Origin of the sequence: Clostridium neonatale (genome assembly GCF_900465025.1) — a bacterium.
GTDB lineage: Bacteria > Bacillota > Clostridia > Clostridiales > Clostridiaceae > Clostridium > Clostridium neonatale.
On sequence record NZ_UICR01000002.1, the window covers coordinates 230,687 to 288,357 of the forward strand.

Annotated in this window: 62 protein-coding genes and 2 pseudogenes (2 of these 64 running past the window's edge); 2 read left to right on the top strand and 62 right to left on the bottom strand. The window is 30.4% G+C overall.

The features are described from left to right. The 30 genes from CNEONATNEC86_RS12615 to CNEONATNEC86_RS12760 form a co-directional block, all read right to left on the bottom strand. On the bottom strand, positions 1 to 940 hold the 5' portion of the coding sequence (locus tag CNEONATNEC86_RS12615; protein ID WP_370468871.1) for an L-fucose isomerase. It extends 866 nt beyond the left edge of the window; 940 of the gene's 1,806 nt are visible here — the first part of the coding sequence; it begins with the start codon at positions 938 to 940; its stop codon lies beyond the left edge, outside the window. 170 nt (positions 941 to 1,110) lie between these two features. Then, entirely contained in the window at positions 1,111 to 2,574 is a 1,464-nt protein-coding gene (locus CNEONATNEC86_RS12620; RefSeq protein ID WP_058295536.1) for a rhamnulokinase, read from the bottom strand. A gap of 112 nt (positions 2,575 to 2,686) precedes the next feature. Further along, positions 2,687 to 3,448, bottom strand: a complete 762-nt coding sequence (locus CNEONATNEC86_RS12625; RefSeq protein WP_058295537.1) for a DeoR/GlpR family DNA-binding transcription regulator — start codon at positions 3,446 to 3,448, stop codon at positions 2,687 to 2,689. 18 nt (positions 3,449 to 3,466) lie between these two features. Further along, positions 3,467 to 4,015, bottom strand: a complete 549-nt coding sequence (locus CNEONATNEC86_RS12630) for a BMC domain-containing protein (RefSeq protein WP_058295538.1) — start codon at positions 4,013 to 4,015, stop codon at positions 3,467 to 3,469. 87 nt (positions 4,016 to 4,102) lie between these two features. Continuing rightward, positions 4,103 to 5,443, bottom strand: coding sequence for an SLBB domain-containing protein (locus tag CNEONATNEC86_RS12635; protein ID WP_159136128.1), 1,341 nt, complete (start codon positions 5,441 to 5,443; stop codon positions 4,103 to 4,105). A gap of 7 nt (positions 5,444 to 5,450) precedes the next feature. Next, positions 5,451 to 5,714, bottom strand: a complete 264-nt coding sequence (locus CNEONATNEC86_RS12640) for a EutN/CcmL family microcompartment protein (RefSeq protein WP_058295540.1) — start codon at positions 5,712 to 5,714, stop codon at positions 5,451 to 5,453. A 12-nt stretch (positions 5,715 to 5,726) separates the two neighbouring features. Beyond that, positions 5,727 to 6,374, bottom strand: coding sequence for a phosphate propanoyltransferase (gene pduL / locus CNEONATNEC86_RS12645; RefSeq protein WP_058295541.1), 648 nt, complete (start codon positions 6,372 to 6,374; stop codon positions 5,727 to 5,729). Between the two features lie 25 nt (positions 6,375 to 6,399). Continuing rightward, positions 6,400 to 6,678: a BMC domain-containing protein gene (locus CNEONATNEC86_RS12650; RefSeq protein ID WP_058296921.1), complete on the bottom strand. Its 279-nt coding sequence runs from the start codon at positions 6,676 to 6,678 to the stop codon at positions 6,400 to 6,402. Positions 6,679 to 6,835: 157 nt separating this feature from the next. After that, positions 6,836 to 7,114, bottom strand: coding sequence for a BMC domain-containing protein (locus CNEONATNEC86_RS12655; RefSeq protein ID WP_058295542.1), 279 nt, complete (start codon positions 7,112 to 7,114; stop codon positions 6,836 to 6,838). Positions 7,115 to 7,144: 30 nt separating this feature from the next. Continuing rightward, entirely contained in the window at positions 7,145 to 7,423 is a 279-nt protein-coding gene (locus CNEONATNEC86_RS12660; RefSeq protein ID WP_058295543.1) for a BMC domain-containing protein, read from the bottom strand. 61 nt (positions 7,424 to 7,484) lie between these two features. Continuing rightward, positions 7,485 to 7,799, bottom strand: coding sequence for a BMC domain-containing protein (locus CNEONATNEC86_RS12665; RefSeq protein ID WP_058295544.1), 315 nt, complete (start codon positions 7,797 to 7,799; stop codon positions 7,485 to 7,487). Positions 7,800 to 7,818: 19 nt separating this feature from the next. Beyond that, positions 7,819 to 9,033: a zinc-dependent alcohol dehydrogenase gene (locus CNEONATNEC86_RS12670; RefSeq protein ID WP_058295545.1), complete on the bottom strand. Its 1,215-nt coding sequence runs from the start codon at positions 9,031 to 9,033 to the stop codon at positions 7,819 to 7,821. A gap of 15 nt (positions 9,034 to 9,048) precedes the next feature. Then, on the bottom strand, positions 9,049 to 10,434 hold the full coding sequence (locus CNEONATNEC86_RS12675; RefSeq protein ID WP_058295546.1) for an aldehyde dehydrogenase family protein: 1,386 nt from the start codon (positions 10,432 to 10,434) through the stop codon (positions 9,049 to 9,051). Beyond that, a complete protein-coding gene (locus CNEONATNEC86_RS12680) occupies positions 10,425 to 10,901 on the bottom strand; it encodes a GlcG/HbpS family heme-binding protein (protein WP_058295547.1) in 477 nt (158 codons plus the stop codon). Before CNEONATNEC86_RS12680 ends, CNEONATNEC86_RS12675 begins: the two co-directional genes overlap by 10 nt. Before the next feature lie 22 nt (positions 10,902 to 10,923). Next, complete coding sequence (locus CNEONATNEC86_RS12685) at positions 10,924 to 11,724, bottom strand: class II aldolase/adducin family protein (protein ID WP_058295548.1); 801 nt, start codon at positions 11,722 to 11,724, stop codon at positions 10,924 to 10,926. A gap of 25 nt (positions 11,725 to 11,749) precedes the next feature. Beyond that, positions 11,750 to 12,172 (bottom strand): EutP/PduV family microcompartment system protein, encoded by a 423-nt coding sequence (locus CNEONATNEC86_RS12690; protein ID WP_058295549.1) that lies wholly within the window; start codon positions 12,170 to 12,172, stop codon positions 11,750 to 11,752. A 2-nt stretch (positions 12,173 to 12,174) separates the two neighbouring features. Further along, on the bottom strand, positions 12,175 to 12,543 hold the full coding sequence (locus CNEONATNEC86_RS12695) for a BMC domain-containing protein (RefSeq protein WP_058295550.1): 369 nt from the start codon (positions 12,541 to 12,543) through the stop codon (positions 12,175 to 12,177). 24 nt (positions 12,544 to 12,567) lie between these two features. After that, complete coding sequence (locus tag CNEONATNEC86_RS12700) at positions 12,568 to 13,359, bottom strand: glycyl-radical enzyme activating protein (protein WP_058295551.1); 792 nt, start codon at positions 13,357 to 13,359, stop codon at positions 12,568 to 12,570. 16 nt (positions 13,360 to 13,375) lie between these two features. Next, the gene (locus tag CNEONATNEC86_RS12705; protein WP_159136129.1) at positions 13,376 to 15,898 is read right to left on the bottom strand and encodes a glycyl radical protein; all 2,523 of its coding nucleotides are present in this window, start codon (positions 15,896 to 15,898) and stop codon (positions 13,376 to 13,378) included. Positions 15,899 to 15,911: 13 nt separating this feature from the next. Then, on the bottom strand, positions 15,912 to 16,673 hold the full coding sequence (locus CNEONATNEC86_RS12710) for a class II aldolase/adducin family protein (protein WP_058295553.1): 762 nt from the start codon (positions 16,671 to 16,673) through the stop codon (positions 15,912 to 15,914). A 126-nt stretch (positions 16,674 to 16,799) separates the two neighbouring features. Then, a complete protein-coding gene (locus CNEONATNEC86_RS12715; RefSeq protein ID WP_125149856.1) occupies positions 16,800 to 17,567 on the bottom strand; it encodes a Cof-type HAD-IIB family hydrolase in 768 nt (255 codons plus the stop codon). Between the two features lie 2 nt (positions 17,568 to 17,569). Further along, positions 17,570 to 17,998: an RbsD/FucU family protein gene (locus tag CNEONATNEC86_RS12720; protein ID WP_058295555.1), complete on the bottom strand. Its 429-nt coding sequence runs from the start codon at positions 17,996 to 17,998 to the stop codon at positions 17,570 to 17,572. 103 nt (positions 17,999 to 18,101) lie between these two features. After that, a complete protein-coding gene (locus CNEONATNEC86_RS12725; protein WP_058295556.1) occupies positions 18,102 to 19,193 on the bottom strand; it encodes an ABC transporter substrate-binding protein in 1,092 nt (363 codons plus the stop codon). A gap of 14 nt (positions 19,194 to 19,207) precedes the next feature. After that, positions 19,208 to 20,233 carry an ABC transporter permease gene (locus CNEONATNEC86_RS12730; protein WP_338132747.1) on the bottom strand — a complete coding sequence of 342 codons (1,026 nt, stop codon included), beginning with the start codon at positions 20,231 to 20,233 and terminating at the stop codon, positions 19,208 to 19,210. Between the two features lie 12 nt (positions 20,234 to 20,245). After that, entirely contained in the window at positions 20,246 to 21,745 is a 1,500-nt protein-coding gene (locus CNEONATNEC86_RS12735; protein WP_125149857.1) for a sugar ABC transporter ATP-binding protein, read from the bottom strand. A gap of 177 nt (positions 21,746 to 21,922) precedes the next feature. Next, positions 21,923 to 22,930, bottom strand: a complete 1,008-nt coding sequence (locus tag CNEONATNEC86_RS12740; protein WP_125149858.1) for a substrate-binding domain-containing protein — start codon at positions 22,928 to 22,930, stop codon at positions 21,923 to 21,925. Beyond that, positions 22,920 to 24,716, bottom strand: coding sequence for a cache domain-containing sensor histidine kinase (locus CNEONATNEC86_RS12745; RefSeq protein ID WP_159136130.1), 1,797 nt, complete (start codon positions 24,714 to 24,716; stop codon positions 22,920 to 22,922). Before CNEONATNEC86_RS12745 ends, CNEONATNEC86_RS12740 begins: the two co-directional genes overlap by 11 nt. A 1-nt stretch (position 24,717) precedes the next feature. Further along, the gene (locus tag CNEONATNEC86_RS12750; protein WP_125149859.1) at positions 24,718 to 26,337 is read right to left on the bottom strand and encodes a response regulator; all 1,620 of its coding nucleotides are present in this window, start codon (positions 26,335 to 26,337) and stop codon (positions 24,718 to 24,720) included. Between the two features lie 141 nt (positions 26,338 to 26,478). Continuing rightward, positions 26,479 to 28,677, bottom strand: coding sequence for a DNA topoisomerase III (locus tag CNEONATNEC86_RS12755; protein ID WP_159136131.1), 2,199 nt, complete (start codon positions 28,675 to 28,677; stop codon positions 26,479 to 26,481). Positions 28,678 to 28,905: 228 nt separating this feature from the next. Further along, positions 28,906 to 29,625: a DUF434 domain-containing protein gene (locus tag CNEONATNEC86_RS12760; RefSeq protein ID WP_159116474.1), complete on the bottom strand. Its 720-nt coding sequence runs from the start codon at positions 29,623 to 29,625 to the stop codon at positions 28,906 to 28,908. Between the two features lie 181 nt (positions 29,626 to 29,806). Here CNEONATNEC86_RS12760 and CNEONATNEC86_RS12765 point away from each other — a divergent pair, with 181 nt between their 5' ends. Continuing rightward, positions 29,807 to 30,046 carry a hypothetical protein gene (locus CNEONATNEC86_RS12765; protein WP_159116475.1) on the top strand — a complete coding sequence of 80 codons (240 nt, stop codon included), beginning with the start codon at positions 29,807 to 29,809 and terminating at the stop codon, positions 30,044 to 30,046. A gap of 307 nt (positions 30,047 to 30,353) precedes the next feature. Here the strand turns inward: CNEONATNEC86_RS12765 and CNEONATNEC86_RS12770 are convergent, their stop codons facing one another. From CNEONATNEC86_RS12770 to CNEONATNEC86_RS12865, 20 genes and pseudogenes are all read right to left on the bottom strand, one after another. Next, the gene (locus CNEONATNEC86_RS12770) at positions 30,354 to 31,493 is read right to left on the bottom strand and encodes a PoNe immunity protein domain-containing protein (protein ID WP_159136132.1); all 1,140 of its coding nucleotides are present in this window, start codon (positions 31,491 to 31,493) and stop codon (positions 30,354 to 30,356) included. A gap of 57 nt (positions 31,494 to 31,550) precedes the next feature. Next, a pseudogene (locus CNEONATNEC86_RS21580) lies at positions 31,551 to 32,051 on the bottom strand (DNA/RNA non-specific endonuclease); the annotation flags it as partial. Positions 32,052 to 32,069: 18 nt separating this feature from the next. After that, a complete protein-coding gene (locus tag CNEONATNEC86_RS21295; RefSeq protein ID WP_200848527.1) occupies positions 32,070 to 32,933 on the bottom strand; it encodes a hypothetical protein in 864 nt (287 codons plus the stop codon). A 776-nt stretch (positions 32,934 to 33,709) separates the two neighbouring features. Beyond that, the gene (locus CNEONATNEC86_RS12785; protein WP_200848528.1) at positions 33,710 to 33,982 is read right to left on the bottom strand and encodes a DUF4274 domain-containing protein; all 273 of its coding nucleotides are present in this window, start codon (positions 33,980 to 33,982) and stop codon (positions 33,710 to 33,712) included. Between the two features lie 101 nt (positions 33,983 to 34,083). Beyond that, positions 34,084 to 34,743 (bottom strand): hypothetical protein, encoded by a 660-nt coding sequence (locus CNEONATNEC86_RS12790; protein WP_159136134.1) that lies wholly within the window; start codon positions 34,741 to 34,743, stop codon positions 34,084 to 34,086. A 46-nt stretch (positions 34,744 to 34,789) separates the two neighbouring features. Next, on the bottom strand, positions 34,790 to 35,140 hold the full coding sequence (locus tag CNEONATNEC86_RS12795; protein ID WP_159136135.1) for a hypothetical protein: 351 nt from the start codon (positions 35,138 to 35,140) through the stop codon (positions 34,790 to 34,792). A 17-nt stretch (positions 35,141 to 35,157) separates the two neighbouring features. Further along, positions 35,158 to 35,904: a hypothetical protein gene (locus CNEONATNEC86_RS12800; RefSeq protein ID WP_243145359.1), complete on the bottom strand. Its 747-nt coding sequence runs from the start codon at positions 35,902 to 35,904 to the stop codon at positions 35,158 to 35,160. A gap of 120 nt (positions 35,905 to 36,024) precedes the next feature. Then, positions 36,025 to 36,495: an SMI1/KNR4 family protein gene (locus tag CNEONATNEC86_RS12805; RefSeq protein WP_159136136.1), complete on the bottom strand. Its 471-nt coding sequence runs from the start codon at positions 36,493 to 36,495 to the stop codon at positions 36,025 to 36,027. A gap of 263 nt (positions 36,496 to 36,758) precedes the next feature. Beyond that, the gene (locus tag CNEONATNEC86_RS12810) at positions 36,759 to 37,232 is read right to left on the bottom strand and encodes an immunity protein YezG family protein (RefSeq protein WP_159136137.1); all 474 of its coding nucleotides are present in this window, start codon (positions 37,230 to 37,232) and stop codon (positions 36,759 to 36,761) included. A 13-nt stretch (positions 37,233 to 37,245) separates the two neighbouring features. Then, a pseudogene (locus CNEONATNEC86_RS12815) lies at positions 37,246 to 37,629 on the bottom strand (DNA/RNA non-specific endonuclease); the annotation flags it as partial. 18 nt (positions 37,630 to 37,647) lie between these two features. Then, positions 37,648 to 39,867: a hypothetical protein gene (locus CNEONATNEC86_RS12820; protein WP_338149285.1), complete on the bottom strand. Its 2,220-nt coding sequence runs from the start codon at positions 39,865 to 39,867 to the stop codon at positions 37,648 to 37,650. 72 nt (positions 39,868 to 39,939) lie between these two features. Beyond that, a complete protein-coding gene (locus tag CNEONATNEC86_RS12825; RefSeq protein ID WP_276508234.1) occupies positions 39,940 to 40,311 on the bottom strand; it encodes a DUF4280 domain-containing protein in 372 nt (123 codons plus the stop codon). A gap of 35 nt (positions 40,312 to 40,346) precedes the next feature. Beyond that, complete coding sequence (locus tag CNEONATNEC86_RS12830) at positions 40,347 to 40,871, bottom strand: imm11 family protein (protein ID WP_159136139.1); 525 nt, start codon at positions 40,869 to 40,871, stop codon at positions 40,347 to 40,349. A gap of 19 nt (positions 40,872 to 40,890) precedes the next feature. Then, positions 40,891 to 41,511 (bottom strand): hypothetical protein, encoded by a 621-nt coding sequence (locus CNEONATNEC86_RS12835; RefSeq protein WP_159136140.1) that lies wholly within the window; start codon positions 41,509 to 41,511, stop codon positions 40,891 to 40,893. Between the two features lie 2 nt (positions 41,512 to 41,513). After that, entirely contained in the window at positions 41,514 to 42,932 is a 1,419-nt protein-coding gene (locus CNEONATNEC86_RS12840; RefSeq protein WP_159136141.1) for a type VI secretion system Vgr family protein, read from the bottom strand. A gap of 47 nt (positions 42,933 to 42,979) precedes the next feature. Beyond that, the gene (locus CNEONATNEC86_RS12845; protein WP_159136142.1) at positions 42,980 to 43,564 is read right to left on the bottom strand and encodes a hypothetical protein; all 585 of its coding nucleotides are present in this window, start codon (positions 43,562 to 43,564) and stop codon (positions 42,980 to 42,982) included. A gap of 70 nt (positions 43,565 to 43,634) precedes the next feature. Further along, positions 43,635 to 43,817 carry a hypothetical protein gene (locus tag CNEONATNEC86_RS12850; RefSeq protein WP_200848529.1) on the bottom strand — a complete coding sequence of 61 codons (183 nt, stop codon included), beginning with the start codon at positions 43,815 to 43,817 and terminating at the stop codon, positions 43,635 to 43,637. Next, positions 43,810 to 44,076 (bottom strand): Mor transcription activator family protein, encoded by a 267-nt coding sequence (locus CNEONATNEC86_RS12855; protein ID WP_159136143.1) that lies wholly within the window; start codon positions 44,074 to 44,076, stop codon positions 43,810 to 43,812. Before CNEONATNEC86_RS12855 ends, CNEONATNEC86_RS12850 begins: the two co-directional genes overlap by 8 nt. 980 nt (positions 44,077 to 45,056) lie before the next feature. Then, positions 45,057 to 45,434 (bottom strand): hypothetical protein, encoded by a 378-nt coding sequence (locus CNEONATNEC86_RS12860; RefSeq protein WP_159136144.1) that lies wholly within the window; start codon positions 45,432 to 45,434, stop codon positions 45,057 to 45,059. A gap of 12 nt (positions 45,435 to 45,446) precedes the next feature. Next, positions 45,447 to 46,829 (bottom strand): hypothetical protein, encoded by a 1,383-nt coding sequence (locus CNEONATNEC86_RS12865; RefSeq protein ID WP_159136145.1) that lies wholly within the window; start codon positions 46,827 to 46,829, stop codon positions 45,447 to 45,449. 575 nt (positions 46,830 to 47,404) lie between these two features. Here CNEONATNEC86_RS12865 and CNEONATNEC86_RS12870 point away from each other — a divergent pair. After that, entirely contained in the window at positions 47,405 to 47,902 is a 498-nt protein-coding gene (locus CNEONATNEC86_RS12870; RefSeq protein ID WP_159136146.1) for a hypothetical protein, read from the top strand. A gap of 68 nt (positions 47,903 to 47,970) precedes the next feature. Here CNEONATNEC86_RS12870 and CNEONATNEC86_RS12875 read toward each other — a convergent pair whose 3' ends face one another. The 12 genes from CNEONATNEC86_RS12875 to CNEONATNEC86_RS12930 all read right to left on the bottom strand — a co-directional run. Then, the gene (locus tag CNEONATNEC86_RS12875) at positions 47,971 to 48,420 is read right to left on the bottom strand and encodes a hypothetical protein (RefSeq protein ID WP_159136147.1); all 450 of its coding nucleotides are present in this window, start codon (positions 48,418 to 48,420) and stop codon (positions 47,971 to 47,973) included. A gap of 16 nt (positions 48,421 to 48,436) precedes the next feature. Continuing rightward, a complete protein-coding gene (locus CNEONATNEC86_RS12880; protein ID WP_159136148.1) occupies positions 48,437 to 48,796 on the bottom strand; it encodes a hypothetical protein in 360 nt (119 codons plus the stop codon). Positions 48,797 to 48,963: 167 nt separating this feature from the next. Continuing rightward, a complete protein-coding gene (locus CNEONATNEC86_RS12885; protein ID WP_159136149.1) occupies positions 48,964 to 49,512 on the bottom strand; it encodes a T6SS immunity protein Tdi1 domain-containing protein in 549 nt (182 codons plus the stop codon). A gap of 19 nt (positions 49,513 to 49,531) precedes the next feature. After that, positions 49,532 to 50,002 carry a polymorphic toxin type 15 domain-containing protein gene (locus CNEONATNEC86_RS12890; RefSeq protein ID WP_159136150.1) on the bottom strand — a complete coding sequence of 157 codons (471 nt, stop codon included), beginning with the start codon at positions 50,000 to 50,002 and terminating at the stop codon, positions 49,532 to 49,534. 490 nt (positions 50,003 to 50,492) lie between these two features. After that, positions 50,493 to 50,798 (bottom strand): hypothetical protein, encoded by a 306-nt coding sequence (locus CNEONATNEC86_RS12895; RefSeq protein WP_159136151.1) that lies wholly within the window; start codon positions 50,796 to 50,798, stop codon positions 50,493 to 50,495. Between the two features lie 10 nt (positions 50,799 to 50,808). Then, complete coding sequence (locus CNEONATNEC86_RS12900; protein WP_159136152.1) at positions 50,809 to 53,385, bottom strand: EndoU domain-containing protein; 2,577 nt, start codon at positions 53,383 to 53,385, stop codon at positions 50,809 to 50,811. A 274-nt stretch (positions 53,386 to 53,659) separates the two neighbouring features. Next, positions 53,660 to 54,115, bottom strand: coding sequence for a DUF4274 domain-containing protein (locus tag CNEONATNEC86_RS12905; RefSeq protein ID WP_159136153.1), 456 nt, complete (start codon positions 54,113 to 54,115; stop codon positions 53,660 to 53,662). Between the two features lie 19 nt (positions 54,116 to 54,134). Then, a complete protein-coding gene (locus tag CNEONATNEC86_RS12910) occupies positions 54,135 to 54,521 on the bottom strand; it encodes an AHH domain-containing protein (RefSeq protein ID WP_200848530.1) in 387 nt (128 codons plus the stop codon). Positions 54,522 to 55,199: 678 nt separating this feature from the next. After that, positions 55,200 to 55,502, bottom strand: coding sequence for a hypothetical protein (locus CNEONATNEC86_RS12915; RefSeq protein WP_159136154.1), 303 nt, complete (start codon positions 55,500 to 55,502; stop codon positions 55,200 to 55,202). Positions 55,503 to 55,515: 13 nt separating this feature from the next. Beyond that, positions 55,516 to 56,118 (bottom strand): polymorphic toxin type 50 domain-containing protein, encoded by a 603-nt coding sequence (locus tag CNEONATNEC86_RS12920; protein WP_159136155.1) that lies wholly within the window; start codon positions 56,116 to 56,118, stop codon positions 55,516 to 55,518. Positions 56,119 to 56,456: 338 nt separating this feature from the next. Further along, complete coding sequence (locus CNEONATNEC86_RS12925; protein WP_159136156.1) at positions 56,457 to 56,702, bottom strand: hypothetical protein; 246 nt, start codon at positions 56,700 to 56,702, stop codon at positions 56,457 to 56,459. 32 nt (positions 56,703 to 56,734) lie between these two features. Next, positions 56,735 to 57,671: the end of a phage late control D family protein gene (locus CNEONATNEC86_RS12930; protein WP_243145360.1), read on the bottom strand. It continues 1,247 nt past the right edge of the window; only the last 937 of its 2,184 coding nucleotides appear in the window; its start codon lies off the right edge, out of view; it ends in the stop codon at positions 56,735 to 56,737.

Here is a 57,671-nt window from a genome sequence, read left to right on the forward strand (position 1 = left end):
TTCTTTGACCTTGGAATCCTCCTGCAATAGCATTGCGTCCTAATGCTTCTTCATGCCATCCCATTTCATCTAATTTTGGATTTCCATACATGATATCTCTAACAACCATAGTCATTTTAGTGACAAATTCCCAATCTTTATCAGCTGGAACAACTTTAGATTTTTTAATTATTTCTGGAAGATCCTTTCCTTCATTACAGTCGAATCCTTCTTTACAATGTTCTTTAGTCCATGCTAACGCTTTTTCATATTCTTCTTCATCATAAATACCTAATGTAATACGACGAATTATTTCTGTCATATCTACCCACTCTGGTCTCATTCCTAAGTATTTTTGGAATAATACTGGGTCACAGAAAGATCCAGCTATCCCCATAGATACACTACCAATGTTAACGTAAGCTTTATTTTTCATCATTCCAACAGCAACTGCACATTTTGCAAATTTTAATATTTTTTCAGCCACATCTTTCGGAACAGTTTTATCGTCCATATCTTGAACATCATGACCATAAATTGAGAAAGCAGGAATTCCTCTTTGAGCGTGTGCTGCTAAAACAGCTGCTAAATATACAGCTCCTGGTCTTTCTGTTCCATTAAATCCCCATACAGCTTTTATAGTGTTAGGATTCATATCAAATGTTTCTGATCCGTAGCACCAGCAAGGTGTAACTGTTAAAGTAGCACAAATGTTTTCTGTCGAGAATTGTTCAGCACATCTTGCAGCTTCAGCACCACTACCTATTGTTGTTTCTGATATAATGCATTGTACAGGTGTTCCATCTGGATACTTCAATTGAGAAGAAATTAATTCAGCTGCTGCTTTTGCCATTCCCATAGTTTGTACTTCTAAACTTTCTCTAACTCCTCCCCATCTTCCGTCTATTGTAGGTCTAATTCCTATTTTTGGATACATCATAAATATTACCTTCCTTTTCATATAAATTTAAATTATTTATTTAATTATCATTTTTCAATTTAATTATGGTAAATAGATTTGTTTAATCTTATTTGGGTATATTTTTTATGGTATATATGAGTAAAGCTTTTTTTATTTTTTTGAATTCGTTTTCAGAAATTCTATTATACAGTGCTGTATTATTTTAATATCTAAATGATATCTAAAAATTTTTTATAAGCATTATTCCACTCTTCAACATTTTGTGGTTCATATACTTCAATATTTTGAGATTTAGCAATTATATCTCTCGCCCTTTGAAGCCCATCAATTTCTTTTGTAGCCATAAGCTGTAAAACTAAATTTCCTAAAACTGTAGCTTCTATTGGCCCCGCTACTACTTTTCTGCCACAAGAATTTGCTGTTAACTGGCATAATAGTCTGCTTTGAGTTCCTCCTCCCACCATATAAATCGTATCATAATGCTTTCCTGTACAATCTTCTATTTCTTCTAATGCTTTTCTATATTTTAAAGCCAAACTCTCATCTATACAGCGAACAATTTCTCCAATTGTTTCTGGTATAAACTGATTAGTTCTAGAACAATATTCTTGAATACGTTTAGGAACATCTCCTTGAGGCACAAATTCAGGTGCATCAGGATCTATAAAACATTTTAGCTCCTGTGATTTAGATGCTAACACTTCTAAATCTCCAAAGCCATATTCTTTTCCTTCTCTTATCCATTGTCTTCTAGACTCTTGAATGAGCCAAAGACCTATAATATTCTTTAAGAATGTGGTCTTTCCTTCATATCCGCCTTCATTTGTTATGTTATATTTTTCTGACTTTTCATTTATAATTGGATAATCTAGTTCTGTTCCAATTAAAGACCATGTCCCACAACTTAAAAAAATAAAATCTTTTTCTTCCGTTGGAACTGAAAGTAATGCACTCTGGGTATCATGTGATGCAACAGCTACTACATTTACTTTATCAACTCCAAGCTCTTTGCTTATAGAATCACTTAGTTGTCCAACAATTGTTCCACTTGGGACTATTTCCGTAAATATATCTCTAGGTATATCTAAAGCTTCTATTATCTTATCTGACCAAGTTTTTTTACCTGCATCTAATAGTTGACTTGTAGATGCAATAGAATACTCTGTACACTTTTCGCCAGTCAGCATATAAATAAATAAATCTGGCGTCATTAAAAGTGTTTCTGCTCTCTCAATTATGTCTGGTCTTTCTTTTACAATTGACAATAATTGAAAGGCTGTGTTTATCTCCATAAACTGATTTCCTGTAATCCTATAGAATTCTTCTTTAGATATTCTTTTAAAACTTTCTTCAAGCATGCCCTGTGTTCTTTTATCACGATAATGAATAGGATTTTCTAAGAGGTTTCCATTCTTATCTAAAAGACCAAAATCAACCCCCCAGGTATCAATACCAATACTATCAAATCCCCCTGAATTCTTTGCTTTTATAATTCCCTGCTTAATTTCATGAAATAAACGAAGTGTATCCCAATACATAACATCATTTACTGTAACAGGATCATTAGAAAAACGATGAATTTCTTCTAATTTAATAGTATCGCCATCATAAATTCCTATCATTGCGCGTCCACTTGAAGCTCCAAAATCAAATGCCAATATCCTCTTTTCCACAAACTCACCACCTTCTCAATTTATTATAAGATTATTTTACTAACAATATTTTATGTTTACCATTTAATATCTTACTTAGAAAGTATAATAATTTACTTTTTAAAATATATATTTACTTTGTTTTAAGCTTTACACCATTTCTCTCAAATGTATCATGCCATTCCTCAGATGGATTTGTATCTGTTGCTATATAATCAATATTTGAGAAATTCTCCATTTTAATAAATGATATTTTATCAAATTTAGCGCTGTCTACAACTAATATCACTTCTTTTGCAGCATTTATCATATGCTTTTTAATTTCAACATCAGCTTCATTGGAATCTGTAATTCCTATATTTTTATCTATTCCCTTACATGAGATAATGGCTTTATCAACATGAAAGTTATCAATCATCTTCTCAGTTTGTGGTCCAATAAGTGCTAAGGCGCCTTCTTTCATAAGACCTCCTGTTGATAATACTCTCCATCCTTTTTTATCAGCTAGTTCTATCATAACCTCTAAAGAATTAGTGATAATAGTTATATTTTCTTTATCGCGTATACTTTTTGCAATATATAGTGCTGTACTGCTGGCATCTAACATAATATGTTCTCCATCTTGAATCATATCTGAAACCAGCTCAGCAATTATCTTTTTTTGCTTAATATTAGTTTGTTTTCTAACGTTATATGGTAAATCTTCCTTTAAATCATCTACTAAAACTGCTCCACCATAAGTTTTCTTTGCAAGACCTTTTTGTTCTAATAAATCAAGATCTCTTCTTATTGTTTCCTCTGTCACTTTATAATACTTACTCAAGTCACCAACTAATACTTTCTTTTCTTCTCTTAATTTAGATAAAATTTCATTTCTTCTTTCTATCGCCAACATATTGATTTCTCCTACACCTTATAAAATAGTATTCCAGAGTCCTTCGTCTGGGTTTGCCATTATAGAGCTATCTAAAAGCATTCCATTTTTTCCAACTACAGCTGAAGCTTTTTTAATTGCAGCTTCTACAGCTCCTATATCTCCTGTTAACATAAGATAAGATTTCCCGCTCATTCCTCTGGCTATTCTTACTTCTATAAGCTCTACATCAGATGTTTTAGCTGCCTCATCGGCTGCAACTATAATTGATGATGCCGAAAAAGTTTCTAAGACCCCAAGGGCTCTCTTATTCTTAATTTCTACTGCTCCATAAATTGCTGGAAATATAGATTCATGTGGATTTCCTAAAAGAAAGCTGTCTATAAGTTTTTCACCATGAACATTTTTTGATGCTTCTATTGAAGCATTTACTGCACTTAATTCTCCACTGAATATGATAATATATTTTCCTGGACAGACTGTTTTAGCTTCTATTATAGATACTTTAGCAGTTTTCAGAATCATATCAGCAGCTTGAACTCCTGTTGATACTGTTAAGTATTCAACCATTCCAATTGCTTTTCCCATCTTTACCTCCTGCCCGCATTGTTACTGCAGTTAAATATTTATTATATTTATATTTTCAATCTGTCCCTTTTCATACTATAACTCTAATTATCTTCTACCTATTATAATATATTTTTCATTTACATCCAATACTATTCCAGCCATAGATGAATGACAAGGCACTGACAGACTATTTTCTTTAACCTTTGCAATTAGCTGACCTTCTTCTACAAAAGCTCCTTTTTTTACTACTGGTATAGAAGGTACTCCAATATGTTGACTTAATTTTATTTTTACTTGCTTTGTGCTAATTTCTTCTATGCTTAAAGGTGCTGCTCTATCATATTTCGAAAGACCTAGTCTTGCTGTTAAACGCTCTACTGATATCATTCTTGCTTTTCTTAATTCATTCATTTTAGAAAGCTTAATATCTTTAGGAGCTGCAATACCATTATTTCTTAATTGTGTTTTACATTCACTTATTAATATTTGAGGGGATAAACTCTGCTCACAAGCATACATTTCACAAATTCCACATTGAGAGCAGAAAAATGTATTTAAAGATGATTTTACATCTGCTTTATTAACAAACATAAGATTTTTCATTACTGCATGTGGTTCAATTGGATATCCAATCATATTTCTTGGGCACATTTCTGTACATCGATTGCATTGGCAACATACAGATTTTGCTTGTTTAACACTAATTGCTATATTTTGATTCTTTTTTCTAACTATATACTGATCTTGTGGTAAAACCAATATTCCATTAGATGTCTTTGTAATGACATCAATTCCTTTAGCTAACTTTCCAGTCATAGGTCCACCATGAACATATGCCGGATTCTCTATTGTTGATCCTCCTGCAAGATTTACTACTTCATCAAAAGTAATTCCAATTGGAACCTTTATTGTTTTAGGTTCATTTACTTCTCCAGCAATTGTTATATACTTATGTGTAACTGGCTTATTTTCAAATAATGCTTGATATATATTATAGACAGTTTCTACATTATATACGATAACCCCTACAGATAATGGCAATTTACCAGGCTCAACAATCCTTCCAGTAGATTCATAAATAGTGATGATTTCATCTCCCGCTGGATATATTTCAGGAAGGAAAGAAATTCGAGTTTTGGCATAGAATTTTCTTGCTTCTATAACCTCTTGTACAGCTTCTACTGTCTTTGCATAGCATTCTTTTGTTGCAATGACAACTTCTTTTGCTCCTACAATTTCAGCAATTAGATTTAATGCATTTACTATATCACTTGCCTTTAAAGCTAATAGTTGCTGATGAAGTTTAAGTAACGGCTCACATTCTGCACAATTTAATATAATAATATCAATGCCATCATTTAACTTTGCGTAAGAAGGGAATCCAGCACCACCCGCACCCACAATACCATTATTTTGCATAATTTCTTTCAATTCCAATATATCCATTGTACATCTACTCCAATCCTATTCCATCATCTATGATTCCAACAATTGCTGCATCAACTGGTGCATCTTCCATATTACATCCTATACGAGCAGCACTTCCAGTAGCTATAAGCACTATTTCACCTATTCCAGCTCCTACATTATCAACAGCAACCATACGATATTTAGTTGGCATATTGTCTATAGGCTCAACAATCATAAATTTTGATCCTACTAATTTATCATTTTTTCTTGTCGCTACTACACTACCGACAATCTTTCCCACTATCATTTTGCACCTTCTTTATACTTTAACAAGTATTCCATAAGCATCTTTAGAAACATTTGCTGCATTTGCTTCATCTGCATCAATATGCATCTCTAATGTAAAACTTTCATCAACGCGAATTAGTACATTATGAAATTCTGTTTCTCTATCATTATTTACTCTTACTGCAACAATATCTCCATCTTCTACTCCTGCTGAAATAGCATCTTTAGGAGACATGTGTATATGGCGTTTTGCTACAATACAACCTTCATCCAAATAAATTGTTCCTTTAGGTCCAACTACTGCTATAGGTGCTGATCCTTTTATATTGCCTGATTCACGGATTGGTGCTTTAATTCCCAGCTTAAAGGTGTCAGTTTGAGACACCTCTACTTGGGACTTACTTCTTGCAGGGCCTAAAACTCTAATATTTTCTATTGCTCTAAGTTTTGTTCCTACAATAGTAACTTGTTCATTTGCTGCAAATTGTCCACCCATTAAATCCTTCTTTTTTGTTAATTGATAGCCAGGTCCAAATAATATTTCAATATGCTCTTGTGCTAAATGAATATGTCTTGCTGACACCCCTATTGGAACCATATAATCCTTTGAAACTGCTTCTTCTTTTTCTAATGTCTCTTTAACTATTTTTGTAATCAATCCAAGGATTTTTTCGTCCACCTTTTCCACCTGCGCTTTCTAAGTACTATTTAATAGAAGGAAGTATTTTTTCTACATCAGTATGTGGTCTTGGTATTACATGAGTAGCAACTAATTCTCCTAATCTTGAAGCCGAATCTGCACCTGCTTCTACTGCTGCTTTAACTGCTCCTACATCTCCGCGTACCATAACAGATACTAATCCTGATCCTATCTTTTCTGTTCCAACTAATTCTACATTAGCAGCCTTTAACATTGCATCTGTAGCCTCTATTGCTGCTACCAATCCTCTTGTTTCTATCATTCCTAATGCTTGTTGTGTCATTCTTTTTTCCTCCTTATTATTTGACTTTTCTTTTTTGACTTCTTTATCCTGAGCCTTTTCTTTTACTTGCTCTTTATTATTTACTACATCAGTATTAACTTCTTCTGTTTTATCTGGTTTCTTACTATCTGCCATAATATAATACACCTCTTTGGTATTATTTTATTTTTTGTGCACTTAGTGCTACTATTCTTCTTATCTCTTCATGTGGATTAGGTATCACCGCATGAATACATGGCTTTAGCGCATTCTTTGCTGCTGTTTCTACTGCTTGTTTAACTGCCGCTACTTCGCCTTGTATAATTATTGTTACAAGTCTTCCTCCTAATTTTCTTTCCCAGGTAACAAATTCAACATCTGCTGTCTTACACATGGTATCTAAGGCAGTTATTGCAGCTGTTACACTTTGTATTTCGATAAAGCCTAATGATTTCATAGCATTCTCCTTTTCTTCAAAGAAGTTTGTTTATTTTATACTTGGAAGTATTTTTTCTACATCTGCATGTGGTCTTGGTATTACATGAACTGCAACTAATTCTCCTAGTCTTGCAGCTGCTTGACTTCCTACTTCTGTTGCAGCTTTAACAGCTCCAACATCTCCACGTACCATAACAGATACTAATCCTGATCCTATTTTTTCTGTTCCTATTAATACAACTTCTGCTGCTTTTGCCATTGCATCTGCTGCTTCTATTGCTGCTACCAATCCTCTTGTTTCTATCATTCCTAATGCTTCTTGTGCCATTTTAAATTCCTCCTAATTATTATTAATTTTATTTTTATATGAGTTTTAATATTTACTTTTCTTAATTTTTATCAAGTCCACTTATTCTTAACATCTTTTCTGTTGAATCTTCCGGTCTTGCAATTACGTACTTAGATATTACACCACTTACTCCCTTTGCTGCCTCTTCTGCTGCTTCAATGGCTGCTCTAACATCCTCTACACTTCCTCTAAATTTCACCATAATAATAAGTGGAACCGGAAGCTCATCTGCATTTGCAGGTTTATTTCTATCAAAAGTTTCAATTTTAACATTTGCAGCTTTACATCCAGCATCTGCTGCTACAAAAGCTGCTGTTAACCCAAATACTTCTATCATTCCTACAGCATTTGCCATATGTTTACTCTCCTATGTTTTATTGATTAATTATTGCAATCTTTAAACCTTTCATGGCAAGATTAGTCTCATGGCCTTCATTAATCTTATCTAGGGAATACGTATGTGTAATAAGTTTTTCTATTGGAAGTCCAATTCCTTTAGCTCTCTTTAAGAAATCAAAAGTTGTAGCATAATCTCTTAATGTGTATACCCATGATCCAACTACTGTTATTTCTTTAGAGCAAATATCAAAGTGTGGATTAATTGTTGCATCACCACCATTTATGAAGAATCCTAATTCACATAGTCCTCCACCATTTCTTATGAATTTATATATGTTTGCATGAGCTATTGGTGAACCTGTACATTGGAATGCAAAGTCAGATAAGTATCCACCAAATGCTTCTTTAACGCCTTCTGATAGGGCTTCATTTCCTTTATAGTCTTTGAAATTAACAACATTTCCAGCGCCTAATTCTTTAGCAAATTCAAGCCTTTTTTCTTCTCCATCTACTGCAACAATGTTTTCTATTCCCATTGTGCGTAATACAGCTATACAAATTAATCCAATTGGTCCACAGCCTTGTACTACTACTCTGCTGTTAAATCTTAAAATTCCTGTTGTTTTTGCTCTCTCAACTGCATGAATTAATACTGCACATGGTTCTATTAATATTCTTGAATATAAATCTAAATCGCTTACATTAAATATTGTTGAACCTCCACGTATTACAATATAATCTGCAAACCATCCATTTAAATGAACATCATCATCAGGAAGTAAACCATAAACATCAGCGCCACCAACATTTTGTTTATTTAAATCAAACATTGTGATTTCAGGATTATCCTTAAATATCATACAAGATACAACTTTATCTCCAACATTTAATGGTTTCCCTGCACTATCCTTTGTTACGTTTTTTCCCATTTTAACTATTTCACCAGTACCTTCATGACCTAATACTACTGGTATCAATCCAAATGGATCTCTTTTAAACTCATGAGCATCAGTTCCACAAATACCGCATCCCTCTACCTTTACTAAAATGTCATCATCCCCCAGTTCAGGAATTGGATATTCTTTTATTTCATAATGCTCTAATTCTGTAAGCATAGCAACACGACTTGTTTTAGGAATTGAATTAGCTGATTCATTACATTTACATGCTCCATTTTTGCATCCTGTACTTTCTGTTGCCATTCCTTCTAAAACTTGCTTTACAATTTGCTCTATATCAATATTAGTCATTTCTTTTCCCTCCTTTTATCTAATACATAAGCTATCTGACATAACACATCTTCTACGCTTTGTAAAAGTGTTTGCAGATGTTAATCCTTCTCCTGTTCTACTTGCTATTGTAAATGTACAGAAACCTTCTCCTCCAAAGCCAAGTGCTGCATATGAAGGTGCATTTTTAACTAAAATTGCAGTATCCATTGCTTTAGCATATTTAGTTAATGTGTTAACGTTTTTAGAATGTATATGTGCTGAATGCCTATTTCCATGTTCAAGCCATACACATTTTTCAATTGCATCATCTACATTTTTTGCTCTAACAACACCAAGTATAGGCATCATTAATTCTTCTGAAATTAATGGATGTTCCTTTTCACCTTCAAAAATGATACATCTTGTCCCTTCTGGTGCATCAACACCTATCATTTTTAATAATGTAGCAGCATCTCTGCCTACACATTTACGATTAAGGCCATTAGATGTTAATACAGTAGATATCAGCTTTTCTTCTTGCTCCTTAGAAATTATATAACCACCATTTTCTTTTAAATAATAAATTAATTCATCAATTATTTTTTCTACAGCTACAACTTCTTTTTCAGCTATACATGGAAGATTATTATCAAAAGTACAGCCATTTATTATATGTGCAGCTGCCTGTTGAATATCTGCTGTTTCATCTACTAATACCGGTGGATTTCCAGCGCCTGCACCAATTCCTCTTTTTCCTGATGAAAGTACTGCAGTTACTACCCCGGGGCCTCCAGTTGCTGCAATTAAAGGTATGTCTTTATGTTCCATCATTATATTACTTGTTTCTAGTGTTGGTTTATTTAATGAAACAACTATATTTTCTGGACCTCCAGCTTCAATTGACGCTTCATTTACAAGTTTAACTGCAAAGTTTGACACTTTTACTGCTGCTGGATGAGCACAAAATACAACTGTATTGCCACCTGCAATCATTCCTATACTATTGCACAAAATAGTTTCACTAGGATTCGTACAAGGTGTTATTGCACCTATTACTCCAAATGGCCCCATTTCAACTAATGTAAGCCCTCTATCTCCAGACCATGCTTCTGTTTTAATATCTTCTGTTCCTGGAGTTTTTTCTGCAAGAAGTTGATGTTTTAATATTTTATCACCAACGTTTCCCATTCCAGTTTCTTCTACAGCCATTTTTGCAAGAGTTTCAGCATTTTCTAATGTCTTCTTACGAATATTATTTATAATCTTTTCACGAAAATCCAATGGCATTTTTTGCATTACTTTTTGTGCTTCTTTTGCTGCTCTTATTGCATCATTCATATCATCAAATAATCCAGGCTCTTTACTTTCATTTTTATTTACACCTAAATTTGCAATTACATTTTCTATAATTGACTTGATCTGCTCTTCATTTACTGACATAACATAACCTCCTCTAAGCATTTCTGTCCATATTCTGCTAGTGCACTATCTTGTTCTTCTGTTCCTCCACTAACACCTAATCCACCTATTAACTTTCCTTTATAAAAAAGTGGAACTCCGCCACCAATAATAACTACTTTTCCTTCATTAGTAAATTGAATTCCATATAAAGAACATCCAGGCTGGCTTAATTTTTTTAGCTCTAATGTGGACATTTTAAGTGCCACTACAGTATATGATTTATTTAGTGCAACATCATAGCTAGCAATATATGAATCATCCATGCATTGAATCGCAATTGGCCTTCCAGCCTCATTTGATATAGCTACAACTACTGATACACCTATTCTTTTTGCCTCTTCTTTTATCTTTTCTGTTAGAAAAATTGCCTTTGACAAATTCATCTTAGGAGTTATAAATTTATTTATAGTTTCTTCTACCATGCTTTGTACATAGGCCTCATTCATCTTGTTTCCTCTTTTCTAAACTCTATCTAAGATTTAATTGATCCATTATTTTCTTTGTAATTTCAGTCACTAAGCCTTTATCAGATTCATTATGAGATTTACATGATCCACCACAAGTATGACAACTTGGCTTTCCTGATAATGTATTTGGACATAGATTTGCAGGATGCTTTCCTGTCATTCCAAATTGACGTCTTATTTCATATAATTTTTCAACTTGTTCCTCTGATAATTCCTGTGGACCTCCTAAGTGCTCAGAAATATATAGTAGATTAGCATAGAATTCTAAAGATTCCATCTTCATATAAGCTGCCTCTAATGAATCCGAGTAAGTTAATGCTCCATGATTTTCTAAAAGCACTGCATCAAAATATTGTAGATATTCAGATACTGCATCAGGAATTTCCTCAGTAGAAGGTGTTCCATATTTAGCTATTGGCACACATCCTAATGCAATTACAGCTTCTGGCATAATAGGTTGTGTTAAAGGTCTTCCTGCAATTGCAAATCCTGTTGCATACATTGGATGTGCATGCACTACTGATTTAACATCTGGCCTTTCTTTATATACTCTTAAATGCATTTTTATTTCTGATGAAGGCTTAAATCCCTTATTTGCAAATAATATGTTTCCATCTATATCAACCTTACAAATAAATTCTGGGGTCATAAAGCCTTTACTTATTCCTGTTGGTGTACATAAAAACTCATTTTCACTAATCTTAACAGAAATGTTTCCATCATTTGCTGCTACCATTCCGCGGTTATAAATACGTTTTCCAATTTCGCACATTTGTTTTTTTATTTCAAATTCATTCTGCATTTTTTTCCTCCTTATTTTTAATCAGCTATTTTAAATAACTAACCAGTTCATTAATTCCTTCTCCAGTAACGGAGCTTACTTTAAATATCTTTTTGCACCCAGCTAGTTCAAGCCATCTAACCGCTTGTTTAATCTTGGCATTTTCTTTATCTATTTGTGTTACAATTCCTATGACTTCTCTACTTGCCATGCTTACAATATTAGGTGCAAATAGTGTAAAAGGTTCTATTGCCGATGCCATAAGCGCGATTATATCTGCTTCATATGAATATATAGCAAGTGCTCCTCCAAGCATTTTTGTCTGTATATATTCTCCTGGAGTATCTATAATCCAGTCTGCATAGCTCACAGCCTGAGTCTTTTCATATCTACGCTTTTCACCACTTAATACTTGCTTTAATGTTGTCTTACCACATTCACTTCGTCCTATTAAAATTACTTTTTTCATACCTATGTCCTTGTAATATTGCAGATTGTAAAATTTAATGTTTCTTTGCAATATTCTGTTAATGCTTTTAATCCTGCATCAACTTCTGAAATTGTACCTGTTATAATTAATGTTCCACTGAATCTATCTATAAACCCTATCTCTATTCCTGCTGCTTTTAATGCAATATCTCCAGCAATAATTGATGTCTCTGCTGGACTCATTGTGACAATTCCAATTGCAGATTTTGTATAATCAATTTTAGGATCTAGTCCTAGTTTTTTATATAATACTTTATCTGGATTCGCAATTACATGTGCCAATGTAATTTGTTTACCCGGTACAATTTCTTGAATTATTCGCATTCTATCTTCTAAGGAGAATTGATCCATATTAAGCCTCCTTGTTATTTTGACTTAACCCCCAATTTTTCCATTTAGCCCTACATTGTTCACTATTTCAAGTAGCTCTTCCATCTTTTCTGGTGTAGGCGGTTCTATATCATCAAGTAAGTAATTTCTATCTAATCCTGTATACTTGTCCCTTCCAAGTCTATGATAAGGCAGTAAATGTAACTCTTTTACGTTATTTAATGTTTTTGAAAACTTCGCAATATCCAAAATATCTCTTTCTGAATCATTAAAGCCTGGAACTACAGGAACTCTAATGGTTAAATTGGACCCATATTCTGAAATCTTTCTAGCATTTTCCAATACTTTAGAATTATCTCTTCCTATATATTCTTTATGCTTTATTGGATTCATATGTTTTATATCCATTAATACATAATCTATTTCAGGCAAAAGTCTTTCTATTATACTGAAATCTGCTGCTGCTGTTGTCTCTATCGCCGTTGTTATTCCAACGTCTTTACATCCTTTTAGCAATCCATACGCAAAATCTGGTTGAAATAAACATTCTCCTCCTGAAAGAGTAACGCCACCACCGCTTCTTCTATAATATGGACGATCTTTTTCTATTTGCTTTATTACTTCTTCAACTGTAATATCTTCACCTATGCACTTTAATTTTCCATCCACTTTCATTTCTTGTATTGAGAATTCTTGTGACTCTGGATTACAACACCATCTACATCTAAAAAAACATCCTTTCAAAAATATAATGGTTCGTATTCCCGGTCCATCATGTACAGAAAACTTCTGTATATCAAATATTCTCCCTTTTGTTTTCAAGTAATCATTTTCCATATAATTATTTATTTCCTTAAAAACCAATTTGCTCTGTACGATTAATAATATCGTCTTGAAGTGATCTTGAAAGTGATGTAAATAAAGCACTATAGCCGGCTACTCTTACAACAAGAGTTTTATATTCTTCAGGATTTTTTTGTGCATCTAGTAATGTTTCTTTGCTTACTACATTAAATTGAATATGACTTCCCTTTTGGTCAAAATATCCTCTAATAAATGAAACAAAGTTTTCCAAGCCAGCTCGTCCACTCAATGCTGATGGATGAAACTTTTGATTAAATAAAGTTCCATTTGATGCAATTGAATGATCTAACTTTGATACAGAGTTTGCTGCTGCCGTAGGACCTTTGACATCCTTTCCTGCTGATGGTGAAACTCCATCTGCTATAGGTTTATGTGCAAGTCTTCCATCTGGAGTTGCGCCTGTTTGACCACCAAGTGGAACATTAGCTGATACAGGATACAATCCAGCTTGGTATTGACCTCCTCTTGGATTCTTATATTTTTCTAAAGGTTTTGTGTAGGTATATGCAACATCTCTTGCAAAACTATCAACTTCAGGAATATCATTTCCAAACTTAGGTATCTTATCAATTTCTTCTAGCAGTTTATCATACTTATTCTTCTTATCTTGAGGTATTCCTATACTATGTTCAACTATAGTTGCAATTTTAGATATTTGTTCTTCATTAACTTTAATTTTTTTATTTAATAATTCTCTTACTATGTCTTTTGTAATATGTTCTATTTTATTAATTGAAACATCTTTACCATAGTTATTACGTAGAGCTTCTCTATACTCTTCTAATGTTAATAAATGTTTATCAAAAACAAGTACCTTTATTGCATATAAGGAATCAGCCATATTTGCTATTCCAAATCCTTGTGGACCAGTAAAATTATATACTGCACCACCTTCTTGTACAGATTTTCCTTTCTTTATGCAATCTTCTATCATACAAGAAAGATATGGAAGCGGGCAACGATCTCTATGCGCCATATCTATAGAATTATCTGCATTGACTAATAATTCTATACAATAATTCATTTGTTTTTTATATGCATCGTAAAATTCATCAAAAGTTTTCATTTGACTAATATCACCTGTAGGTACTCCTACCAATTCACCATTATCCATGCCATTTTCAAATACTAATTCTAAAGGTCTACACATATTAAAGAATGCTGCATCATGCCATCCTTCTGTTTTTCCTGCTTTCTGAGGTTCAACACAACCAATAATGTTATATTCCCTAGCATCTTTTAAAGTTAATCCTCTATTAACTAGCGATGGTATAATAACTTCATCATTATAGTAAGCAGGTAGTCCTATTCCAGTCCTAGTTAACGTTGCTGCTTTAATAAGAAAATCCTGTGGTGTTTTGTTCCAGACTCTAACAGATAGTGAAGGCTGAGGTAACATTATATGTAATGATGCCTCTATGCACATATAAGACAGATCATTTGTAACATCTAAACCTTCTCCATCTTGACCTCCTGCAATCAAATTTTGAAAAAGACCATATCCTGCAAACCCCTCAGCTGAACCTGCATCTCTAACTTTATTAAGTTCATTTAGTTTCACCCAAATGCAATCAATAAGTTCTTGTGCTTCTTCTTTATTTATTGCTCCACTTTTTATATCCGCTTCATAATATGGATACATATATTGATCAAATCTTCCTGGTGATATAGAATGTCCACTTGATTCTATTTGAAGGAGCATCTGAACAAACCAAAAAGATTGACATGCTTCATAAAAATTTCTTGCACCTTTTTCAGGCACTCTATCACAATTTTTAGCTATTTTTTCAAGCTCTTTTTTTCTTTTTTGATCATTACATTTTTGTGCAAGTTCTTTTGCAAGAACCGCATATCTTTTTGCATAGTTGATTACTGCATTACAACTTAAAATAACAGCATTCAAAAAATGACTTTTACTAGCATAATTCATATCTGAAACATTACATCTTTCTAGTTCATCTTTCGCTTCTTTTATAATACCTTCATAACCTATTTCTAAAATTTTGTCATAGCATACCGTTACATGTCCAACACCATTATAGTAATAATTTCCTGGTGTAAAAATATTATGCTCAATTGCTTTTATTGCTTCTGGAGCCATATATGATGTAGCAAGCTCGCTTGTAGTTTTGCCTTTCCAATATCTGTAGATATTTTTTAAAGTTTCTTTAGTTTCTTCTGAAATATAAAATGGATCAGCAGCTCTTTTTTCGATGGTATCAAACTCATCTTCAAGCCAGGAAAACGAAAACTCTGGAAAGACTTGACATCCTCTTGGTGATTTTGTAGAACTTCCTACTATAAGCTCATTATCTCTAATTACTATTGGTATATTTTCTAATATATTTGCAAATGCTTCTGCACGTCTTGTAATAATTGGTTTTCCTTCAGTTTTTAAATAAGAGTCTGTAATTAATACTGCTCTATCAGATTCAATTTCAGGCATTTTTTCAAATAGTGCATTTACTAGCTTGTCTATTCGTGGGCTTTTGGGAATACTATAATTATCCATGTTTTCCTCCTCCCTATTTTAGGTTTAATTGTTCCATCACCTTCTTTGTAATTTCTGCAATTATATCTTTATTAACTTCTTCACTTTCTACATGTTTATTTAATATTGCTTCACCTGGATGTCTTCCTGTTAATCCATAAGATTCACGCATGTTGCAAAGTTTTCTTACTTCATCTTGTGGTAATTCATTAGGACCTCCAAGTTGTCTTGATATATATAGTAATTGTGCATAAAATTCTACCGATTCCATCTTATGATATGCTCCTAGTAATGAATCTCCATAAGTTAATGCACCATGATTTTCTAATAATACTGCATCATAATTTTGTAGATACTTAGATACTGCATCTGGTATTTCCATTGTTGATGGAGTTCCATATGCCGCTATTGGAACTTCTCCTAATGCAATTACTGCTTCTGGCATAATTGGTTGATTAAGAGGTATTCCTGCAATTGCAAATCCTGTTGCATACATTGGATGTGCATGTACTACTGATTTTACATCTGGCCTTTCTTGATAAACACGCATATGCATCTTTATTTCAGATGATGGCTTAAATTTTCCATTTCCTTGAATTAGATTTCCCTCTTTATCAACTTTACATATATAATCTGGTGTCATAAATCCTTTGCTTACACCTGTTGGAGTACATAAGTACTCATTGTCACTAATTTTCACAGAAATGTTTCCATCATTTGCTGCGACCATTCCTTTATCATAGATCCTTTTCCCTATCTCACAAATTTGTTTTTTTATTTCATACTCTGATATCATATTGTTTCCTCCTTAAATCTTGTACATTTTATGTTTAAACTTCTAGCTTGTATCTTTTATTTTGTCGTTTTTATTTGTTTTATTTCTGTTTAATTGGATTATATCACTATAAAACAAGTAAATCAACTAAAACTTTATATATTTTTGTATTGTTTTTGTTGGATTCTCTGTTGTTTCGTTAGATATGTTTATAATTTCCTTACTTCCATGAATCATAGCACAGCTATAATCCGCTATTAATAGCATCTCCTTATCATTATCCTGATCTCCAAATGCCATTATTTCATCTTCTTCACTTAAAAAAGACTTTTTAATCTGCTTCACTGCCATTCCTTTATTTACTCCTTTGCCTGTAAAGTCAAGCCATTCTTCTCCATAATAGGATATATTGAAATCTTTGAAATATTCTATTATCCAAGGCTTATCAATAATTTGTCTATTCTTTTTGTATACAGAAATTCTTAATGGATCTTCTGGCAGATCATCAGCATATTTTATCTTCATAACATTTCCTTTTACTCGATTTAGATATCTTAAATATGATTGATTTTTTGATGTGGTATACAATGTATAAACTCCGGATATTAAGCAATCATATCCATTTTGTTCTAATTTATTTACAAGATTTACGGTCTTATCTTTTTCTATGCACTTTTTATTTAATATCCTTCCACGGTAAGTAATTAGCGCACCATTTTCGCAAATTAAAAATATAGAATCTTTTGTTTTTTTCATAAATTTGCTTAATTCCTTGTATGAACGTCCGCTTGCAATTGCAAAATAAATATTTTTCTCTACTAATTTTTTAATTGTATATATTGTTTGTTCATCAACTTCTTGTACTCCATGTGGCAATAATGTTCTATCAAGATCACTTACCACCAATTTAATCATGTTTAAACTACACCTTTTGTTAATAAGATGTTTGCATAAACAGCCTTTTCACCTGTAGCAATAACTGCGTAAGCTTTTTTCGCACGCTCATAAAATTCAAATCTTTCTATATATTCTACATTTGGTCTATTATCATGATGTTTATCTAAAATAGAGTTATATTCATCCCAAATAACTGGAACAATAGTATCTCCTTTAACCACTTCCATTAATCCAAATGGTGCTTCACTATATTTAATATCAAGTGGAAATAATTCTAAAATTGCATCTAATAATTCTGGAACCCCATGACCATCTGATCTTACTACTTTTTTGCCACATGTTTCTGAAGGGAAATTTCCATCAGCAATCACTATAGTATCTCCATGTCCCATTTCCATAAGAGTTTTTACTAGTTCTGGTGATAATATTTTAGGAATTTTATTTAACATTATTATTTCTCCTTTCAAAAAGGCTTGTCACTTTTGAAGTGACAAGCTCAGAACATAATATATTTATTTTATGTTTGATTCATATTAAATTAAACACAATTTATTAGTCATATAAGTTTGGTGCAATATTTTTGTCATCCATGTTTTTAGCTGTATACCATTGACATCCTGTATCAACATCGGAAACTGACTCACCTTTTGCTGCTTTAACAGCTAATTCAACAGTGTTACGTCCTATAGAAAGAGGATCTTGTGTTACTGCACCTGCTAATGTACCATCTTTTACTGCACCTTTTATTAATGCACCAGAATCAAAAGCAACACCAATAACATCTTTATTAAGCTTATTTAAATTTGCATTTGCATTTACTAAAGCTTCACCAGTAAATTGATTTGAAGCATAAATACATATTGTATCTGGTTTATTTAATAAATTGATACCATCAGTTGTAGCTTGTTCAGCATTTACTGTTGCTGGTACTGCTACGTCAATTATCACATCTGGATTAGAAACTTTATTCATCCATTTATCATGTCCTTCTATGGAAACTACCTTACCATCTGCTTCTATTAAAGTTTTTATCTTATCAATGAATCCAGATCCACGATTTACTATAGATTCAGATGTTGCATCTTGGTTCATTACACCTATTCTTACTGTTGAAGTAGCACTTGCAATCTTTTCTTTAACTAGCGGATAAGTATTTTCTGCTGCTAATTCACCTGCTTTATAGTTATCTGTAGATGCATTTGCAAAAACTGCACCTTCTGGAGCACCTGGTACACCAGAATCAAATCCTATTATTGGAATTCCAGCATCTTTAGCAGATTGAATACTTTCTAAACATGCTTCAGTACTTAAAGCTGCAAGTCCAATTGCATCCGGTTTTAAATTAATAGCATTATTTAGCATTTGTACTTGATCTGCAATATCTGATTCTGTATTTGGTCCTACAAATTCAATTTTTGCACCAAGTTCAGCCGCCTTCTCATCAGCACCTTGTTTAACTGCTTGCCAGAATTGATGTTGGAATCCTTTAGATACTAAATATACATACAATTCACCATCTGCTGACTCCTCTGTTGCTTTCTCAGGTGCTGCTGATGAATCTTGTGCTGGTTTTGAACCACATCCAATCATCATAGACCCAAGTATTGCTGTACAAAGCATTAATCCTAATAATTTTTTTTTCATAAACCTTACCTCTCTTATCTTTTATTTTTTTTTCTTCTATTAATAACATCCGCAAATACGGCTGCAATTAAAACAAAACCTGTAATAAATTGTTGGTAATGTGGTTGCAATCCGATTAAAGGTAGGCCTGTCTTTAATACTGACATAATAAATACACCTATTAAAGTACCTGCTATTGTTCCATATCCACCACTCATAGAAGTACCGCCGATTACTACACCTGCTATAGCATCTAATTCAAATCCTGCACCACCGCCAGGTAGCATTACAGAATAAGTAGCAGCATATGCAACACCAGCTATTCCTGCAAAAGTACCTGAAATTACATAAGCTAAAGTTTCCCATTTGACGACGTTTACACCAGAAAGTCTAGTTGCTTCTTTGTTACTTCCAAGTGATAAAATATAACGTCCTGGTTTTGTTTTAGTTAAAATTATTGACATTACAATAGCTAAAACAACTAGTAAAATGAAACCTGTTGGAATAATCAGTGAGTCTTGTCCACTTCCTATAGTCATTTTAAATATCTTACGATACCATCCATCTGCTGAAGCTGCTTGTGGCCATGTTACACTTTGAGCCTTTGTAAATATAGAGCCTAAACCTTTTGAAATCATCATTGTACCTAATGATGCTATAAATGGTGGAAGTCCCATAATTGATACCATTAAACCATTACATAACCCAAAGAACATGCCTATCAAAATACCAATAATTAAACATAACCAAATTGGAAATCCACTATTAACAGCAAGTGATCCAGCTATTAATGATGAACATACTAATACAGTACCTATTGAAAGGTCTATTCCTCCGGTTATAATAACAAACGTAACACCTATTGCCATAAATCCAATATAATATGAAGCATCAAATATACTTACTAAAGTTGTGAACTGACGAAATGCTGGACTCATTAAAGAAAAGAATATAAATAGCGCTATCAGTGCTAGAATTGCAATCAATCTTTGAGTTCCAATTGCCTTTACAAATTTATTATTTAATATTGATTTTTTTAGTGAATTTTCTTTCTTTTCCACGTTTTTATCCTCCTAGAATTGATTTCTTAATGTTGCTGCATTCATAATAGATTCTTGTGTAGCTTCTTCAATTGGTAATTCTCCTGTTTTTCTTCCTTCATTCATAACAATTATTCTATCACTCATTCTAAGAATTTCTGTTAATTCAGAAGAAATCATAATAATTGATTTACCTTGAGCTACGAGTTCATTCATTAAAGTATATATTTCGCTCTTTGCACCAACATCAATACCTCTTGTCGGCTCATCAAAAATTAATATATCGCAGTCTTTTATAAGCCACTTTGCAATAACAACTTTTTGTTGATTCCCACCAGATAATGTAACAACAGGAGTTTCTACTGATGCCGTTTTAGTTTTTAATTTTTCTGCATAATCTTTAGCTACGTCTTTTTCTTTTTTCTTATTTATAAATATCCCATTTACAAACTTATCTAATGATGACATTGTAGAATTCTCAGTCACTGTTTTATCAAGAACTATTCCATATCGCTTACGATCTTCTGATAAATATCCTATTCCTGAATTAACTGCATCCATCGGGCATTTGATTTCTACTTTTTTACCATTTACATAAATAGTTCCACTATCTATCTTATCTGCTCCAAATATTGCTCTTGCTGTCTCAGTTCTTCCTGATCCCATTAATCCTGAAAAACCTATGATTTCACCCTTTTTTAATTCAAAGCTAACATTCCTTACACTTTTGCCAACATTTAAATTTTCTACTTTTAAAACTACAGGTGCATCTTTTGGTACATTACTCTTTTCTTTAGGATCTTCATAAATTGTTCTTCCAACCATCATGCTTATTATTTCTTCTTTCGTAGAATCTTTTGTTATAATTGTACCTACATATTCTCCATCACGCATTACAGTAACTCTATCAGTAATTACATTAATTTCATCCATCCTATGAGAAATATAAATAATTCCAATATCTCTAGATCTTAAATCTCTAATTATTTTAAATAACTCTTCGATTTCAGATTCTGTTAATGCAGCAGTAGGTTCATCGAAAACGATTACCTCAGCATCTTGCGAAATTGCCTTAGCAATCTCGCACATTTGCTGCCTGCCAACTGTAAGATTACCCATAGTTTCACTAGGATCGATATCAATATGTAGTTTATCAAACAACTTTTTAACTTCCTGATTCATTTGGTTATCATTGATAAACTTACCATTCATCATTTCTCGCCCTATAAAAATATTTTGAGCTACTGTTAAGTGATTCATCATATTTAATTCTTGATGTACGATAATAATCCCAGCTTCTTGTGCTTCTTTTGGACTAGAGAACTCAACCTCTTTTCCTTTATAAATTATCTCTCCACTATCCTTACTATAAATACCAGTAAGAACCTTCATTAATGTTGATTTTCCTGCTCCGTTTTCACCCATAAGTGCATGTACTTCGCCTTTTTTAAGCTCCAAACTTGCTGCCTTAAGGGCATGTACTCCAATAAAAGATTTATCAATATCTTTCATTGTTAATATAGTCTCCCCCACAGTATCACCTTCCATTTCTTATTTGCATTTCTGTTTGGTATGTTTAAAGTATAGCACCATTTTTATCTTTATTTAATTGAATATATTACAAAAAACAGTTAAAATAATACTATTTTTTATTTGTTTTTATTCTTATTCACTTTTAAATAAGGTATAATATCACACAAACAAAACAAATCAATCATTTTGTATCTCTCTAAATTGACGCCCTATAAAGGGAAATAGAATCTTTTGATTTTCTTCAGTATACATATCCTCTTTTGTAATTAGTTTTGATCCACAATCCAAATATTTAATATAATTTTCACCTTTTATTATCTTAGCTGCTTGTTCAACTCCAAAATATCCCATATTAAAAGGCTTTTGTATTACAATTCCATTAAGAACGCCTTCTTCCAATAGTTTTACTTCTTCTAAAGAATTATCAAATCCCATTATTCCAATCTTTTTTTCTAATCCAAGTTCTTTAACAGCTTTTGCTGCTCCCATGCATGAATATTCATTTAAAGCTGCAATCATATTAATATCCTGATGTTCCTTTATAATTTCTTTAGTCAAGTCATAAGCCTTATCATATTTAGATTCGCAATACACCACTTCTATGATTTTATCTTCATATATTCCAAGTCCATCTCTAAATCCATTTTCTCTTTGAAGTGCTGTCGATGCCCCTTTAACATGGCTAACTATGGCTATTTTTGTATCATTATTTATGAAGTTTCTCATGTAATTCCCCATTTTTTGCCCTGCAATAAAATTTCCTGTTGAGACAACACTATCTGCAATATCAGAATTAATTTCAGAATCAATTAACACTAGTTTTATGCCTTTACTCTTTATCTTCTCTGCCATAGGTGTTGTTTCTGTGTAATTTGATGCCGAAAGCAAAATAGCCTGTGGTTTTTTTTCAATAGCTTTTTCTATTAGTTGATTTTGCTCTTCATAATCAGATTCATCTTTTGGAGCCCATATAGTTAAATTAACGTTATATTCTTTTGCTGCCATCTTTGCTCCTGAAAGTAACGCCATCCAAAATTCATTATTTTCATCAATACTTTTAGAAATATATATCATATTTAATGGTTTTCTATTATCAATGGTTTTAACAGAAAATAATATTATGAAAATTGCTAGTATAACTAATGCAATGACTCCTCTTTCTAATATCTCTTTCTTACTCTTCATAAACACTTTTCCCCTTTTTCGGAATTTTTATTTTTACAGTGGTTCCCTTTAGAGGTTCACTTTCATAAACTAGTCCATATTCCTTTCCATAGCTTAACTGTAATCTCATTTGTACATTATTAACTCCTACACCATTAGATTTATCATTTTTCTTTTTAGAATCAAATATACTATCAAGCTGATCTTTATTCATACCAATTCCATTGTCTTTAACTAAAATTTCAACATCGTTATCATAATCATATCCTTCAATTAATATCATCCCTTTACCTTCTTTATATTTAATTCCATGATATATAGCGTTTTCAACCATTGGTTGTAATACTAGCTTAATTATGTCAACATAATATATACTTTTTTGAACATCTATCTTAAATTCAAGCTTATCTTTATACCTCATTTTTTCAATTGTTAAATAACTTTTTACATAATCTATTTCTTTTTCTATAGTAGTAATTTCTTCTTCATTGCTTATACTTTGCCTTAATAATTTTGCAAGAGATGATGTCATAACTACAACTTCTTTTGTTTTATTCCCTTCAGCCATCCATATTATAGAATCTAACGTATTATAGAGAAAATGGGGATTGATTTGAGATTGCAAAGCCTTCAATTCACTTTTTCTTTTTTGCTTCTGCTCCTGTATATTTTGTTCCATTAATTTTTTGATTTCGGCTATCATAATATTAAAAGAATTACTTAAGCTCCATATCTCATTCTTATTAAAAACTTCTATATTTACATTTTCAAAATTCCCCTTTTCAACTTCTTTCATAGAATCTCTTAAAACTTGTAAAGGTTTAGTTATTTCTTTAGAAATAACTATCGAAATCAACATAGCTAATCCTAAAATAACACTTGTAATAATCCCATACACAGCCTTCATTTCTTTATCATTTTTTATTAGTTCATCCATATACGCAACACCAACAACTGTCCATCCAGTTTTGGGAGATTTGCTAAATGTATATACACAGCTATCTCCTTTTACATCTGTAACAAAATAATTTTCCTCACTACTCATGATTTTTTCTATCTTTTCACTCATAAGTCCACTGTATATAAGCTGCTGCTTAGGATGATATATAATATTTCCATTCTCATCTATAATAAATACATATCCCTTTTTTCCCAAACTATTTTTTTCACATAAATCACTTATTGCATTATAATTTAGGTCAATAAAAAAAACGCCTTCTTGTTCATTAGTATAAGGATTTATCAATGTTCTACATAATGTAATAACCCATTTATAATTATCCTTAATTACATTTTGAACATGTGAAGACGAAACAAAAGTATCTCCATTTCTTAAAACAGCATTTTTATACCACCCATTATCTTCTAAAGATACAAATTCTGAAAGCTTATCTTTACCATCATTTATAATATATTTATCATTCTTATCAATAATTGCAATATTGCATATATCTTCTCTAGTTTCTCTTACAGTTTCGAATAGTTCTAAAATTCTTTTGTTATTTATTTCATAATTTACACTTGAATCATCATCAAACAAGTAAGATTGTACTGCACTATTTTTTGCAACCAATGTAGAAATGTTATCCATGGATACAATATACGAATCTATATCATTATTTATTTGCTTAATAATTTTTGTAGTATAATCTACTGAGTTATTTCTTGCTATCTTTTCCGTATAGTTTAAAGATATAAAGCTGATTAATAATAACGCACTTATAATCAGTGTTGAAAATAGTAATAATATAGATGTTCTAATATTCAAATACTGAAAAACTTGTAATGTTTTCATTTTTCTTTTCATGTTATTTTTTCCTCACTTCCTTTACATATTCTTTTGGGCTTTTTCCAGTTGCTTTTTTAAAAGCTATACTAAAGTAATGAGGATCTCTAAAACCTACTTTTTCTGAAATTTCATAATTTTTTAGGCTTGTGTTTTCTAATAACTCTTTTGCTTTTTGCATTCTAGTCCTCATTAGCACTTCCATAAAAGTATCTCCTGTATAATTTTTAAATATTGTGCTAAAATGGCTAATACTGACGCAAACATATGAACATATCACATTTAAATTCAAATCAAAATCACCATAATGTTTTTCAATATAATCAAGTGCTAACATAGCTTGTTTATTTCCATCAGAGTCTCTTTGCTTATACATTTCATCACATGACATATAACAAAATTCCTTTAATATTAACATAGCTTCTCTTAATGATCTTGATTCTGTTATTCTAGTTATAACTTCTTCTTTCTTTCTATATATAAAATCATCTGTCAAATTATATGTTCTTAATAAATCGCAAGCTTGTGAAACGATTTCAAATAAATACAAGCATATTTTATTTTTTCTTATGTAAGCATTTTTTAATAACTCTTGTATTTCTATAATTTTTTCTTCTATTTGTTTTTTCTCATTTAATTTAATTCCCAAAATCACCTTATCAATTACGTTATCTAAATTCACTGAACCATTTAATTTATTCTTTAATTTTTCTCTATCAAAAATTTGATTTTCATCCCACAAATACCTATATAAAAGTAGCTGTTCTGCATCTTTATAAGACTTATGTAAATCCGATAATGAATAAACAATTTCTCCTACACTTATCGTAATCGTTAACTTTAATACTTTGAAAACTTCTTCTTGAATTTCTTTAAATATAAGATTAATTTTATCCTCAAATTCTCTCGAATGGTTTGTCCATAGTAAAATTAATCCTTTATTATTATCTCCTTTACATACTTCTCCAGCATTATACTTTTTTATTATCTCATCACTTATGTTATATATTACAAAAGATTTCATTTCACCTTTTTTGATTTTATCTTCATTTGCATTATATAAATCAGAATAGATATCGATTTCAATAATTGCAACTCTATATTCTAGATAATCCATTTGAAGCCCATATTCTTCAATTTCTTTACGACTTTCCTCTTCTATTTCATTTCCCATAATGAGCTTTTCTATGATTTTAGATTGTATCAAAATTCTATTTTTAAAATAACTTTTATTAAGTTTATCAAATTCTGCTTCAACTTCTCTTTTCTTATCTAGATTTTTCTTTAAGTTACCTAGTATTTCAGAAAGTTCATATGCAGTAACAGGTTTTGAAAGATATTCTGATACACCATATTTAATTGCCTTTTTTGCATATTCAAATTCATTATAACCACTAAAAATAATAACATTAATTGGTAAATGATTTTCATAAATATATTTGCTTAAATCAATACCATCTATAAATGGCATGCAAATATCTGTAATAACCACATCAACTTTATTTTTTTTAATATACTCTATTGCTTCTTTGCCATTTTCACATACTGACAATAATTCATATCCAAGTTCATTCCAGTGAATATTCTCAGCAATTGCCTCTCTAACTAAAACCTCATCATCTACTAACAATAACTTATACATAAATACCTCCTAAGGTCTGTATTAATAATTTGTTATTCTTATAATACATTTCATATAAATAGGTGTCAATTCGCAAAAGGCAAATTTTATGAAAAAAACTTCATCACTAATTTAAAATTAATGATAAAGTTTTTACGTTTATTATTTATCAAAGTTCATATTTTGGAGTAAAGCTGCAAATGGATTATCACTCATAGATTCTTTTTCTGCTTCCTTTTGCATCTTCTTCATGTACTTTTGTACATCTCTCTTATCTACTTTTCCTGATTTATCAAATCTCTTTTTAAATACAGATGCCTTTTCTCTAAAGTTACAATTTGAACCTGGGCATACGTAAATTGCACCTTCTCCCTGTCCTCTAAGCTCAAGTTTTTTCTTACATTCAGGACATCTTGCATTAGTTGTTCTTGATACACTTTCTCTATATCCACATTCTCTGTCTTGACAAACATTCATTACTCCATTTTTACCTTTAACTTCTAATAAATATTTCCCACACTGAGGACATTTCTTTCCTGTCTTATTATCATGAACAAATCTATGACTATCACCTTTTACATCTTCAACAAGAGCAATTGTGTAGTTTCTCATTTCTCTAACAAATTCATGGCCTTTTTCTTTTCCCTTGCTTATTTCATCAAGTCTCTTTTCCCATTTTGCAGTAAGAAGTGGTGATTTTAACTCATTTGGAACTAATTCAATAAGCTGTTTCCCTTTTGATGTAGGTACTATTTCTTTGCCTCTTTTTTCAATAACAAAAGAACTATATAGCTTTTCTATAATGTCAGCACGAGTTGCAACTGTTCCAAGTCCACCTGTCTCATTTAATGTTTTTGCTGCATCTTTTCCTACACTTATATACTTTTGTGGATTTTCCATTGCAGATAAAAGTGTACCTTCATTAAATCTTGCCGGTGGCTTTGTTTGAGATTTCTTTGAGTTTACTGAATTTAATGATATCTTATCACCTTTATTCATTACTGGTAATATTTGATCCTTTAAATCTTCTGAAGAATCTTCTTCTACAAGCTCTTTATCATAAACTTTTTTAAAGCCTTTACTTTTTATAACTTTACCTTTAGCGATAAATCTTTCACCATTTGCATTTAATTCAATTGTAGTTTGAATATATTCAAAAGGTGGAAGCATAACACTTAAAAATCTCTTTACTACTAAATCATAAACCTTTCTTTCTTCTGAACTTAAACTCGAAAGATTAGGTCTTTCTTCTGTTGGAATTATTGCATGGTGATCGCTTACCTTTGAATCATCTACAAAACTTTTATTTCCAGTTATTTTAGTTTTAAGTAATTCCTGTGCTACTAATCTATATTCACCTGTAGCAACTGCATTCAATCTTTCAGGAATTGTTGCTACAATATCACGAGTTACGTATCTTGAATCAGTTCTTGGATAAGTTAAAATCTTGTAATTTTCATATAATCTCTGCATAATTGATAAAGTCTGCTTAGCAGAAAAACCAAAAAGCCTGTTACAATCTCTTTGAAGTTCCGTTAAATCATAAAGCGCTGGAGAATATTGTTTCTTTTCTTTTGAATCTACATTAACTACTTCAGCATTAGCTTTATTACATTTCCCTATGACTTTCTTTGCAAATTCTTCATCAAAAATTCTTCCATTATTATCTTTGTTAACCCAATTGAAAGTAACATTGTTCCCCTTACCTTCTATTGTGTAATAATCCTTTGGTATAAAGTTTTTAATTTCTTCTTCTCTTTGTACAATCATAGCTAATGTTGGTGATTGAACACGACCTGCTGATAATTGTGCATTATATTTACATGTAAGTGCTCTTGTTACATTAAGACCAACAACCCAGTCAGCCTCAGCTCTACACTGTGCTGCCTCATAAAGATTTCTGTAAGCATCCCCTGGTTTTAAATTATTGAATCCTTCTATTATTGCTTTGCTTGTTTGCGAAGAAATCCATAATCTTTTAAGTGGCTTTTTAACTCCTGCTTTTTCAATTATCCATCTAGCAACTAGCTCCCCCTCACGTCCTGAATCTGTTGCTATTATGATTTCACTTACATCATCTCTAAGCATTTGCTTTTTAACTTCATAAAATTGCTTTGATGATTTCTTTATTACACTTAGCTTCATATACTTTGGAAGCATTGGTAAAGTGTCCATGCTCCAATTTTTATATTTTACATCGTAACCTTCTGGTGATTGTAGTTCAACTAAATGGCCAAGCGCCCATGTTACAATGTATTTATTGTTTTCTATATAACTTCCTTTATTGTTATTTACTTTCAATACCTTTGCTATTTCTCTTCCTACTGAAGGTTTTTCTGCAAGTATCAGTGATTTTCCCATATTACGTTTCCTTTCATGGCTGTAACTAAATCATTCTAAATTTAGTTTTATACTTCATTATTTTTCTATGAATCTACTTTATTATACCATATAAAACAAAGCTAATGTTCAGTTCATTAAAACATCAGCTTTAATTCTATTTCATTGTAACTCTAAATTATAAAAAAGTAGTATCATCTTTTTCATATATTATCATTATAATCAAGTATCGCTGTATTAAAATACATATTAATCTACTTTGCTAAAATCTAAACATGTGCATTTTTCGATGTTCTCTTCAATAATCTTTGCAGCAACATTAATCCATCCATTACATTTTTCCATAATTATAGAATCACTGCTAATAACATTTTTCAGCTTTTCTAAAACCACATCTGCATTATTTACAAGTTCAACTTCTACATCATATTCATATTTATCTAACAATTCTAATATTCTGATTTTTAATCTGCCTGAATTTGATACAGGTGAATCAAGATAAAACACAACTTTCTTAATTTTAAGCTTCTGTAAGTATTCTCCTATTAAATTAATTGCTCTATCTGTTTTATCAATTAACTTATATGTACCTCGAAGTCCAGCTAAATCTCTTATTGTACCATCCATACATTTTATTAATGTTGAATTTGATAGCGCAACTTCTAATGTAATTATTAAATTAAATCCATCAACATATACAGTTTGGTTTTCCTCTAAATTTGTTATTTCTTTTTCTTTTCTAAGCTTTAATTCCTCTTTTGAACATGTTGTTCTTACCAAACTTAACCTTTGCCTTTCAGAAAGTAAATAGTGATTTCCAACAAAGGTTGAAACTTTTTTCAAGTGATATCCTCTATTTAAAAATATATAAATATCCTTTTGTGCTTCTTTTAATTTTATAAGTGATTCTTCATTGAATTCATTAGCATCAGTGGTTACATATCCTCTTTTAACGATTTTTTTATCCATATTCATATCCTTTCATATATTTAAATGTTATATTCTATACAAATATAGTTTATATATTGAATATTTTAACCATGTACTACACATAATTATTATATTATTATTTTGTAACAAATGATACAGACTTTTAGCAGTGACTTAATGTATAATACATAATATATTCTAACTTAAAGGAGGCTCAACTATGAGTTGTGGTTGTGGAACAGATAAAAAAGATGGAAAAGCGATTGTAGATAGAGTAAGAGAAAAAGGAAAAGCAGATATGAATTTATCTACTCCTCATATAATTACTTGTTCATGTGGAAAAGAATTTAAAATGAATACATTTGTAGATACATGTCCAAATTGTAAAATGACATATGGAGTTACTCCATGTTCTCAAGGTGATAAGGAAAATATAAAACCTGCTGGAATTAATTATTAATATAAATAAAGAGATATATAGCTTATATGTTAAGTTATATATCTCTTTATGCTTAAACGGAAGCTGCTAAGTACATTCCTCCAAAGATAAATACTGAAGTTATCACTAATACCAATATAAATTGCAATATGCTCATTTTTTTAGAAATACTAATCTCATCTTCATCTATTCCAAGATCTTCTATTCCTGATAATACATAATCTGCATATTCTGAATTTCTATCAATATACCATTTTATTATACTTAAAATCTAAACCTAGTACACTCTTTCCTAGTTTAAAACATCTTTTCCTCTTAAAATTATATATTATACATTCAAAATTTTTACTTCATATAAATTATCTATCTCTACTGTTTTAGGTACATACATATAGTAATCTTGATCATTTCCCAAATCTAATCTAATTAATTTTACTTGTTGCTTTCCCCATAAATTCTTTATTGTTTCTATATAGTCTTCTAATTCTTCTTTATAATCCAATTGTAAAATATGTCCTTCATCTACTAACATATTTACAATAATAAATCCTAATAAATTTTTTGTAGCATTTTCTTTTATATAATCTGAAACATCAAACCATATCTCTTGTAATTTATATTTTTCCCAAAACTCATTATCTTTAAGTTTATTATAATCTTCTATAATGCAATTTACCTGCTTTCTAAATTTATTTGGGATAATCTGTTCTAATTCATGATTATTACTGATATATTCTTCTATCTGCTCTTTCTCATTTTCCTCTATAATATTTAACTTATTAATATTAAATTTCATTTCATTTTTATAATGAGCTAAATCATATGGATAATGAATATTATCTTTTAAATTGCTATCATCTAGTTCAAGCATTTTAGCTAAAGCAGCTGTTTCAAAACTCCAAAAAACAAGATAACCAGGTTCCTTATGTGCATTTCTCCATTCATAATCATAATGTCCTTTAAACCACTCGTCATTCATATATTTTACCAATCTTTTTGAAGCTTCTTCCCTATCTTCAAATGATAATTTTACTATTTCAACTACTTTTTTATAAGGATTTTCTTTTTCAAAGCATATCTCTTCAGAATCTGAATTATCCAAATATCCATCCAATAATAATTGTAATACAAAATCCTTAATAGACTCTCTTTTTACACATTCTTCAACCTTTCTCATAAGATCTTTAGGAACTTCTAGTAAAATTCCTATTCCTACAATCCATAAGAGATATAGATACCCAATTTTCTTTTCTTTTATATTTATCAAAGCTTCTACAGCCTCATTCCAAATATCATCAAACTCTTCAAGTAAATCACCTCTAGAATACATTGCGCGTATCTTATCAATGCATTTTACAACAATGCTTTTATATTTATTATCAAGAACTTCTAAATTGCTTATTGGATATCTCCTCACTCCATTTAGTATATCATTTTTAATTTCCAAAATATCTTTATTATTTCTCAAAATTCTTTTATATCACAATAGTTATCTCGCATTTCTTTGACTCCTTTTCCTTACTATTTAAGGCCACTCTCCTATTATTTTTCCATTTGAATCAGGATTCATATTCTCATATAATCCATCAATCCCCTTTACTATTTTATCATTTGGACCTTTTGGTGCTTCTCTTCCAACTGATTTTAAATCATATCCTGCATCTTTTAAACTTTGGTTATTAATAAGATTATCTATATATCTTGTTGGCCTTGATGAACCGTTAAATTGAGGAACAATATCAACCTTAACTGTACTTTTATTTGCTTTAGCTTTTGCCCACTCCATTTCCATATTATACCACTCACCACTGCTACGATTAATTTTTGCATCTTGAGGTAATAAGTTATCGATATCCCCAGATCCTTTAAATTGATTTCCAAATAAATGACCACCATCATCCGTTGGTAATCTGTCTTTCCCACCAACTTTTCTTTGTGCATAAGGATTTCTTTTCCCTTTTCCAATAGCTAAATTATCTGTATGAGCATGTACAATATTACCACTAGCATCTGTCTCATATGTATAGCCATTTGAATCAGTATATTAAATCTCAGGTTTCAATTCTTTTCTGCCATTTTTTCCTTTAGTAAATTGTTCTCCATAATTGACTTTAGTTTTCCCCCCACCACCTTTATCATCATCAATTAAGTCTTCATTAAGCGATTTGTCCCTTGCACCACTGTTAGAATTACTCATATTATAAATAGAGCCACCTGCAATAGCTATAGACGCTGCTTCTTTAACTCCTACAATGGCCTCGCCTGAATATGATAACACAGGAACAACCATATTAGTGTTTGCTATTTGCATATTTCCTATTGAAATTCCACCCATTCCTTTTGGGGATATATTTCCAGTGGATTTTATGCCATTAGCGATTGTTGCCACATTTAGAACATATTCTCCATACTCATATGCATTCTTATAAGGTGCTAAATCTTTAAAGAATTGATGTACATAATTTGATGCATTGTTTAACATCTGACTAGTTTGATCAGCTGATATTTGATAACTAGTATTATTACGTGTAAAAGGAAGATATTTTGATGCTTCATTCAATAAGCTCACTGTTCCCAAAAAAGTTTGAGCTGTCCAATCTGCTGCTGAACAAAGTTCTGTCTTCACCATATCGGTAGCACCAGTCACCGCTCCACGAAATCCCGACTTAACAACCTCTAAATAATCAACTTCTTTATTAGCTGACTTTTGAGAATCAATACTATTCTTTGCTCCATTATAAGCTCCTACAGCTGCACTCGCTGCTATTGCTCCTAATGCTATTACAGCTACTGTTGCTCCAAATATAAATACTGATGCAACTGCTGCAAGCGCAAGTTTTCCCCAGCTGAATCCCTTTTTCTTTTGGTTTTTCAGGTTCAGGCTTCTTACCTGCCTCTGCCTCATCATCAGAATCTGCACTTAAATTTAGTTTCTTGGGACTTGTTATTGTTATTCCTACATTATCATCAATACTTATGCTTATTGGTGATTTACTTCCACCCTTTATGTTTATCGCACTTGGTGTCATCTCAACTTCGCTGCCATGCTCTGTTCCAAAATATCTTTTAGTTGTATCTGCTGTCTTCTCACAGCTACTTCCATTATTTCTTACACATCCTGATACTAATGGTTCATTACATGTTTCATCTGAAAAATATAACTTTGCACTTGTTCCAACTATAGGCATACTATACATAGTATTTCCTGTTGGTGGTGCATACTTAAACCATGCTGCTTCACTTTCACTTTGATATTTGTCAATATCAAGTTTAAGCTTCACTTCTTCTCCTTGAGTAGCTAATACTTTTCCCTCAATGGAAGCTCCAGATATTAGAGAATTATATATTTTAGTCTGCCATACTCCATTTTTTTCTGCAAAGCTTATACTTATATATTATTTCATCTTGATATTTACAAGCTACATATTCTGTTACATATACATCCTTCTGCTTGAAATAAATATTATCTCCTAACTCAGATCTTTCTCTGCTATTTCTTTCATAATAAATTTTAATAATTGTTTCTACCTCTTAGTTACTCTCTACTAGAAAGTTCTTATAACCTACTGCCTAGAATCGTCGTAGATTGTCATTGAATTCAACTCCCTAAATTCATATAGACTTATTTAAAAATCATACTTATATCTGGATTATTCTTTTTCAATTTAAAACTTTGAATCTTCGTTAATGGTGGTATAAACTTAATATTCTTTGCTTTAAATTAAGATTTTTTAATTCTTCTCTATTTTCTAAAATTCTATGTCCATCATCGTCAAAGAAAATAATTAATGCAGTTCCTAAGTCACAATTGCTATTATTTATTATATTATAGGGAATCTCAAAACCATTACCACAGTTATAATTTCCTGCTATTATATGCAATAACTCAAAATCTGTTATATCTTTAATATCATCCATAGTATCTTTTATTTGGGCTGTATAAAAGTTTATATACATAACAATAATCCCTAAATATCACATCATTATAGCTTTTTTAAATTTTATACATCTTTTAATATTTGCTTCTTATAATTAAATAGTTACTAAATTATCGTAAGTTACTGAAATGGACTATCATAAAGCCATCCTAAATATGGTTCTCCAACATAAACCATATCCTTCTTGCTAAAATTATAAATCAATGCTACACATTTAGTTGCCACAAAATAAGGAAGAATTTCTTTCCAGCATTTAAAGATTACATTTCCTTTTTGATTTAACAGCTCTTTTAATTCTTTACCATCATCTTCCGTCAATACTATATTAAAAAGCTTCTTTCCTTTAGATTCTACCAAAAGATAATCTTTATCATTTTGTATGACATATGCTCCTCCTTTCATATATAAATCCATTACTACAATTTCCCTATATAGAAGTTTTAACATATCTGTATCTAGAATTAACTGAGATTCATCTCCTAAATTAATTATAGCTCCTTTATTTTCTGTCCTTAATATACTCCTAATTATACTTATTGCATCAATTTCAATAATATTATTAATATCTAAATATTGCTTAGCTTCAGTTAGTACCTCTTTACTAGTAGCTATTACTGTATATTCATTTTTATTCAACATAATTTTAACCGGTGACTTTTCAGAATTACATGCACAATAATATATAATTGCTTCCCTTGACAACATTTGTAATAAATTCTGTAAGGATTCATGTTTTTTACTTATTTCTATAATTCTATTTCTAACATTATCATTATACATTTTTATACCTAACCTTTATAATTTCAATTAACAGTAAAGTAAACTTTTATAAGCTTAATATATTTTTATCTTCAACTATTCTATCCGCCTCATTCTTTTTTATCCATTTATGATATACTGAACGTTCTATGAATTCCATATTTAACTTAGACCCCACTTCATTGTTGCTAGTATAAATCAGTATACTAGCATCTTTTTCTGCTATAACTTGAAACTTATATCCTTTATAAAAGCAATTAGTCTGTATATAGTATATCTCTCCAACATCCTTTCTTTCTATAATTTTACATCCTATCTTACTTTCATCCGATTTCAGTTTAATAATTTTATTCTTTTTGTCATAATCAATAACTTCATACTGCTTTCCCATATATAATGTATATTTACCTAATAACATAACTAATTCCTCTCAATTTATTTTATTTTTACGAACTTACCATCTACATACTTGGCAATTAATTCTTCAATTCCTGTTTCACTATTTACCCTGTACAATTCCGCACCTTCATTAGGCTTCAGATATTGCATTGTATATTCAGGAATAATATTATCATTCATGTCCTTAGTAAATCCATGCCCTGTAAATGGATCTGGTGATGTATCAAATCCACCAGCTGGTGCTTTCGCACCTACTCGCTCCATAGCTGGTCCATATGGTATATCTATTTTGTCTACCGCATCAGTTTTAAATCTTATTACACCATAATCCTTATCTACCCCTACATTAAATGGAGTATTTTCATCCCCTAACGCTAGCCCATCATAAACCTCTTGTAATTTATTTAACTCTTTAGTATCTTGAGCTTTAGTTATAAATCCACCTACTGTATTCCATGGATCATCATCTTTTATATAATTATCTATTTTTCCACCATCAATTACTTTTTGTAATGTTGTATCACTGTTAGGCGCTGGAACTTGTTCTCTTATCTTCATCATAATTTTTCTTTGTTCATCAGCGAGCTCAGAGGCACTTTTCATTCTCATTGAATTAAATTCAGGAACGTCTATTGCATTATTCATTCGTTTAGGTTCTAATTTTGACGTATTTTTAACATCCTTAAATTCCTTACCAAATCTCTTCAAGGCATCATCAACATTACCTAAATTACTTCCAAGTACCACTGTTTTAGGTCCATTTTGCATATTCTTAAATGCCATTTTCCTTTTATCAAAATAAAAAAGATCTTAGCGAAGAATATATCTTCACTAAAACCTTACTTAGTAAATTTGCTAAGCTTCACTCTAATGTGCATTAAATAATACTAAACCAAAATTATATTAATCCTCTGGTACAAACAATCCATTAATAAAGTCATTGAAATTTTTTGCAACTAAACTCATATACTTATACGAAGGAACATACTCATCTTCATTAAATTCTTCCATATCTAGACTCCAATAATAAATTGAGCCTATATTATTTCCTTTAATACAAATACATATTTTATTTTCCATAGGATCAGCTCCTATTGCCAAGAAATCCGAGTGAATTAGTCCTTCCATATTAAATTCTTTATAAATATTAACCAAATTAGGTTCCTTTTCTGCAGATAATGGAAATAATAACATTAACGACGATGTATGAATTCCATCTGCTGTCTGAAATCTTCTGATATTTGGTTTTCCACCATTGTTTTCTAGTAAAAATTTCTTATAATCTTCTGGTAAAACAATGTTATATTTTAACTCGAACTCCCTTATTTTTTCTGTATTTGTTGGCTTAAAACTATATTCAAAACTTATGCTCATACAACCTCTCCTTCATTTAATTAAATTTATTAAATGATTTAATTAAACTAGACATCCTGAATTATATTTTCCTATCTCCAACAATACCATTTTTAAGATTTTCCCCTCCACCAACAATTATAAATTTATTTACCATTTAAATTTCTAATATTGTCCTGAACTCATTTCTTCTATATGTTATTTTAGTTAAACAATTCATTAATACGATTAAATCCACCTTCTTCTATAATATAAATACTCATGTAAGAGCATAAATTAATAACTTAATTCTTTGATATATATTCACTAAGCAATTCCTTTGAATACTTATCTTTCGGAATATAGTTAAATTTTGTATAAGCCCAAACAATCTCTCGTAATGAAGGTATCATTTCTTTGAAAATATTCTCATTATATGAAAACTCTACACTAAATTTACCTTCTTCGCTTACATTCCAATACATTTGTACCCAATTTTTTTGATTATTTTTTATAAAACAATCATATATTTTTATCATGATATCATTCGCTTCTATTAATAAATCATCAAAGATTTCTTCAGATACATTGTATTTATCTGGAATGTCAAAAGCTCTTTGAATAAAATTATTATCATCAACAAAATAAAATGTAATATTATAAGTCGATTTATTTTTTTCTACTTCTCCTAAAAAAAATATTTTTTTCCATCCAGTTGGTATCATAGATACTATGTGATTTACTAATTCATTATATAATCTATCTAACTCTTTTTCCATAATTCGTCTCCTATCAATTATCTATAATTTTTATGGTTTTCTTTCCATCAATCCAATATTTAACTATATATCTTGTTGGCCTTGATGAACCGTTAAATTGAGGAACAATATCAACCTTAACTGTACTTTTATTTGCTTTAGCTTTTGCCCACTCCATTTCCATATTATACCACTCACCACTGCTACGATTAATTTTTGCATCTTGAGGTAATAAGTTATCAATATCCCCAGATCCTTTAAATTGATTTCCAAATAAATGACCACCATCATCCGTTGGTAATCTGTCTTTCCCACCAACTTTTCTTTGTGCATAAGGATTTCTTTCCCCTTTTCCAATAGCTAAATTATCTGTATGAGCATGTACAATATTACCACTAGCATCTGTCTCATATGTATAGCCATTTGAATCAGTATATTAAATCTCAGGTTTCAATTGTTTTCTGCCATTTTTTCCTTTAGTAAATTGTTCTCCATAATTGACTTTAGTTTTCCCACCACCTTTAGCATCATCAACAATCTTAGAAATAGCATCCTGAATCTTAGTTGATTCTTCTTTCACAGGAACTGTCATCCCATCTGGTGTTTGTGCTAATTTTACTGGTGCAAATACATCATCAAGCTTCTTGGCAATATTCATAAGGACAGATTCATTCTTGCTTAATACTTTATTAACTGCATTTTTTACATACTTAGATGCACTCTTTAAAGCCTTTCCTGCTCCATGCAATAATCCTGCTGTTGCTGCACCTATAGCCCCATCAAACAATGTCTGACCTAGACTAAATTCACCTTCAATAGCTTGATTGAGTAGACTATCAGCCATTCCGTTAATACCACCAAAGGCCATCATCCCGCCTAAACTTTGAAATGCTCCAAACGGGCCCAATATGGCTCCAGATACTGCTCCAACCAGTGCATTTTTTATATATGTGCCTAAGCTACTTTTCTCCCCACTTATTGCATCACCTACTGCCGTACTAGCAACTGATATTAGTGCTCCAACTGCTGCTCCAACTAATACTGCTCCTACTCCAAATGTAGCTACTGAAACTGCAACTGCTGCTACTGCCACTACAGCAACAAGTAAACTCCCCCAGCTAAATCCTTTCTTCTTTTTTGGAGGTTCAGGTTCAGGCATCTGTCCTGCCTGTGGTTCATCATCAAAATCTGCATATGATTCACTCGAACTTCCATTTTTTATTACCTTCTCAGATAAAAAATGTAAATCTGTTTCTAATGAGAAACCACTTTCTGTATTTGTTTTTTGGGCATTTATCTGACTTACACCATTAATTTTAACATTTTTAGGTGTCTTCATTATTATCTCAGAATCTGCACTTAAATTTAGTTTCTTGGGACTTGTTATTGTTATTCCTACATTATCATCAATGCTTATGCTTATTGGTGATTTACTTCCACCCTTTATGTTTAGTGCACTTGGTGTCATCTCAACTTCGCTGCCATGCTCTGTTCCAAAGTATCTTTTAGTTGTATCTGCTGTCTTCTCACAGCTACTTCCATTATTTCTTACACATCCTGATACTAATGGTTCATTACATGTTTCATCTGAAAAATATAACTTTGCACTTGTTCCAACTATAGGCATACTATACATAGTATTTCCTGTTGGTGGTGCATACTTAAACCATGCTGCTTCACTTTCACTTTGATCTTTGTCAATATCAAGTTTAAGCTTCACTTCTTCTCCTTGAGTAGCTAATACTTTTCCCTCGATAGAAGCTCCAGATATTAGCAAATTATATATTTTAGTCTGCCATACTCCATTTTTTCTGCAAAGCTTGTACTTATATATTATTTCATCTTGATATTTACAAGCTACATATTCTGTTACATATACATCCTTCTGCTTGAAATAAATATTATCTCCAAGATTATATCTGTCTCTCGTATCTATTTCATAATAGAAATAATCTGTATCATGATAGCCTTCATCATATCCCCCTGCTTTATAAAATGCTTTTAAATCCTTACAAGCCTTATATTGTATATTATCTTTTATTTCATAAGTTTTTCCTTTGGTTCTTCCAAAATAAAACAGATTATTTATGCTAATTATATCACAATATATTTCCGAATTTAACTCACTACATATTCTCTTTAAAAAATTCCAGTCTGTTTCTTTATATTGAAAAATGGGCTTGTTTATCTTTTTACTACATCCAGCACTTTGAATAAATCCTTTTTCACTATAATCCTTTAAAACAGACGATATAAGTTCATCATATGTCATATTAATATTTTGAAATGATCTACTTTTTTCTTTTATATCAAGCTCTGAGGTTTTTGATATTCCCTCTATTTCTACATAATAGTTTCCATTTTCATTAGTTGTTTTTATGATCTTTGTTAATCCATTAAATAATACTGCACTTTTACTTTCATTTACTTTATTAATATCTACTTCTTTATCATTACTTTTGCTTTCTTTTTCTTCATAAACTGTTATCTCATCTTTAGTTGAAGCTTCTATAGAATACTTAAAATTAATACTTTCATCTATTAAACACTTTAAATATAATCTTCCATGTTCATTAGGTCTATTTATAATTTTAATATCTTCTACATGCAATAATTTGTAAGGACTTTTGATCCTTAATGCATGAACTTCACCCATTAAAATTGCTCCTCCTTTATAATCTTCATTTATTATTTATTCACTTACGATTCTAGTAAATAATTTACTATCTTACTCTTCCTGTCCTGTAGTAACAAAAGTTATTTTTCCACCATATTTACATACTAGATATGAATCTGTTGTTAGTGCTGCTTCACCTCTAACTAATGTCTCTTCTTTTGCTTTCATCCACTCTTTTAATATTTCTACTTGACATTTTTTGCCTATAGCATTATTACCATTCATATCTATTACGGCAACATCTCCATCTCCTGCTGGGCAATCACCTGAACATACACCAAAATACTTTATGTTTTTGCCTACTACATTATCCTTCTTATTCATCATAGGTTTTTCAGTTGCATATGACCCATGGCTATTAGGAAGGTTTATATGTCTTTCGTTACTTCCTTTATTGCATACCATCTTAGCTCCACGCACAATATAATATTTTTAATCAGACATCAAAATCACCTCATTTATCGGACTTCTAATCTTTCTAAACATATTCCCTTTGGCTTTCTTCTAAGTATACTTTCAGCAACATCTAATCTAACTACGACTAAATTTTTGCTGATTTCCTTTATCCTAAATATCTTTTTTTCTTGAATTTTTTCTTTATCCAGAACTATCTTTTTGTATATAGTTTTATTAGCTCCTAATTCTGATTTTTCATTAAGAGCTTCAATATCCTCCAATATCGGAAGATAATAATTTTCCTGTCTGTTTCTCTTAGCATCTATAAGTGGAAGAGTTTTTATAATCATTTCTGGGTCATATTTAAAAATTACATTTATGAGCTTTTCTGAAATTAAAAATATCTGCTTGTCCAATATATCTATATATTCACATCTTTCTTCTGCATCTACTTGAAATATGACAACATCATCAATTTTATGAGAATTTTCTCTATTTATATTCTTTACATTGACCTTATAAAATATATCTCTAAGCCTTGGAGTGTTAGTATAACTTTCATCTTGTTTTAATAAAAAATAATCCATAAATTTCTCCTATCTAAGGTTAATTATCTTCAATTTCTTTTCTATTTTCTTCATATATTATTTCTGTCTCATCCATAAATTCACCAACAAGTATTTTCAAGTTACTGCTTTTTTTCATTTCCTTATATGAAGGTAAATTTATAAACTGTTCTTTAACCACATCTTTTAAAAACTCAGCACATAAAATATGATATTTATCAGCTTCATCCAAAATAATATATTCTATATCCATTTCTGTTATAGTTCTGCCGTACTCCATTTTTTTATTCTTTAATAGTGCTTCAAGTTCAAATAAAGTACTGTACAAAAAATTTAGCTCAATATTTACTGAAGATTCTTCCTTATCTAAAAACCAGTTTTCATCATAAAAATCAATTCTAAACTCTCCTCTTCCTTCAAGGATACTTGTCCTTAATAATGAAAAATAGATATAATTAACTTCACCTTTTAAATTCTTTTTCTGCATATCTATGCACTTCTTACATATAAAATCAAACTTCTGTATTAATTTAAAATCAATTTCCTCTTTATTATCTCTATAAAATTCATCATTTTTAATAAACTCATTAACCCAGATATCATCAACATACTTCTTTTTGAATTCTTGTAATACTTCTTCTTTATTGGCATACTTAATCATAATTATTCAATCTTAACCTTTCCACCACTCATTGTTACATCATCTTTTATACTTAGGTTTGCTGAGTTTTGAGTTAAATCAACGCCTGATTCGCCTTTTATTGATACCTTTGCTTTTCCGTTTATTTCTATATCATCTTGAGCATCTAATATTATTTTCTTATCACTTATTATTTCTATTCCTCCATCATCAGTCATTTTAACCATCATGCCACTTCCACCAATTATATTAACTACACCAGGCTCCATAATAAGTTGCTTCCCATACTTAGTTCCAATGCTTTTTACAGATGGATCACTTCTCTTTTCAGTATCCCTGCTTTTTAAATTAACAGAACTTATAGCATAGGCACTTTTTTCTACATTGTCTGGGAAATATAATCTTATTGCATCACCTTTTTCTGGCATACAGTACCATCCTGTTCCATCCTCTGATGAATATATTGTTGAGTATGGGAACCATCTTGCAGTACTTGAATCTTGTTTTCCATCTACCTCTAAATTAACCTTTACAACATCATTCTTTGTGTCTAATATTGTTCCGCTAAGAGAAAGTCCCACAATTTGATTATTGTAAATTCGCCTTATCTTCATTCCCTTTTCATCTCTTAGACTATATTTATTTGAAAAAATGCTATCATGCATTTCGATTTCAGCTTCATATACATAAAGATTTCTTCCTTTAAAAGTAACAGAATCACATAAGTCTAACATTTTATTAGTAATTACTTCATAAGTTATTAAATTTATATCATCTAACCCACTTACACCATTTCCCTCTTTTATTTTGTATTCCTGAATTCCTTTTTTTATTGAGTAATTGAATTCTTCTAATGAATATGCCTTAAGCATCCCTGTTTTTCCTATTGAATACTTTATATCTTCTAATTGACATTCAGGAACTACCCATGAATTAAAATACGATGCTAATCTTTTAATAAATTCCCAATCAGTTTCTTTATATTGAACAACAAAAGTATCAATCTTTGATGTTTCTGTTATATTATCTACAATACTGATATTTTTGTAGCTTGAGTTTACAGTATTTATGATATTTCTATATGTGCTGCCTTCATTTTGGAATGTACGATTTTTCTTATTAATATCCATTAAAAACGTTTGACTTAATCCTTGTATTTCTAATGTTTTTATGTCATTACTTGAATTAATACTTATATTGATAATAATTCCTTGAAATAAATCTTTAACATTATTTTTATCATCTTTTAGAGAAACTTTTATAAAACTCTTATCATTTGCTCCTTCAACATATTTATCGCCTTTTACTGAATCAATTATTCCTTTAACATAAAGTTCTGCATGTTCATTTATCTTGCGTTCTATTCTTAAATCTGTTATTTTCACAAATTCATAATTTGATATTATAATGTCTCCATATGTATAAACATAATCATAAGCCATTGTTTATCATCCCCTTAAACTTTTTTACCATATCTTTTATAATAAAATTACTCTTCTCTAATTACTCTTACTCTCTTTAATACTTCAAAAATAACATCTCTCCACTCTTTATACTCTCCATAACGACAGCTAAAAGTCCCCATGATTGTTTTTTCTTCAAATTCTAGAAAGAACATAAAATTATATAAGAAATCATCTATAGCTGAACTTTTAAATTCAAAATATCCAATGTTTTTTTCATTTGCTTCAAGTATTCCATCTTCATAAAAAACATTAGCTGGATTTGTTTTTTTTATTATCATAATCATTCCATCTTTAAGCTCACACACTTTATCCTCTGTTAAAGGACTATCAATAATATTTAAAGTAAATGTAATGCTTCCGTCTTCATTGCATTTAATTATCTCAGGCCTACCTTCAGATGGATATTTAAGCTTTCTTGCTTCTAAAGGCATGTCCTTAAAATCCTTAGGAATATATAATAGAACCCTTTCTTCATAAAATTTCATTTGTTCAAACTCATAATATCTATTGCTTATTTTTATAGGTCCTGATGTGATATCTTTTTTTTGTTTTTTCTTTTCAGCCTCATTTAGAAAATCCAATATTTTTTCGTCAATATTTTTATTCATAAATAACCCTCCTTATCCATTATTAAAATTACCTATATATATTTATTTTATAATTTTCCATATATATTTTCTATTTTTTCTCCCTAATGGTATTTTTTCTACCGAACGGTAATTCATGTGCATTGAATTTGACTTCTTTACTACGTAAAAATTCTATGAATGCTTTAACGTCTCCCATATAGCTTTCTATTGTTTTAGAACTCTTACCATCTTCAATTAGACTTATCTTGAAACTCTCCACTATTTCATTCATTGTTATTACTCCCTTCAATCTTCTTTAACATTTTTCTTATCCAGTTATCTATATATCCTAATTTCTTAGCAATCTCTTTGCTATCGCTTACGGATTTATCTTGAAGTTCTTTCATTACATAGGCTTTAGAATGTAACCTCATGGGAAAACTTACTTGTTGACCTTTGAAGTATTTATGTATTTTTATAGTTACCTCTAACCCTAGTAATTCAATTAGTTCTTCATATATTCCATTAAAATCTGATTTATCTATACTCAATCCCTCCTTCTTGAAATAGAAAAAGAGTTAATGCTTCCTTTATTAGAAACATTAACTCTTTTATCAGATTTATAATATATATTTATCATTTATTTTAAATTCAGTTAATTTAGCCTTTATTTACAGCTTTTCAATCTGAATGCTACTGTTATTCACATTTTCCTAAATCTCTGTTTTCTGATGCCTTATCGTTGGTTTTTGATGTATTTATCTTGATTGATGTATTGTAATTTTCAATTATTTATTTTATTGAATGATTTTACTATTCATTGATTGGTTCTCTAATTAGATTTTCTACATTGATTATTACTCTATTTCCTAACTGATTAGATTTTTTTAACGGATACATTTATTACTTCTTCTTAATCAGTTATATTTATTAACATTATTGATTGATTATCTTTTATATGTTAATTATCTAGTTATTATTTATTCTGATTAGTTATTATTTATAATTTCTTCAATTTCTTTTATTCTATTTATTTTTATTTATCTATTTCAATTCTTTTAAGTCCTTATTCCCCCCTCCCCCCCGTTACAATTTCCTAGTCCCGAGTTCCAAGTCTCTAGTTATTCTACTCAGCTATCCTATTTATATGTTTTATTCTGTCAATTCTTTTTATTTTTTAGTGCTTTTCTACTACATATATTATGTTCACAGTTCCTTTAACTTTTAAGTGGAATTATTGCCCCTAGGATTTCCTAGCTTATCAGCTTACGGCGTTAGTATAAGCCTTGTTATCTTGGCTTTTGAAACCATTAGTAATATTTCTGTATTATTTTCTACATCACCTACTATCAAGGTATCTGAATGAAATAAGATGATGAGCCAATCTATTTCAATTGACTCATCATCTTATTTCATTGCATTATTTAAGTTATGCAGTATTTATTTTTCTTACTGTTATTGATTCAACTACATTTTGCTACTTTTATTTTTTATGCAGTTAATTACTTCCTTATTATGCATTTACTTAATCCTATAAATTTATATTACTTAACCTAATTGAATCACAATTTATTTCTACCCATTCATTTGATATCTCTTGCTCAATTCCTTCTATATCAATTAATACAATACTATCATAAACTTTTAATGTAGCTAAGTTAGCTTCGCTATTATAATCCAATTTGGCTACTATTTTAATTTCCTTATCTTTCTGGATTATTGCATTATCATTTTCACTTGAAAAGCATATATTAGTTTTCCATATAAGTTCATCATCTATATCCATTTCTACAGCATAGCTTTCATTTATTTCTGGTTTATCTCCATCCCACTCAGCAATGAATTCATTACCTTCTAATTGAACTACTACCCTACGCTTATCTAATATATCTGCTATTTTAACATTCATTGTTTATCACTCCTAATTTTTATATGGTACTCTAACAACTGTATTGTCAACATTCATAACATTATTTACTTGGTCATAAGTCCATATTTCTTCATGATAATGGAACTTACTTGGTTTTGAATTCATTTCATGTGAACCGAATCTTATACTTCTTTTCCCATCAGCAGAGAATATTCTATCTGGGTCTTTTAGCCCTGTTCTTGGATGAATATCAGTATATTCTCCTGGACCTAAAAATTCATCCCATTTATCAACTGCATCAGTAACCTTTACAGGCTTATTTGCATAAACTTCTTTGTGATACCCTCTTCCTGGAATATTGTCAGCTTTAGCCATCCCCTTAGCTCCAGAGTCGCCCTTAATTTTATCATAACTAACTGCTTTTTTATATGGTTTCTTAATATCTATTATATCATTATGTGTATATTTATTCTGAATTCCTTTAACTCCAAAGACTGTTGATACTACTCCAAGACTATTCATCCAGTGTTCTGGTGATAATGGCTTTTCTGGATTAATTGCTCCATTCACCATATCTGCACCACCCATTGTAGCCCAATTAGTAATGTCATATGCATTTTTAGTCTTTAACATTTTCCTTCCATTTTCTGCATTGTTATTCCATACACCCATAGTTAAGTAATTCATGAAGTCATTTGGCGAATTTAGCATCTTTTCACTTCTTGCGCTCATACTATCCCAAGTGCCTTTTGCGAAATCTTTCCACTGTTGTCCATACTTATAAGATCTGCAATTTTCAATAGAATTACCTTTAGAATACACTCCTGAATTATCTGGCACAAACTTAGACTGTCTCGCTCCTCCAGTTCCAATATATCCCTCAGCCTTCGCTGTGCCAACATACCATTTTCCATCTAATCCTTTTACTTTTACCTTCTGACCTTCAATATAATTGCCAGCTCTATTATATACTGGTAAATTGGCAACATTAATTGCTCCATTTGTCTGCTTTTTCCCTGTTGGTATTACTGCATTATTATACACTGTTGTTCCTGTGGCTGCTATAAGACTTTTTTGCAAATTTCCTATATTCTTATTTGTTGGTTTTGTTTGATTTTGTATATTCTTATTTATCGGCTTTGTTTGATTTTGTATTACCGTTTTCTTACTTGATTTAGCTCCATTAACTGCCGAGATTAGATTCTTTTGGGCTGTTTTTCCTATTTGCTTTGCTTTATTTTCTATTTTATTTACATTTGTTTTAACTGTTTGTACACATTTTTTTACATTTGCTTTTGCTCCATTTATTGCTGATGTAAGCTTCTTTTCTGCTTTCTTTACTATTGCTTTTCCTTTATTTACAGTACTTTTTATAGCGCTTTTTGCTTTTCCAATTGCTCCGGATGCAGCCTTTTTTAATGAATTCATATTCATTAGTCTTCACCACCCATTCCTACTACATTGTGGTTAAAGATATATGATTCTCTAGCTCGTCCATTTTCATAGACTACTCCTTCTGCTTCTGTATAACAGTCACCTTCAAGTAAAATAGAGCTTGAACTTTTTTTCTTAACGAGCAGCTTACTTTCAGCTTTTATTCTTACTTTCTTTCCTTTTATTTTTATTCTTCCATCACTATTTACTTTTATATCATCAGAATTTCGTATTTCAACTCCATTATCATCATTAAAATGAAACTTAATACTTCAGAAATGACATTAATTGATGGATGTTGTTCCACTGGTTCATTATTTTTCGGATTAGACACCTATAATTGGAAAGGTGTAACCCTTAATGATATGAACCCTTTAAGAACCAACTTTCTAAATGTATTAAAAAAATAACCATTAAAGCTCATAAAATTAATACTTGATACTGACCTTACATTCATTAATCAACCAGATACCAAAAATCCTATACTTTCAAAGTATAAAGCTAATCTTAAGGCTTATAAAGAAAAGCGTAAAAACTACAAAAAAGTTGACTGCAATGTACAAATTGCATTTGAAATGCTTATAGTTCAATGTATTGATAAGCAATATGTAGAGCAAAAAAATGATATTATTAATCGTACTTTAAGATTTCTTCCAGCTTCTATAAAACTTCAAAATGCTACAATAACACAAAAAGACTGTCTTACATATCTAGAAAATGATACTGTTAAAAAACTAATATTACTCGATGTTCCTTATATTGGGTCTAAAAAAGAATGTGGTATTAAAGATTATAACTATAAAAAATTTCATAAAAAAGTGGCTGATTTGTTATATAAAGCTGAATACCCTTTCATATATTATTGTAGGAGCTCTGCTCCTAAATCTGATAAAAGCAAGTCTCAAGAAGATAAAACAAATATTATGAAAATGAAGCTTGGTCAATACTTTTTTAATAAAGGTTTTTATTTTCAAAAAGTACATCTTGAAAATGATACTGAACTTATGATTTCTAATGTACAGTACTCAGAATCACAATTTCAGTGGAATGATTTTTCTCAAAACTTATTATAAATTAAGCCAGTATTCACTTGTATTTGATATATATGAATACTGGCTTTGTTTTATTTTGATACAATTACTTATAAATTTGCTTTTTCAAAATCACAAGAATCCAATTCAAGTTCAAGAGAACCTTTAATCTCAATTTTTGCCCCAATCTCTATTTCTACATCATCTTCAAATTCAATTATAATATCATCTCCCAATCCCTGTATACTGCACATTATGCTGTCACTATCTTCTATTTCTTTAACTATTCCAATAGCAATAATGTGTGATGATTTATTGATCGGTTGAACAAAACCATATTTATCACTATTTTCAAATTTATACTGTGTTACTAATTCTATTTTTAACTTACCATTTATAATATCATCTTTTCTTCTTTTTTTAGAATCACTACTATTTTCTAAATACTCATCATATTCTATAAAATGTACACATATCAGTTCTTTAGAAACACTTCCTTCAACTTTACTCCATCTTTCATATCCATCCCCATATAATTCTTTAATTTTAAAACTTTTCATAATATACATCCTTAACCTACTGTAATTTGCTAAATGATTTTGGATCACTTGGCATCATTGATTGTATTTTTCCATCTTTAAATATTACAGCAATTCCTTTCTTAGTTTTTTTAGCTCCATCTATATAATACATATCTTTTCCATTAACCCCAAGTCTTGATGCTGTACATTCTTTTTTCACCCTCATTGCTTGTTCAGTAAAATTTTCAAATCCTTCAACTGAATTCTCAAATTTAGAGGAATCAACTCCTAATCTATCAGCTAATGATGGTATACGATCAGGATACTGTTCCCAGTAATCTGCAAAATGCTTTACTCCTTGGTTAGTTCCATCTTTTAACGTACCCCATTTAGATGCTGATGTGCTTTCATTCATTAAATCTCTAACAGTTTTATTACCACCCTTGACATCAATTCTTTATACTTATATTTACTTCTTTGATTAAACAAATCAATAATATGGCATTAAAAATCAACTAAGTATCCATACAAATAACTTAGTATGAATACTTAGTTGCTATTCTTAAATAACCTATTTATATTTTACATTCCAATTTTTCCAACCATCTGTGCTATTAACTCTATATGTTCTAGTGTTTTAACTTTCTTTATGTTTTCTACCCTTTCACTTCCTCCTAAACCTAGTAATGGTACATACCCATATGACTCATCAAACTCCAATTTTCCATATTTATCTAATGTGTGTTCATATTGTTTGTTATCCAGATAGTCATTAACATACTCAGAATCTGTTAAATCATCCCAAAAAAATTTGCATCCTTTTTCTAAAATATCAAATTCCCCCTTACGATATTTGATAATCCCCAAATATTCATTCTTTTCCCATGTTATAACATCCCCAAATGCTGTAATAATAATTGGTATAGACTCTTTTCCTCTAAAATACGTATCACTAATAAGTTCTTGATATATATTGGGATTAACTATTCTTAAGTATCCATTCATAAAATCACCAAACCCATATTGCCTCCATACATTTAGAATTTCATCTGGCAGTTTGTTTGAATACTCTTCTAATGTAATATCATTTGTAATTTCGTTTATCTTAAAATCATTCAATATTTTATACATTCTTAGGCACCTCATTTTCTTAGTATGTTAAGTTAACATTCAGTTTTGTAGATTTTTTTTCTGCATCACTCATATTCTTAGCCATATCTTGAATTTTACTATCAACTTCATCAATTCTATATTTCCACTGTACTCCAATAGATGAATTAACTCCTTTATCCCCCAATGTACTAACATTAGCTGGTTCTCCACCTGCAATTTGATCTGGATTGTGTAATGCTGCTTGTTTTTTCATCCACTTATTAGCTTCATTTTTTGCTTCGCTATATGACATTCCATTATTACGTAATTCATTTATCTTATTTGCTAAAGCTTCTTTTCTGGCTGCTACTTGTGTTGCATTTCCTTCTAACGAACGCCCTTGGTTTATATATCTTTGGCGATTTTTCAAGTATTGATCTACTGTAAGATTATTCATTCCCTTTTCTTGGTCCGCCAACTGCCTTGCAAATTCATCTTCACTATATTTACTATTATAATTAAATTTCACTTCAATTTCATCAAGTTTATTTATGGTTTTACTGCCACCCTTGACATCACATCTTTTTGTATTAATTATATTACAAAACCAGCTATGATTTACTACTCATAACTGGTCTTGACATGAATTTTACATGGAATTTAGTTGGTACTTTATATTAGTTCGGGAAAAAATGTTGTGTTAAAAATCATGACTATGAAAAGTTTCATAATAAAGTATCATACTTACTCCATAAAGCTGAATGCCCTTTCATATATTATTGCAAGAGTTCTGCTCCAAAATCTTATAAGACTAAACTTCAAGAAGATAAAGAAAAGATTATAAAAATGAAACTTGAATAATACTTCTTAAACAAATGTTACTCTTTTCAAAAAATACTTCGAAAAAATGGTACAAACTTATACTTTCTAATATTTTGTATTCAAAATCACAGTTTCAGTGAAATGTTTTTCATAATGTCTAAGCTCTTCATAAATACTCTATGCATATTACTTAAACATTAATCTAAAGCCTTTTCTGCAAACATTATATCGCTTTCTAAATCTAGATTTGGATATTTCGTTTGTACGCTTTTTAAAGCTTCTATAAACTTTTCACTTTGAAAAACCTCAGAAATATCTTCAAATATTTCACTTAACCAATAAATATCGTGTTCATCACAATTATTTATAAATTCAATCGTATCATCTTCACTAGTAATTAATTCTTTTGTTAGCATATTCCAATAATCTTCCGTTCTTGGATCGTCAGGGTGCAACATCTCTCTTTCTTTTATTAATTCTTTAATTCTAACTTTATTTATCATAACTAACCTCCTAAGGTTGCCTTGAATTATCTGGCATTATTGTTCCTATACCCTTAAACTTTTCATTTTTAATAACCCCTACTCTAACACCATTATACTCTCCGAACATCCATTGTCCATATGGTACATTGAGATTTTCTGGCAAATTCGCAACATATTCACCTGCATTTGAAATATCTTGAGCTGTCCAATTTTTAGGAAACCACGCTTGTCCTGTTCCAGTCTTTTTGAATTTATTTTTATGGTCAAGAATATTCCCAACTCTTACCCCATTAGGATACTCTTTAACAATATTATACTCAATACCATTTTGCTCCAAATAATCAATATTTTCTTGCCCATGCCCTCCATTAACTAATCTATTATTATTGTTAAACTCACCTAATGAAGAATGTTTAATCCTATCAGAATTAACTGTAATTTTAGTATTACTTTTTATATCACTAGTTCTATTGCCACCCTTAATTATATCATCAATCTTATCAACATTATCAATTTTAGCTTCACTTACTACCTTTGTTCCTGTTGATTCTATATTTTTTAAATTCTTTAATTCTTTATTTACATCTGAAATATAGTTTGAAGCATTTCCGCCATTAACTCCAAGAACTGTACCCCTCGGCTTTTTATTAACATTATTAATCGCCTGTCTTAATAATGCAGTATTATCCTTTACAATCCCAGCTTTAGCATTAATGTATGGCTTATTTAGTCTTGCATAGTCTACACATGCAGATGAGATTTGCTGCACTCCATGAACAGCTAGTGCTGTGTCAATTGCATTTAAAGTAAATTTAGTATTCTTACTTGTATCATCAAATGTTCTTTTATATGATGAATTTTCTCTTAACTCATTATAGTTTTTTGCATCAAGTTCGTTCGCTTTATTAATATTATCCCTCATTGTAACATTTGGATTATCTACACAAGACCTATCATAGTCTAACCCTAACCAATTTTCACCTATATAATCTAACGAGTTTCTAGCTTCAGTACTATATTTATTTATACCGCCAACAATTCCATTCCCCACCGACTTCCAATAATCAGCCGTAAAGCATGAATTGTCTTTTTCAAAAGCTTTTTTATCAATAGGTGTAAATTCTGACATTCCTAAATCTTTATTATACTTTACTGTACCCAAATAATATTTACCATTACGAGCTTGGTTTTGAACAAACATTCCATCTGCTCCAAGTTTCTTCCATGGATCATATTTTGTTATCTTCAATTCATCACTCACAATTGGTACTGAATTACCATTGTCTTGTGTTATATAACATTCTCCACTTACTTCCTGATTTCCTGCCAAAGCTGATGCTATCGCATTACCATTTGGATTAAACTTATTAAGTTGCATTTCTGCCCTAAGTGCAAGAAGTTCACTTAAATTCGGAATATCATCATTAAATGGTGCAAAAGGTTCCCTACAACTTCCATTTTCATAAACAACAGTAGCTTCATTATAAAGTTCACCTTCAAGTGAAATAAAACCACCTTTACCTTTAGATACAATAAGTTTATTACTTCCACTAATAGATACATTTCCAGCACTCATACTTATGCCGCCTTGAGTACCTATATTTAGGTTATTATTACTGCTTAGGCTTATTCCACTCTCATCATTAAAGCAGACATTCATGCCACCTCTATAAAAGTTTATGGCTCCTGGAAGCATATCTAAGTAGTTTCCACTTTCTGTTGCATAATATCTGTTATCTGGATTTGCACATCTTCCAAATGTAGATCCATTTTTTCTTACACATCCAGTTACTACAGGTCTGTCATATTCATTTTGGAAATAAAGCATTACATTATCTCCAACTAATGGCATTGAATAAAGTATATTTCCTGTTGGTGGTGCATAAACAAACCATGCAGCTTTGTTTATATCCTGTTTTTCATCAATATTTAGTTTTAACTTTAATATTTCTCCTGTTGTTTCTAGAACTGTTCCTTCAAGAGATATTCCACTTAGCTTCTTATTATAAATCTTTTCCTGCCATATGCCCTTTTCTCTGCAAAACCTATACTTATATATTAATTCACCTTTAATATATTCAGCTTTATATTGATTAATATAAAAATCTATATTTTTCAATTTTATAGAATCTCCAATTTTCATACTTTCTCTTAGGTTTACTTCATAATAAAAATAATCAGTATCGTGCAGATTTCCATTTGATGCTGATATTTTATGATACTTATCTAAGTCTTTAACTGCATTATAATTGACATCATCATTTACTATATAAGATTTTCCTATAGGTTTTCCAAAATAAAACATATTAGTCAAGTTTATTATATCAGAAATCAGTTCTAATCCCAACTGGCTTGCTATTCTTTTTAAAAACTCATAATCTGTTTCTTTATATTGAAATAATGGTTTTTCAATTCTCATTGGCATACTCATACATTGTCCAAAGCCAAAACCTGCATAATCTTTTAATATTTCATATATTACATCATCATAGCTCATCTTCTCATCTTGAAAAGATCTGCTTTTTTCTTGTATGTCTAATAATGAACTGCTTGTTAATGCTTCTATTTCTAAATAATGTACACCATCAATATTAGTTGTTCTCAATTCCCCTCGATTTCAACTGGAATTATTGAACCTAGGATTTCCTTGTTTAACAACTTACGATAGTTTTCAAGCCTAGATATCTTGGACTTTAAAATATCTCATCACAAGAAAAAAAGATTAATGCTCCAATTATTGAAGCATTAATCCTTTTAACTTCTTTCACTGCATTATAATAATTATGCAGTATTAAACTTTCTTGATTTTATTTATTCAACTTGTTTCTTCTATCTATAATTTTTATGCAGTCACCCTCCTCGTTATTATTCATTTAATTTTAGATAATTGGCATTTCAATTACTTCACCATTAGATTCTTCTAAAAATACTTTGTCTATATTTGAATTGTTTTTTTTCAGTTTGAAAATTTGAATCTTAGTTAATGGTGGTATAAATTTAATGTTATTATACCTAAATTTATTATTTAAAATTCTGTTCTCTATTTCTGAAATAAAATTAGACCACTGTTCTAAATTAGGATTTTTTAGTTCATCCTTATTCTCCAATACCCTATAACCATCAGCATTATAAAAAATCATTAGTGCTGTGCCTAAATCACAATTATTATTATTTATTATACTATATGGAATATCAAAACCATTATCCCAGTTATAATTTCCTGCAATTACATGTAGTAATTTACTATCTGATATTCCTTCAATCTCACTAATAACCTCTTCTTTATTTTCACTATATAGTAATTTATGCACATATTCTATTTTAAAGTTATCCATTATAGTTGCTCCTTAATTATTATTTTCTTATCCTGTTCAGACTTCTTTCCCATAGGTCTACAGTAGCACCTTGACTTGGATATAATGGCAATCCACTTTCTTGTAATTTTCTTAAATCACTCTGCAAGTCAAAAACTTGCTTTTGAAGTACTTCAACACTTTGATTAACATCCATATTGTTTAACTGCCTTTTTACCACATCATTATATACTGAATGATATCCTCTATGTCTTGACATAGCACTTAGGTCAGCATCTGGTGTCCTTAATAATATTCCATTTGAAGCATCATCTAAATTCATTCCTATTTTTTGAAGTATTGGATTATCTGCCATTTCTGCTGGAATTATATGTTGTGCTTGATGCCCTGTCCATTTAGTTGACCTCTTTAGTCCCATTGATTCCATTATATTTTTACCTAGTTTAGTAGAATCACCACCTGTAACTACACCTTGATTTCCAGGAATTAATCTTCTGGTAGGGCTACTTCCCCCCTTACTCCCATTCTTAGATGCATCAATTATATCATCACTATTCTTAACAATAAATTCACCTACATCATCTGAATGCTTAGCTGCCTGTTTTAATCCAGTATCTAAAACTCCTGGTACTATTATGCATGCTGCTAATATTGCTCTATTACATTCTTCACCTGTGATAATATCTTTTCCTGCTATAAAGCTTAGTCCATTTTCAACAGCTTCAGCCGCCCCCTTGGGGCAGAATCTACCTTTTTATTTTTAGTGGTAAAGTTGAGTATTTTCAACTACTTCTAATCACTTATCATTTTTAGTGTTATGTAGTTACTTTTTCAACCTTTATTTTCCTTAATATGTTAATCTTATTTTATCATGCCACCTCTTTAATTTCTACATTAGGCATTACAAGAAAAAAAGATTAATGCTCCAATTACTGAAACATTAACCCTTTTAACTTCCTTAACTGCATTATTTAAGTTATGCAGTATTATTTTTTCTTTACTTTATTGATTTTATTATATATAACCATTAATCTTTTTTATGCAGTTACCTAAATTACTTTTTGCAGTTAAACTTGCTTTATAGAAAATCATTAAATATTTTACTCTAACCTCTACTCCATATCAGACTGCCATCTTCTAATTCAATCCTACTTATTGGGTATTTGTAAAATATTTCTATTAAACTATTTACTTTTATATCTTTAGCAACATCTGAATGTTGTAGTATGGATATAACTTTTACAACTGCAACATAATATTCTTCATATCCTTCTTCATCTAAATCCAATCCATTATCCGACTCATAAATTGTATCAGTTTCTCCAAGAATTTTACCTTCATCCTCAAATTCATAAATCAATTTAGTCCCATTTTCATATTTATCAATAGCTTTTATTAATTCATCCATATCATTCTCTCCTTTATGGTCTTGCTGGAATTATATGTGCACCATTTTTTCCATAGGTAATTATTCCTTTAGTTGTTTCTATATATATTCCAGTCTTTTCATCATAATATTTGCCTATTACTTTGCCGAAATCAACTCTTTCCTTATAATCATTAATTTTAGTTCCTTTTCCAGCAAAATCATCTAAAAGTTTATTTGGTTCCTCAATCAATATACTTTTCATTTTTCCATTAGATAATTCATTATTATAATTATTAGTACCTACTATATGCTTATCTTGATGACCTTGATTAACCTTAATTGGTTTCCCATTAATATATTTTTTCCTATCTATTATATCTACCTTTAATCCGTCAACAGCTTCAGCCGCCCCCTTAGTCCCCTTCTTAGATGCATCAATTATATCATCACTATTCTTAACAATAAATTCACCTACATCATCTGAATGCTTAGCCGCCTGTTTTAATCCAGTATCTAAAACTCCTGGTGCTATTATGCATGCTGCTAATACTGCTCTATTACATTCTTCACCTGTAACAATATCTTTTCCTGCTACAAAGATTATTGCATCTACGCCTACATCTATTGGGCTGAATCCTACCACAAAACTTGTCACTTCTCTAACAACACTGTTATTACACAATTTACAAAAATTAGTACTTTAAACTGACATTCCTTATTATATCCTTCTCTATTGTACAGCACAAATTTATATTTTTTATATCCCCCTGTGCCTATATAGCCACCTTCTTGTGCTATTCCAAAATATGTATTTCCTTTAATTCATTTTGCCAGAAACAAGCAGAAAGCTACTTTCTGCGCTTCTAAATTCTATAATTTTCTGTACAATAAGACTAGAAAATACCCTTGGAATCTTTGATTCCTAAGGATATTTTCTGGAATAGCTATTTGCAAAAATTATTTATTCAATAACCGAAATATAGTATAAATATTTTATAGAATCTCTCTTATTCTTCTAAAAATATAAATCATATATTTAAACATAAAATATATTATACTTCCTAAAATTACTGCCATTATAAAAAAAGCACCTATTAATATTAAATATTGAATTATTATTGGAATATCACTTTGTATAAATGTTACATTCCTTGAATGATTTATTTTTGTGAGTAAGAAAAAATACATAAATACTATACAACTAATATATAATTTATTTTTTAATAATGCTTTTATCATTATCATCCTCTCCTAACTATAATTTTATTATTTTATTCTACTGTTAACTTAATGCCACCTCCTACTATATCACAACCACCAATTTCAAACTCAAATTTACCATCTTTCACACCAATGGCAGCTTTAGCTCCAGCACCTCCTACATATCCTTTTTCAGTTAACTTTATTTTAATTCCCAAAATACTTATAGCTTGACTTGCTTCTATTTCATGTGCTACAACTAATGCTTCTGCAGAAGCATAAAGCTGGATATTATCATTTTTATTAATACCTAAATTTATATTTGCGCCAAGTGCTCCTTTTCCTATATCATAGCTCCCATCTGCTTGCCCTCCAATTTTTTTATCATCAGTTTTACCATTCATATCTATATCAATACCAGATACTTCTCCATTAAGGCCTAATTGCAAATTAGGTTTTACTTTCTTTTCATCACTATCATATAGCTGCATAACAAAATCATAACTTCCTTTAATATTTCCAACTCCTACATCGCAGTTTACTGGACCATAGTTTGAAGTTGGAATCCTTAACGAGCTAGCCTTATATTCACCATGTGGTTGAATCTTATCTGCTTTCCAAAACTCATCCTGATTATATGCTTGAAATGGATCAACTCCGCATGCTTCACTATCTAACACCTTACCTGGAAACCACTGTCCATTGGTAGCTTTTTTCCTTACCTCTACATTTTCATTATAATCGTTAAGTGGATCATATGGTTGTAATTTCATGATTTCTTCTTCTGTCCAAGTATTGATTTTTTCAGAAGTTTGTGTTATATACTTTGCCTGACTTCCTGCCAAAGCTGATGCTATAGCATTACCATTTGGATTAAACTTATTAAGTTGTATTTCTGCTCTAAGTGCAAGAAGTTCACCTAAATCAGGAATATCATCACTAAATGGGAAAAAGGGCTGTCTACAACTTCCATTCTCATATACAACAGTAGCTTCATTATAAAGTTCA

What these genes read in the sequence shown, in the direction of transcription:
- CNEONATNEC86_RS12835 (WP_159136140.1), bottom strand. Translation starts at nt 41,511, where the DNA reads ATGATTAAGTATGCCAATAAAGAAGAAGTATTACAAGAATTCAAAAAG.
- CNEONATNEC86_RS12830 (WP_159136139.1), bottom strand. Translation starts at nt 40,871, where the DNA reads ATGGATTATTTTTTATTAAAACAAGATGAAAGTTATACTAACACTCCA.
- CNEONATNEC86_RS12885 (WP_159136149.1), bottom strand. Translation starts at nt 49,512, where the DNA reads ATGTATAAAATATTGAATGATTTTAAGATAAACGAAATTACAAATGAT.
- CNEONATNEC86_RS12925 (WP_159136156.1), bottom strand. Translation starts at nt 56,702, where the DNA reads ATGATAAAAGCATTATTAAAAAATAAATTATATATTAGTTGTATAGTA.
- CNEONATNEC86_RS12690 (WP_058295549.1), bottom strand. Translation starts at nt 12,172, where the DNA reads ATGAAAAAAGTAATTTTAATAGGACGAAGTGAATGTGGTAAGACAACA.
- CNEONATNEC86_RS12905 (WP_159136153.1), bottom strand. Translation starts at nt 54,115, where the DNA reads ATGGATAACTTTAAAATAGAATATGTGCATAAATTACTATATAGTGAA.
- CNEONATNEC86_RS12665 (WP_058295544.1), bottom strand. Translation starts at nt 7,799, where the DNA reads ATGGCAAATGCTGTAGGAATGATAGAAGTATTTGGGTTAACAGCAGCT.
- CNEONATNEC86_RS12810 (WP_159136137.1), bottom strand. Translation starts at nt 37,232, where the DNA reads ATGGAAAAAGAGTTAGATAGATTATATAATGAATTAGTAAATCACATA.
- CNEONATNEC86_RS12725 (WP_058295556.1), bottom strand. Translation starts at nt 19,193, where the DNA reads ATGAAAAAAAAATTATTAGGATTAATGCTTTGTACAGCAATACTTGGG.
- CNEONATNEC86_RS12655 (WP_058295542.1), bottom strand. Translation starts at nt 7,114, where the DNA reads ATGAAATCATTAGGCTTTATCGAAATACAAAGTGTAACAGCTGCAATA.
- CNEONATNEC86_RS12700 (WP_058295551.1), bottom strand. Translation starts at nt 13,359, where the DNA reads ATGGAAAATGATTACTTGAAAACAAAAGGGAGAATATTTGATATACAG.
- CNEONATNEC86_RS12755 (WP_159136131.1), bottom strand. Translation starts at nt 28,677, where the DNA reads ATGGGAAAATCACTGATACTTGCAGAAAAACCTTCAGTAGGAAGAGAA.
- CNEONATNEC86_RS12695 (WP_058295550.1), bottom strand. Translation starts at nt 12,543, where the DNA reads ATGGATCAATTCTCCTTAGAAGATAGAATGCGAATAATTCAAGAAATT.
- CNEONATNEC86_RS12805 (WP_159136136.1), bottom strand. Translation starts at nt 36,495, where the DNA reads ATGAGCATAAGTTTTGAATATAGTTTTAAGCCAACAAATACAGAAAAA.
- CNEONATNEC86_RS12705 (WP_159136129.1), bottom strand. Translation starts at nt 15,898, where the DNA reads ATGGATAATTATAGTATTCCCAAAAGCCCACGAATAGACAAGCTAGTA.
- CNEONATNEC86_RS12790 (WP_159136134.1), bottom strand. Translation starts at nt 34,743, where the DNA reads ATGTATAATGATAATGTTAGAAATAGAATTATAGAAATAAGTAAAAAA.
- CNEONATNEC86_RS12675 (WP_058295546.1), bottom strand. Translation starts at nt 10,434, where the DNA reads ATGTCAGTAAATGAAGAGCAGATCAAGTCAATTATAGAAAATGTAATT.
- CNEONATNEC86_RS12760 (WP_159116474.1), bottom strand. Translation starts at nt 29,625, where the DNA reads ATGGATAAAAAAATCGTTAAAAGAGGATATGTAACCACTGATGCTAAT.
- CNEONATNEC86_RS12715 (WP_125149856.1), bottom strand. Translation starts at nt 17,567, where the DNA reads ATGATTAAATTGGTGGTAAGTGATCTTGATAGAACATTATTGCCACAT.
- CNEONATNEC86_RS12850 (WP_200848529.1), bottom strand. Translation starts at nt 43,817, where the DNA reads ATGAATGAAATAGTGGAGAGTTTCAAGATAAGTCTAATTGAAGATGGT.
- CNEONATNEC86_RS12870 (WP_159136146.1), top strand. Translation starts at nt 47,405, where the DNA reads ATGCTTATAGTTCAATGTATTGATAAGCAATATGTAGAGCAAAAAAAT.
- CNEONATNEC86_RS12720 (WP_058295555.1), bottom strand. Translation starts at nt 17,998, where the DNA reads ATGTTAAATAAAATTCCTAAAATATTATCACCAGAACTAGTAAAAACT.
- CNEONATNEC86_RS12875 (WP_159136147.1), bottom strand. Translation starts at nt 48,420, where the DNA reads ATGAAAAGTTTTAAAATTAAAGAATTATATGGGGATGGATATGAAAGA.
- CNEONATNEC86_RS12860 (WP_159136144.1), bottom strand. Translation starts at nt 45,434, where the DNA reads ATGAATGTTAAAATAGCAGATATATTAGATAAGCGTAGGGTAGTAGTT.
- CNEONATNEC86_RS12660 (WP_058295543.1), bottom strand. Translation starts at nt 7,423, where the DNA reads ATGGCACAAGAAGCATTAGGAATGATAGAAACAAGAGGATTGGTAGCA.
- CNEONATNEC86_RS12800 (WP_243145359.1), bottom strand. Translation starts at nt 35,904, where the DNA reads ATGGCATTTAAGAATATGCAAAATGGACCTAAAACAGTGGTACTTGGA.
- CNEONATNEC86_RS12785 (WP_200848528.1), bottom strand. Translation starts at nt 33,982, where the DNA reads ATGTATATAAACTTTTATACAGCCCAAATAAAAGATACTATGGATGAT.
- CNEONATNEC86_RS12865 (WP_159136145.1), bottom strand. Translation starts at nt 46,829, where the DNA reads ATGAATATGAATTCATTAAAAAAGGCTGCATCCGGAGCAATTGGAAAA.
- CNEONATNEC86_RS12640 (WP_058295540.1), bottom strand. Translation starts at nt 5,714, where the DNA reads ATGATAGTGGGAAAGATTGTCGGTAGTGTAGTAGCGACAAGAAAAAAT.
- CNEONATNEC86_RS12845 (WP_159136142.1), bottom strand. Translation starts at nt 43,564, where the DNA reads ATGAATAAAAATATTGACGAAAAAATATTGGATTTTCTAAATGAGGCT.
- CNEONATNEC86_RS12630 (WP_058295538.1), bottom strand. Translation starts at nt 4,015, where the DNA reads ATGGGAAAAGCAATTGGAATGGTTGAATACTTAACAGTATCAACAGGA.
- CNEONATNEC86_RS12670 (WP_058295545.1), bottom strand. Translation starts at nt 9,033, where the DNA reads ATGACTAATATTGATATAGAGCAAATTGTAAAGCAAGTTTTAGAAGGA.
- CNEONATNEC86_RS12915 (WP_159136154.1), bottom strand. Translation starts at nt 55,502, where the DNA reads ATGGATGAATTAATAAAAGCTATTGATAAATATGAAAATGGGACTAAA.
- CNEONATNEC86_RS12740 (WP_125149858.1), bottom strand. Translation starts at nt 22,930, where the DNA reads ATGAAGAGTAAGAAAGAGATATTAGAAAGAGGAGTCATTGCATTAGTT.
- CNEONATNEC86_RS12840 (WP_159136141.1), bottom strand. Translation starts at nt 42,932, where the DNA reads ATGGCTTATGATTATGTTTATACATATGGAGACATTATAATATCAAAT.
- CNEONATNEC86_RS12685 (WP_058295548.1), bottom strand. Translation starts at nt 11,724, where the DNA reads ATGCAGAATGAATTTGAAATAAAAAAACAAATGTGCGAAATTGGAAAA.
- CNEONATNEC86_RS12750 (WP_125149859.1), bottom strand. Translation starts at nt 26,337, where the DNA reads ATGTATAAGTTATTGTTAGTAGATGATGAGGTTTTAGTTAGAGAGGCA.
- CNEONATNEC86_RS12765 (WP_159116475.1), top strand. Translation starts at nt 29,807, where the DNA reads ATGAGTTGTGGTTGTGGAACAGATAAAAAAGATGGAAAAGCGATTGTA.
- CNEONATNEC86_RS12910 (WP_200848530.1), bottom strand. Translation starts at nt 54,521, where the DNA reads ATGGAATCAATGGGACTAAAGAGGTCAACTAAATGGACAGGGCATCAA.
- CNEONATNEC86_RS12895 (WP_159136151.1), bottom strand. Translation starts at nt 50,798, where the DNA reads ATGATAAATAAAGTTAGAATTAAAGAATTAATAAAAGAAAGAGAGATG.
- CNEONATNEC86_RS21295 (WP_200848527.1), bottom strand. Translation starts at nt 32,933, where the DNA reads ATGATGAGGCAGAGGCAGGTAAGAAGCCTGAACCTGAAAAACCAAAAG.
- CNEONATNEC86_RS12880 (WP_159136148.1), bottom strand. Translation starts at nt 48,796, where the DNA reads ATGAATGAAAGCACATCAGCATCTAAATGGGGTACGTTAAAAGATGGA.
- CNEONATNEC86_RS12680 (WP_058295547.1), bottom strand. Translation starts at nt 10,901, where the DNA reads ATGAATGAGGCCTATGTACAAAGCATGGTAGAAGAAACTATAAATAAA.
- CNEONATNEC86_RS12710 (WP_058295553.1), bottom strand. Translation starts at nt 16,673, where the DNA reads ATGATATCAGAGTATGAAATAAAAAAACAAATTTGTGAGATAGGGAAA.
- CNEONATNEC86_RS12635 (WP_159136128.1), bottom strand. Translation starts at nt 5,443, where the DNA reads ATGGATATATTGGAATTGAAAGAAATTATGCAAAATAATGGTATTGTG.
- CNEONATNEC86_RS12745 (WP_159136130.1), bottom strand. Translation starts at nt 24,716, where the DNA reads ATGAAAAGAAAAATGAAAACATTACAAGTTTTTCAGTATTTGAATATT.
- CNEONATNEC86_RS12820 (WP_338149285.1), bottom strand. Translation starts at nt 39,867, where the DNA reads ATGGGTGAAGTTCATGCATTAAGGATCAAAAGTCCTTACAAATTATTG.
- CNEONATNEC86_RS12650 (WP_058296921.1), bottom strand. Translation starts at nt 6,678, where the DNA reads ATGACACAACAAGCATTAGGAATGATAGAAACAAGAGGATTGGTAGCA.
- CNEONATNEC86_RS12795 (WP_159136135.1), bottom strand. Translation starts at nt 35,140, where the DNA reads ATGTTATTAGGTAAATATACATTATATATGGGAAAGCAGTATGAAGTT.
- CNEONATNEC86_RS12625 (WP_058295537.1), bottom strand. Translation starts at nt 3,448, where the DNA reads ATGTTGGCGATAGAAAGAAGAAATGAAATTTTATCTAAATTAAGAGAA.